Source organism: Nitrobacter sp. CN101, assembly GCF_055390255.1.
Genome location: NZ_AP038833.1, coordinates 57,438 through 115,108 on the forward strand (window position 1 = coordinate 57,438; position 57,671 = coordinate 115,108).

At 59.1% G+C, this 57,671-nt stretch carries 45 protein-coding genes, 2 tRNA genes and 3 pseudogenes (1 of these 50 only partly in view); 26 read left to right on the top strand and 24 right to left on the bottom strand.

Annotated features, from left to right (window positions below):
• Positions 1-475: 475 nt before the first annotated feature.
• From ACZ5IL_RS00270 to ACZ5IL_RS00280, 3 genes are all read left to right on the top strand, one after another.
• Positions 476-2,305, top strand: a complete 1,830-nt coding sequence (locus ACZ5IL_RS00270) for a right-handed parallel beta-helix repeat-containing protein (protein WP_464594483.1) — start codon at positions 476-478, stop codon at positions 2,303-2,305.
• 425 nt (positions 2,306-2,730) lie between these two features.
• Positions 2,731-2,904: a hypothetical protein gene (locus ACZ5IL_RS00275; protein WP_464594484.1), complete on the top strand. Its 174-nt coding sequence runs from the start codon at positions 2,731-2,733 to the stop codon at positions 2,902-2,904.
• Positions 2,905-2,980: 76 nt separating this feature from the next.
• Entirely contained in the window at positions 2,981-3,349 is a 369-nt protein-coding gene (locus ACZ5IL_RS00280; RefSeq protein WP_464594485.1) for a hypothetical protein, read from the top strand.
• A gap of 383 nt (positions 3,350-3,732) precedes the next feature.
• Here the strand turns inward: ACZ5IL_RS00280 and ACZ5IL_RS00285 are convergent, their stop codons facing one another.
• Positions 3,733-4,341: a hypothetical protein gene (locus ACZ5IL_RS00285; RefSeq protein WP_464594486.1), complete on the bottom strand. Its 609-nt coding sequence runs from the start codon at positions 4,339-4,341 to the stop codon at positions 3,733-3,735.
• A gap of 290 nt (positions 4,342-4,631) precedes the next feature.
• Positions 4,632-4,707: transfer RNA gene (locus tag ACZ5IL_RS00290), tRNA-Phe, on the bottom strand.
• A 159-nt stretch (positions 4,708-4,866) separates the two neighbouring features.
• Between ACZ5IL_RS00290 and ACZ5IL_RS00295 the strand changes: the two genes are divergently transcribed.
• Together ACZ5IL_RS00295 and ACZ5IL_RS00300 are read left to right on the top strand one after the other, a co-directional pair.
• A complete protein-coding gene (locus ACZ5IL_RS00295; protein WP_464596990.1) occupies positions 4,867-5,142 on the top strand; it encodes a hypothetical protein in 276 nt (91 codons plus the stop codon).
• A 1,059-nt stretch (positions 5,143-6,201) separates the two neighbouring features.
• Positions 6,202-7,233, top strand: a complete 1,032-nt coding sequence (locus ACZ5IL_RS00300; RefSeq protein WP_464594487.1) for a cytochrome-c peroxidase — start codon at positions 6,202-6,204, stop codon at positions 7,231-7,233.
• A gap of 309 nt (positions 7,234-7,542) precedes the next feature.
• Here ACZ5IL_RS00300 and ACZ5IL_RS00305 read toward each other — a convergent pair.
• Positions 7,543-7,663, bottom strand: a pseudogene (locus ACZ5IL_RS00305) (IS5/IS1182 family transposase); the annotation flags it as partial.
• Positions 7,664-7,989: 326 nt separating this feature from the next.
• Here ACZ5IL_RS00305 and ACZ5IL_RS00310 point away from each other — a divergent pair.
• A complete protein-coding gene (locus ACZ5IL_RS00310; RefSeq protein ID WP_464594488.1) occupies positions 7,990-9,051 on the top strand; it encodes a hypothetical protein in 1,062 nt (353 codons plus the stop codon).
• A gap of 22 nt (positions 9,052-9,073) precedes the next feature.
• Here ACZ5IL_RS00310 and ACZ5IL_RS00315 read toward each other — a convergent pair whose 3' ends face one another.
• Entirely contained in the window at positions 9,074-9,433 is a 360-nt protein-coding gene (locus ACZ5IL_RS00315) for a cupredoxin domain-containing protein (protein WP_464594489.1), read from the bottom strand.
• A gap of 347 nt (positions 9,434-9,780) precedes the next feature.
• Between ACZ5IL_RS00315 and ACZ5IL_RS00320 the strand changes: the two genes are divergently transcribed.
• Positions 9,781-12,576, top strand: a complete 2,796-nt coding sequence (locus tag ACZ5IL_RS00320) for an EAL domain-containing protein (protein ID WP_464594490.1) — start codon at positions 9,781-9,783, stop codon at positions 12,574-12,576.
• Positions 12,577-12,710: 134 nt separating this feature from the next.
• Here the strand turns inward: ACZ5IL_RS00320 and ACZ5IL_RS00325 are convergent, their stop codons facing one another.
• From ACZ5IL_RS00325 to murA, 4 genes are all read right to left on the bottom strand, one after another.
• The gene (locus tag ACZ5IL_RS00325; protein ID WP_464596964.1) at positions 12,711-13,181 is read right to left on the bottom strand and encodes an arsenate-mycothiol transferase ArsC; all 471 of its coding nucleotides are present in this window, start codon (positions 13,179-13,181) and stop codon (positions 12,711-12,713) included.
• An 87-nt stretch (positions 13,182-13,268) separates the two neighbouring features.
• A complete protein-coding gene (locus ACZ5IL_RS00330; protein WP_464594491.1) occupies positions 13,269-13,769 on the bottom strand; it encodes a UPF0262 family protein in 501 nt (166 codons plus the stop codon).
• A gap of 66 nt (positions 13,770-13,835) precedes the next feature.
• Positions 13,836-15,128 carry a histidinol dehydrogenase gene (gene hisD / locus ACZ5IL_RS00335; RefSeq protein WP_464594492.1) on the bottom strand — a complete coding sequence of 431 codons (1,293 nt, stop codon included), beginning with the start codon at positions 15,126-15,128 and terminating at the stop codon, positions 13,836-13,838.
• A 324-nt stretch (positions 15,129-15,452) separates the two neighbouring features.
• Positions 15,453-16,745, bottom strand: coding sequence for a UDP-N-acetylglucosamine 1-carboxyvinyltransferase (gene murA / locus ACZ5IL_RS00340; RefSeq protein ID WP_464594493.1), 1,293 nt, complete (start codon positions 16,743-16,745; stop codon positions 15,453-15,455).
• A gap of 282 nt (positions 16,746-17,027) precedes the next feature.
• Here murA and ACZ5IL_RS00345 point away from each other — a divergent pair, with 282 nt between their 5' ends.
• The 8 genes from ACZ5IL_RS00345 (at position 17,028) to ACZ5IL_RS00380 (ending at position 26,873) form a co-directional block, all read left to right on the top strand.
• Positions 17,028-17,333 (top strand): hypothetical protein, encoded by a 306-nt coding sequence (locus ACZ5IL_RS00345; protein WP_464594494.1) that lies wholly within the window; start codon positions 17,028-17,030, stop codon positions 17,331-17,333.
• A gap of 119 nt (positions 17,334-17,452) precedes the next feature.
• Positions 17,453-17,527, top strand: a tRNA-Thr gene (locus tag ACZ5IL_RS00350).
• Positions 17,528-18,070: 543 nt separating this feature from the next.
• On the top strand, positions 18,071-18,442 hold the full coding sequence (locus ACZ5IL_RS00355; protein WP_464594495.1) for a hypothetical protein: 372 nt from the start codon (positions 18,071-18,073) through the stop codon (positions 18,440-18,442).
• Positions 18,443-18,491: 49 nt separating this feature from the next.
• A complete protein-coding gene (locus tag ACZ5IL_RS00360) occupies positions 18,492-18,941 on the top strand; it encodes a hypothetical protein (protein ID WP_464594496.1) in 450 nt (149 codons plus the stop codon).
• A 241-nt stretch (positions 18,942-19,182) separates the two neighbouring features.
• A complete protein-coding gene (locus ACZ5IL_RS00365) occupies positions 19,183-21,285 on the top strand; it encodes a type I restriction-modification system subunit M (RefSeq protein ID WP_464594497.1) in 2,103 nt (700 codons plus the stop codon).
• Positions 21,282-22,442 (top strand): restriction endonuclease subunit S, encoded by a 1,161-nt coding sequence (locus ACZ5IL_RS00370; protein WP_464594498.1) that lies wholly within the window; start codon positions 21,282-21,284, stop codon positions 22,440-22,442. Before ACZ5IL_RS00365 ends, ACZ5IL_RS00370 begins: the two co-directional genes overlap by 4 nt.
• 19 nt (positions 22,443-22,461) lie before the next feature.
• Positions 22,462-25,884 (top strand): type I restriction endonuclease subunit R, encoded by a 3,423-nt coding sequence (locus tag ACZ5IL_RS00375; protein WP_464594499.1) that lies wholly within the window; start codon positions 22,462-22,464, stop codon positions 25,882-25,884.
• 770 nt (positions 25,885-26,654) lie between these two features.
• Complete coding sequence (locus tag ACZ5IL_RS00380; protein WP_464594500.1) at positions 26,655-26,873, top strand: PRC-barrel domain-containing protein; 219 nt, start codon at positions 26,655-26,657, stop codon at positions 26,871-26,873.
• 340 nt (positions 26,874-27,213) lie between these two features.
• On the opposite strand, the gene ACZ5IL_RS00385 is transcribed toward ACZ5IL_RS00380, so the two are convergent.
• The 7 genes from ACZ5IL_RS00385 to ACZ5IL_RS00415 form a co-directional block, all read right to left on the bottom strand.
• Positions 27,214-28,497, bottom strand: coding sequence for a DUF2130 domain-containing protein (locus ACZ5IL_RS00385; protein ID WP_464596965.1), 1,284 nt, complete (start codon positions 28,495-28,497; stop codon positions 27,214-27,216).
• A gap of 152 nt (positions 28,498-28,649) precedes the next feature.
• A complete protein-coding gene (locus ACZ5IL_RS00390; RefSeq protein ID WP_464594501.1) occupies positions 28,650-30,266 on the bottom strand; it encodes an AAA family ATPase in 1,617 nt (538 codons plus the stop codon).
• The gene (locus ACZ5IL_RS00395) at positions 30,263-30,649 is read right to left on the bottom strand and encodes a DUF6634 family protein (RefSeq protein ID WP_464594502.1); all 387 of its coding nucleotides are present in this window, start codon (positions 30,647-30,649) and stop codon (positions 30,263-30,265) included. The genes ACZ5IL_RS00390 and ACZ5IL_RS00395 overlap by 4 nt, the downstream gene beginning before the upstream one ends.
• 71 nt (positions 30,650-30,720) lie before the next feature.
• Positions 30,721-31,485 carry a metallophosphoesterase gene (locus ACZ5IL_RS00400; protein ID WP_464594503.1) on the bottom strand — a complete coding sequence of 255 codons (765 nt, stop codon included), beginning with the start codon at positions 31,483-31,485 and terminating at the stop codon, positions 30,721-30,723.
• Positions 31,482-32,069 carry a hypothetical protein gene (locus ACZ5IL_RS00405; protein WP_464594504.1) on the bottom strand — a complete coding sequence of 196 codons (588 nt, stop codon included), beginning with the start codon at positions 32,067-32,069 and terminating at the stop codon, positions 31,482-31,484. The genes ACZ5IL_RS00400 and ACZ5IL_RS00405 overlap by 4 nt, the downstream gene beginning before the upstream one ends.
• Before the next feature lie 167 nt (positions 32,070-32,236).
• Positions 32,237-32,806 (bottom strand): hypothetical protein, encoded by a 570-nt coding sequence (locus ACZ5IL_RS00410; RefSeq protein WP_464594505.1) that lies wholly within the window; start codon positions 32,804-32,806, stop codon positions 32,237-32,239.
• Positions 32,796-33,137, bottom strand: coding sequence for a hypothetical protein (locus ACZ5IL_RS00415; protein WP_464594506.1), 342 nt, complete (start codon positions 33,135-33,137; stop codon positions 32,796-32,798). The genes ACZ5IL_RS00410 and ACZ5IL_RS00415 overlap by 11 nt, the downstream gene beginning before the upstream one ends.
• Positions 33,138-33,302: 165 nt before the next feature.
• Here ACZ5IL_RS00415 and ACZ5IL_RS00420 point away from each other — a divergent pair, with 165 nt between their 5' ends.
• Complete coding sequence (locus tag ACZ5IL_RS00420) at positions 33,303-33,524, top strand: helix-turn-helix transcriptional regulator (protein WP_464594507.1); 222 nt, start codon at positions 33,303-33,305, stop codon at positions 33,522-33,524.
• 546 nt (positions 33,525-34,070) lie between these two features.
• Here the strand turns inward: ACZ5IL_RS00420 and dinB are convergent.
• From dinB to ACZ5IL_RS00435, 3 genes are read right to left on the bottom strand one after another with little or no spacing between them, the layout of a single operon-like run.
• Positions 34,071-35,168: a DNA polymerase IV gene (gene dinB, locus ACZ5IL_RS00425; protein ID WP_464594508.1), complete on the bottom strand. Its 1,098-nt coding sequence runs from the start codon at positions 35,166-35,168 to the stop codon at positions 34,071-34,073.
• Positions 35,161-35,898 (bottom strand): SOS response-associated peptidase, encoded by a 738-nt coding sequence (locus ACZ5IL_RS00430; RefSeq protein WP_464594509.1) that lies wholly within the window; start codon positions 35,896-35,898, stop codon positions 35,161-35,163. The genes dinB and ACZ5IL_RS00430 overlap by 8 nt, the downstream gene beginning before the upstream one ends.
• An 11-nt stretch (positions 35,899-35,909) precedes the next feature.
• Positions 35,910-37,979: an ATP-dependent helicase gene (locus tag ACZ5IL_RS00435; RefSeq protein WP_464594510.1), complete on the bottom strand. Its 2,070-nt coding sequence runs from the start codon at positions 37,977-37,979 to the stop codon at positions 35,910-35,912.
• A 178-nt stretch (positions 37,980-38,157) separates the two neighbouring features.
• Between ACZ5IL_RS00435 and ACZ5IL_RS00440 the strand changes: the two genes are divergently transcribed.
• The 3 genes from ACZ5IL_RS00440 to ACZ5IL_RS00450 are packed head-to-tail and all read left to right on the top strand — an operon-like array spanning position 38,158 to position 43,614.
• Positions 38,158-38,913 (top strand): ImuA family protein, encoded by a 756-nt coding sequence (locus ACZ5IL_RS00440; protein ID WP_464594511.1) that lies wholly within the window; start codon positions 38,158-38,160, stop codon positions 38,911-38,913.
• Entirely contained in the window at positions 38,834-40,354 is a 1,521-nt protein-coding gene (locus tag ACZ5IL_RS00445) for a Y-family DNA polymerase (protein ID WP_464594512.1), read from the top strand. The genes ACZ5IL_RS00440 and ACZ5IL_RS00445 overlap by 80 nt, the downstream gene beginning before the upstream one ends.
• Positions 40,351-43,614 (top strand): error-prone DNA polymerase, encoded by a 3,264-nt coding sequence (locus ACZ5IL_RS00450; RefSeq protein WP_464594513.1) that lies wholly within the window; start codon positions 40,351-40,353, stop codon positions 43,612-43,614. The genes ACZ5IL_RS00445 and ACZ5IL_RS00450 overlap by 4 nt, the downstream gene beginning before the upstream one ends.
• A 107-nt stretch (positions 43,615-43,721) precedes the next feature.
• On the opposite strand, the gene ACZ5IL_RS00455 is transcribed toward ACZ5IL_RS00450, so the two are convergent.
• The gene (locus ACZ5IL_RS00455) at positions 43,722-43,982 is read right to left on the bottom strand and encodes a hypothetical protein (RefSeq protein ID WP_464594514.1); all 261 of its coding nucleotides are present in this window, start codon (positions 43,980-43,982) and stop codon (positions 43,722-43,724) included.
• 264 nt (positions 43,983-44,246) lie between these two features.
• Between ACZ5IL_RS00455 and ACZ5IL_RS00460 the strand changes: the two genes are divergently transcribed.
• A complete protein-coding gene (locus tag ACZ5IL_RS00460) occupies positions 44,247-45,272 on the top strand; it encodes a polysaccharide deacetylase family protein (protein ID WP_464594515.1) in 1,026 nt (341 codons plus the stop codon).
• A gap of 495 nt (positions 45,273-45,767) precedes the next feature.
• Here the strand turns inward: ACZ5IL_RS00460 and ACZ5IL_RS00465 are convergent, their stop codons facing one another.
• Positions 45,768-46,217, bottom strand: coding sequence for an AAA family ATPase (locus tag ACZ5IL_RS00465; RefSeq protein ID WP_464594516.1), 450 nt, complete (start codon positions 46,215-46,217; stop codon positions 45,768-45,770).
• A gap of 303 nt (positions 46,218-46,520) precedes the next feature.
• Between ACZ5IL_RS00465 and ACZ5IL_RS00470 the strand changes: the two are divergent.
• Positions 46,521-46,742, top strand: a pseudogene (locus ACZ5IL_RS00470) (GreA/GreB family elongation factor); the annotation flags it as partial.
• 117 nt (positions 46,743-46,859) lie between these two features.
• Positions 46,860-47,021, top strand: a pseudogene (locus ACZ5IL_RS00475) (transposase); the annotation flags it as partial.
• 102 nt (positions 47,022-47,123) lie between these two features.
• Here ACZ5IL_RS00475 and ACZ5IL_RS00480 read toward each other — a convergent pair.
• The gene (locus tag ACZ5IL_RS00480; protein WP_464594517.1) at positions 47,124-48,356 is read right to left on the bottom strand and encodes a Fic family protein; all 1,233 of its coding nucleotides are present in this window, start codon (positions 48,354-48,356) and stop codon (positions 47,124-47,126) included.
• A gap of 396 nt (positions 48,357-48,752) precedes the next feature.
• Here ACZ5IL_RS00480 and ACZ5IL_RS00485 point away from each other — a divergent pair, with 396 nt between their 5' ends.
• Genes ACZ5IL_RS00485 through ACZ5IL_RS00495 form a run of 3 tightly spaced genes read left to right on the top strand, consistent with a single transcriptional unit; the run spans position 48,753 to position 54,853 of the window.
• Complete coding sequence (locus ACZ5IL_RS00485; protein WP_464594518.1) at positions 48,753-49,325, top strand: ThiF family adenylyltransferase; 573 nt, start codon at positions 48,753-48,755, stop codon at positions 49,323-49,325.
• 15 nt (positions 49,326-49,340) lie between these two features.
• Positions 49,341-50,174 carry a ComEC/Rec2 family competence protein gene (locus tag ACZ5IL_RS00490; RefSeq protein WP_464594519.1) on the top strand — a complete coding sequence of 278 codons (834 nt, stop codon included), beginning with the start codon at positions 49,341-49,343 and terminating at the stop codon, positions 50,172-50,174.
• 8 nt (positions 50,175-50,182) lie between these two features.
• Positions 50,183-54,853: a hypothetical protein gene (locus ACZ5IL_RS00495; protein WP_464594520.1), complete on the top strand. Its 4,671-nt coding sequence runs from the start codon at positions 50,183-50,185 to the stop codon at positions 54,851-54,853.
• Between the two features lie 50 nt (positions 54,854-54,903).
• On the opposite strand, the gene ACZ5IL_RS00500 is transcribed toward ACZ5IL_RS00495, so the two are convergent.
• From ACZ5IL_RS00500 to ACZ5IL_RS00510, 3 genes are all read right to left on the bottom strand, one after another.
• Positions 54,904-55,095, bottom strand: a complete 192-nt coding sequence (locus ACZ5IL_RS00500; protein ID WP_464594521.1) for a hypothetical protein — start codon at positions 55,093-55,095, stop codon at positions 54,904-54,906.
• A 155-nt stretch (positions 55,096-55,250) separates the two neighbouring features.
• Positions 55,251-57,170: a hypothetical protein gene (locus ACZ5IL_RS00505; protein WP_464594522.1), complete on the bottom strand. Its 1,920-nt coding sequence runs from the start codon at positions 57,168-57,170 to the stop codon at positions 55,251-55,253.
• 31 nt (positions 57,171-57,201) lie between these two features.
• Positions 57,202-57,333, bottom strand: a complete 132-nt coding sequence (locus ACZ5IL_RS00510) for a hypothetical protein (protein WP_464594523.1) — start codon at positions 57,331-57,333, stop codon at positions 57,202-57,204.
• A gap of 292 nt (positions 57,334-57,625) precedes the next feature.
• Between ACZ5IL_RS00510 and ACZ5IL_RS00515 the strand changes: the two genes are divergently transcribed.
• Positions 57,626-57,671, top strand: partial view of a S8 family serine peptidase gene (locus ACZ5IL_RS00515; RefSeq protein WP_464594524.1) — the 5' portion only. It continues 3,512 nt past the right edge of the window; 46 of the gene's 3,558 nt are visible here — the first part of the coding sequence; its start codon is at positions 57,626-57,628; its stop codon lies beyond the right edge, outside the window.

Sequence of the window (57,671 nt, forward strand, 5' to 3'; positions counted from 1 at the left end):
GCGCTGTGTAGCACCCGCGTGCGGCACTGACAATAACCCGATATGTGCGCCCCAACGATCCGCCGCCTCCGGGCGGCAGGAACGATAGGGCGTTGGCAAAGCTGGTGAAGGAGTCACCCGAGCAGATTCACCAGCGCAACCGAATAAGATGGCAGCGGATGATGAGGCCCGACGGTTTATACTTGGGAGGGTTTTTCTCCGATCGCGTCCTCCCCAGAGTTAGCCGATCGAATCCCCCGGCGCGTCTCACACGTCGTTGCGGGAAGCTCTTTATCGAAACGCCGTAGTCTAGGCTGGGTCTCGATCTCCGCATCGGCACAGATGACGTCCTCACCAAATATCCACGCAGTTAACGAATGCAGCGGGTGTTATCGCGCATTCGATTAATTAATGCAGCCAGGCGTTATCTCGCATCTGATTTGGTGCCGTCGCCCGGGGAGATCGGGCCATGGGGAAACTATCAGGAGAAGTGTGGATGGCAACTATTCCTCTGAGTTGGAATGATTTGTTGTTTAGCGACAACGCTAATTCGGGTTCGGTTTCGCTTGAAAATGGCCAGACACTTTCAAATGTAAGTATTAGCTCTACTGCCGATGCCACTTCTGTCTCGGGGGGGGGCTCATTCACTCTCGATGACGTTCGAATCAGCTCAAGAGAGGGCGTTCGTATTGGGGGTGACGGAGACTTCGTCATCAATAATTCGTACATTGAAACGACAGGAATGGCCGGCGATCACGCTGACGGCATTCAGGCTTATGCCCCTGGTAGTACCGGTAACGTAACCATCACAAACACGGCAATTGTATCCCATAACGATAACGCGACTGCCGGGATGTTTATTGCAGATGGTTACAGTGGCACGTTCACGTTCAACAATGTGGTGTTCCAAGGGGGGCCATATGGTTTACGCATTGCTGCGGATGACAAGGATATCTCGGTCGCGCTCAAGGATGTCTATTTTGTCGGACCGTTCGAGTACGATCCGCTCCTTTTTCAGGATGTGAATGCGCATGTAAACATCACCCAATGGGACAATGTGCGTTACGCAACGATCGTGAACGGTGAACTCGTTCCGGGTGCTCTTATTTCGTCGCCCTCTCCGGTGGTGGGTGGTGCGACGGCACCTACGCCCACACCTGCGCCTACGCCGGATACGGCACCAGCTGCGCCCCTGATCGCTTCCTACTCGACCGACAGCGGGAAAGTTGGCGACGGGATCACCAACGACAACACTTTGACGCTGATGGGGTCAGCTCCTGCCGATGCTACCGTGAATGTGTACGATGGCGCGAGCAAGGTAGGCACTGCACAGGTGAACAGCAGCGGTCAGTGGAGCGTGACCACGTCGGTACTGGGTGACGGCTTGCATAAGCTGACGGCAACGGACACGAACTCTTTCGGTAGTAAGACCAGTGTGGCCTCGGAAGCTATCTCCGTTACGATCGACACTCTTGCGCCTACCGCACCGAAGATGGGAATCTACTCGACGAGCGGCGCTGCGGTCAGCGGCACGACGGCGAATAACGACTTCATCCTGAAAGGGACCGCTGAGGCATTTAGTACAGTCAAGGTTTTCGACGCTGGTAAGCAGATTGGTGCCGCTACAACAAACAGCAGCGGTGTCTGGAGCTTTGAGGCGACCGATCTGGCCAATGGCGGCCACAACTTTACCTCTAAGGCAATGGATGTCGCCGGAAATACCAGCTCTGCCTCTGCAGCCAGCGGAATAACAGTGTCGGCACCAACGACAGCTTCAATCGACTTCTCGGATCTTTATGAGGGGTCGAACAATACGGCCACCATCAAGGGTACGGCCAATGCCTACACCCAAATCAAGCTCTATGACGGAACCCAATCGCTCGGGTCAGTAAAGGCGGGTGCGGACGGATTTTGGACCTTCAAAACATCCGCTTTATCGGACACCGTCCATACCTTCTCGGCCCAGCAGATTGATAGCACCGGCCGAGTGCTCGCCACGAGTCCGGACAAAGCCATCCTGGGCTCGACCCGAAGCGACACTTTAAAGAGCACGACTGGCGACGACTTCTTCGTTGGCAATGGCGGTTCCGACACATTTGTGTTCGCGGATAATTTCGGGAATGACATCATCAAAGACTTCGGTGCATCCGGATCGAGACATGATACGATCGAGTTCAGCAAAAGCGTGTTCGACAGTTTTGCGAATGTCCTTTCCCACGCGAGCCAAGTTGGTCAGGACGTTGTCATTTCCACTGGAGGCGACTCGCTAACGCTGAAGAATGTCAAGCTGAGCGGTCTCGATCATAGTGATTTTCACTTCGCGTAAGTGCGCCTGGTAGTGGAAATCGAATCGCCTAAATTTGGCCTGATGCGTCACGCATTATCCGGCGCGGACAGGTAAGCAATCCCCCTTGTCCCATCCCAAACCCGTCGACGAGTTTCTTCGTCGGCGGGTTTTTGCTTTGGCTGCTAACGCCAAAAAACACACAACGCCGCACGGCGGAGTATGTTCGCCGACGGCGCTGTTTTTACGCACTGGGCCCTGAAATCCCCCAGCGATGATGAGACGATCGAACCCGATAAATGGTTCAAACCAACTTTCGTCTAACGTCAAAACGACGGCATACGCTCACACGAAAAACCATAGATTCACACTCGCGCCAAGTTTCGCTTAAGCCACATTGAACCTTTCGGGCCAGTGGCAGACATACGCACAAGGAGTGACCAGCGTCATATTTTTGGAGTTTCGTCATGTCGATCGATCAGGCCAGAATGGCCTTCCTCACTCAGTCACTCGTTCGACTCACTACCAAACAGCAAAGCCACTCACTTGAAATGGCTGCTATCCAAGAGATGAAGCGCAAGCTCGCCATAAAGGGTTCGGCAGCGGTTGCAGAGACAGTGGAGGGTCTCCGTTTAGCTTGATCGACCTCAGGTCAAGCTTCATCGCGAATCCGCGATTTCGATCATGATGTAGCAATATTCGATTCACAAGACGGGAATGCAGTATGTCGTGCGGGCCAAAGGCAGAGACCTCTTGATCTGCGAAAGCCGCCGCGAGGCTGAGCACATCGTTTTCGACGTAGCTAACGTCGCCGAAACAAGTGAATCGCGGGCTGGGTCTTTTGTCAGCCTGGTTGCTGTACAGGAGCCGCCCTGCACCAATGCCGATGTGCTCGCCAAAGCAATTTTGGATATCAAGCTGATATTGGACCTTGAGAAGGTGCTTTCGGACGATCTCGATTTCGGAAAGCCTCGAAATCCTCGACCGGTTCAAGATCAGATATCGACCGTTTTGGATAAGGCGGACGCTGTCGGTGCCACCAAGCGAATCCAGGCGGGCTTTCGCGGTCTCAAGGTGGTGAAATAGCAACTCGCGACGTCGCTGTACTCTACCACCGCCAACCTTTCATGCACCACCCCGCCGATTTCGACGGGGTGCACAGGTTCGCTTATGACCGGGGCCAGTGAGCCTTGCCCCCAGCAAAAGCGGGGGGCAAACGCACGCCTTCGAGCGAGTCCTCGTGCCAACCAAGGCTGTTCAGCACCGCTTCGAGTGAATCAAGGCTTGGTGCGTTCTTCCTTCTCCACTGTTTATGCCGCGCGCCATCGGCAGTGATCCCCTTGGCCTCTAGCGCCGAGCGGGTCAGCGGCCGGCGTCCGGGACTTTCCTGTAGGATGTCGACCAAGGCGCCGTTGTAATCCCCCGCGACGTCCGCGATGTCGGACAGCAGAATCTTGGTCGCCTTGCTATCAACGGCACCGCCGATGAACTTCTCGTCGGCAACCAGAAGGTCCGCCTCCGGGATGAAGTCCGGCCGCTTGTGATACAGCGTTTGCGACGGGTAGCCAGCGGCGCGAGGGTCGTGTTTCGCAATCGGCCAGCGCAAGCAGCCGCGTCACTTCGTCATCGGTATAGGGAAGCCTGCGATTGCCGGCCTGCGTCTTGCGTGCGGTGGTCAGACCTTCAGCCGGATTGCGCTTCATTTGCCGGTTACGAACGCCGTAGTTGAATAGCGTCTTGACCGCCGCGAGATGCCCATCGCGCACGCTTGTGAGCCCACGAGCCAATAAGGCGTCTTTCCACGCCACCACATCGTCCGGAGTGACACGGCGCGGATCGTCATGTCCCAGGTGCCGCTGAAATTGCAGCACGTAGCCCCACCACGTTGAAACGGTGCTCGGGGCGGGCTTCGCTTCCCGCTCCCAGCGTATCCAGAGCGACTCAAAGGTGAGGGGTGTCTGTTCGTCGGGCGAGGATGCGGACACATCATCGCCCTGATCCGGCTGCCCACCACGAACCGCGCTGCACCACCGTTCAAACTGCGAGACGATGGCGGCATGACGCTCCTTTGCGAGCATCGCAAGGGGCGTCCGCAATGAGAATGAGATTTCAGGTCGGAGACGGTGACGACTATCGGCTCGCCTTCACCCCTGCCCGTAGGCAGGTGGAAGGTGACGCGCTGCCCCTTCGCCAAGGCAAACACGTCGGCGGGCACGCGCTTCCGGAACTGGTGATGCGACGATCTTCGCCGCTTCGTCGGTCTGGCAGTTCTAAGCGCCAATGTGCCTCACCCGTGTGCTACACTCGGGTGATTGAAGGCCGTTTTTGTGCTCGATTATCCCAGTAGTTCAGCTACTTAGCGAACCTATGGTGCCCAGGGGCGGGATCGAACCACCGACACTGCGATTTTCAGTCGCATGCTCTACCAACTGAGCTACCTGGGCGTCGTCCGGCTTCAGCCGGGCGCGCCGGTTTATAGTCAGGCCGGATGGCCGTGTCCACCCGTCCGCCGAATTGGCGTCGTCAGGCGTTCAAGGCTTTGACCGGAGATCGACCCCGAAATGGCCTGCCTCTATGAGGTGGTCCGGTTTCAGTCTTGATGCATGATCGGCTTTTCGGCCATTGTTTGCGCGGCTGGCGGAGGCGATCCGGGTGGCTTGGACGACCATAGGATTGCCGGTGCCGGCGGTTTGTATCCCCGCCGACTGATTTTGGTTCTTTGTGTTGTTGGTGGCGGTGCAGTCATTCTAGAGTTGGCCCAGACCTTGACGCCGGACCGACACGGAACTCTGATCGACGCGTTGGAAAAAATGGCTGACGGCGCCATCGGCATCATGTTGACCAAAATTGCCCAACGCAAATGGCAAGCTGAGCGGTGACTTCTCGGCGAACTATGTTCGAAGGCTAACTGGAGCGTCACACGGCTTGGCCGCGCTTCCAACCACAACCTTACGGATCTTAACGTCGGCAGGTTTCGCTTCGCAGCGATCCGGCCAGTCTAGAAACAAGCGGGTCAAATACCCTGGCCTTTTCTTTGTCGTATTCGAACCGGAAGTACGCGGCAGCACCGTCACAGGTTAGAATGGCGCGTTCGTAAAAGATGCGGTCGCCTTTTGCACCCGACCAGACCGCCCATTCCGCCTTCTGCTTCTGATAAGTGATGCTCCAACCATCGATTCGGTCCTGATCGGCCCGCCCCTTGGTCTCCGCTGCAAACTTGCCGTCGTTTAAATAACTACCCCAAACGCTCAGCAGGCGACGAACAGCATATACAGGGAGTTATCGCAGACTTTTCGCCGTATGACCTATCAAAGCATTCCGTGGTCGAGAGTTTCAAGGTCGAACACCACGAGTTCTCATATTCTCCGAATGACATTCGGCCTGGCTATCGTCGGACTCGTGTGAAAGGAAGTCAGATTCAGAACGGCGTATATGCGAAGGTTAGCTCGATCGCGGGGACGATTACTCGACTAGAAATTTGCCATATGGATAGCCGTTGAATTCTGTAGTGAGTTGATGCCTTGCCATACGAAACGTACGAGCAAGCGTTTACAAGAGCGGTGGTGCCGCGCAATCCCGATCTATGGCGGCAACGGCAGTCTCACCTCGGACGGCACATTCATCTTTGGCTACGACGCCAAGAGCCGGATGCCTTCAAGTAGACGACATTAGCAAAGTCGTCGGCAACGCCGGTAGGTCGAGCTCGACTGATAGCAAATTTTGGTGTGCGAGCCCAAGTCCCGCTCCATACATACATCAGTCCCCTCGGCAGCACCACGACAGTCGCGCCCAGATAGTGTCGCCAAAGGTCAATCGGCTCGTAGCCGATGAGATGACTCGTCAAGTGTGACTTGCGTGCGCCCCAGGTTCCCCGAAATCTGCCATCAATCTTTAAGCATTAGGAAAGTACATCAGGCTATCGTCAAACCTGGTGCTACATGACACGACGGACTGGGCTTCTTATCGCAGCGTTGCTTGCCTGCGTTCCGCTTAATTTTTCAGCGGCCGAAGAAACGGATAGTTCTGGCCTCATCTCTGATAAGGTCAAGTCCGACTATCAACGCCCGGCAAAGATCCCATTTCCGGACAGTAATCCCTACACTCCCGCCAAGGCTGATCTTGGCAAGATGCTGTTCTTCGATCCCATCCTTTCAGGATCGCGCAAGATCTCCTGTGCGTCATGTCATGACCCGTCGAAATCATGGGCAGACGGCTTGCAGCAGGCGGTCGGCGAAGACCCGGCGGGACTTAAGATTCGTACGCCCACATTAATTGACATCGCGTTCGTTGATATTCTTGGCTGGGATGGAAAATTTCCGGATCTCGAGTCGGTGGCCTTCAAGCCATTGGTGAGTCCGCAGATCATGAACATCACAGAACGTGAACTGGTACGACGTCTGCGCCACGCGCCGAAATATGTTGCCGCCTTTAACGCCGCCTTCGGGAAAGGCGCTATCACACGAACCAGAATTGAGAAGGCGTTGGGAATCTACCAACGCACCATCGTCGCCGGTGAAGCACCGTTCGATCGCTGGATTGCGGGCGACGAGACGGCCATTTCTGCCGAAGCCAAGCGCGGGTTCGCGCTGTTCAACGGCAAGGCCCACTGCTCGCACTGCCACAGCGGCCCATCGTTCACCGATGGATCCTTTCAGGACATTGGTACTGCGACTGGCGCCGATATTGGAAGGGGACGAATTTTTCCGAAATCAGAGATGCTGCGCTACGCCTTCAAGACTCCGACGTTACGCAACGTCGCGAAGCGTGCACCCTACATGCACGATGGCTCGATTCCGACTTTGGAAGGTGTGATCGAGTTGTACAATAGAGGCGGCATCGATCGACCTAGCCGTTCGCCTTCCATTGAACCACTCTCGCTGACGGAAACCGATAAGAAGGCGCTAATTGAATTTCTGCAAACACTGACCGCCGACTCGCCTAGTGCGCGGCTATCAGGACCCCCTCAATAAATCCATCGCGAAATCTGCCTCGTTCGATCACGCGGCCAACTGCGATAGCAAAGCGCCTAATAGACCGAAGCCGGCAAAAAGCGATATGCCCGCGCAGGTCTCCAGTGTTTCCAAATGGACGGTGTGTCTATCCGCAGCCCACGCCAGTACAACCCCGGCCAAAATAGCCGCGACACTCAATAGGACAAACATCCCGATCTCCGCCTCTCGCTTACATAAACGATAGGTCAAAAAAATTGATATCTCGTGGTTCCAATACCTAAAATTTGAAAGAGAAGCGCCGCTGAGTGGGGACTCATTGATTGAAATAAAAGCGACTGTAGCTGCAGTACAGATTGCTGAAAAGAAGGTGTGCGCGGAACGCGTCGTAGCGGGTGGCAACCCGGCGCCAATCTCTGAGACGGCCGTTCTCGATCGTGCGGCGCTGACGACTATCTTTGGTCGGCGATCAAACTTGTGGCCCGCGCCCTTGTGGTACTCTCCGACCTTCGCTCAGTTTGAGTCGCAGACAGCGTGGAGTTTTGAGTTCAGGCCGTCTTGGGTGCGCCGATAAGACGGGAACATCTTTTTTCTGTCGGGGCTCTTCACACGAATCGGTCATCAGAGTTCCCTCACCGCGTGGCCCGTCCTGAGCTTAGATAGCGCGACATTTTGTCAAATTTTAACCATGCTAAATGGCATGCCTTCCAAACTATTCAATTTGCAGTATAGTAAATAAATTCCCAACACGTTCTGGTTAATTGCCTGGATCGCGCGATGAACGGCTACCTTCAGCGGAGCATCCCCATCCTGAGAAGCTCTTCTCTTGTCCTCGCCCGGTGTCTCCTCGCCTTGCTGTTCGCCGTGACGAGCACTGCCAATGCCAGCGCCCATGTGAAATGGTTCTGCGCTTACGATGTCGCGGGCCAGCCACTGGAACTCTCCAACGTGCTGTGCCAGGACTTCGAAATCCTAATTTTCGTAGCTGCGGTCGGACTTCTTGCCGGTTGCTTTCTCGAGAAGACGCCTCTCGGCGAAGCAATGTTACGGTCAATGGATCGCGTCACCATTGGAATACGCCTCCATACTGAGGAAATGGTGCGTGCGTTCTGCTTCTTTTTCTTCATCGGTGTTTGGACGCTGGGTGGCATCCTGTTAACGCCGGAATTGACCAGCAAATCGGCCCTCCTCCCTCCCCTGCAGTTCACAATCGCGATTTGCCTATTGTGGAGGCGGACTTTGCCGATCTCCGCGCTCGGCATCGTCATTTTGTTCGGCATGGCGATACACGACTACGGAATGTTCCATTTGGCGGACTACCCAATCTTTCTGGGCATCGCAGCGTATCTTGCTTTGAGGGGGCTTCAGAAGAAATTCTTCGGGATCGAGCCGATTGATATCATGCGTTATGCGACGGCGGTGACTCTGATGTGGGCGTCCGTCGAAAAATGGGCCTATCCTCAGTGGAGTTACCCGATCTTCATCACGCACCCGAGCATTACTTTCGGGTTTGATCCCGAGTTCTATATGCGTGCTGCTGGCGCCGTTGAGTTCGTACTCGCATTTGCGTTGCTCTGGACGCCACTGGTCCGGCGCTGCGCAGCGGCAATTCTAGCGGGTATGTTCATCGCTGCTTGCTTGGAATTTGGAAAGATAGACACCATCGGGCATTCGGGCATCATTGCGGTGCTGTTTGCAGTGCTTGCCGATGACCGCCGAGTAGAGAACGACCGGCGTGTTCCACTCGCCGCTCCGGCCGGGTTCTGCGCTGCACTTGCCGCAACGCTGTTTGTCTACTACGTCGGCCACGCAACGCTGTTCAATACGACGGTTTTGTAACCCGGGCGGCCAGCAAACAAACTCAGTTCACCTTCACCATCAGCTTCATTTTTGGATGGATCCCGCACCGCACCGTAAAGCTGCCCGCGACCGGAAAGACGACGGTGAACGAACTACCCGGCTTCTGATCGTTCGAATCGAACGAGAACGTTGGGGAGGTGAGATAGGCGTGGTGAAGAAGATCGCCATCGTCGTTGACAAAGCGCAAAGCCTCGCCGCGGCTAATGGCAATATGGCCTGGCTGAAATTCACGATTTTTCTGTGAAATTTGATAAGGGCCGGCAGCTAATACTCCGCCGGCGAGCAAACCACCTAACACTGCTAACAAAACATGCGTATCACTCCGTCTTAGAAGGATCGAAATCCATCTGAGCACATGCATTCCGTTACTCCGTCAGACCTTCATGCGCGAACTGAAAATCCAACCAATTCGATGCACTAACTGGTTACCACACTCCAGAAGTACCTTCACTCAACACCGGCCGTAAAGATTATATCGCTATTCCGATGAGTGATGTCACCTCCGAATGCCCTTATCGCCAGGGCTATCCCTGAGAATAGGGCTTATTCTTCGGTCGCTGACGGAAGTGGAGCCATCGTGTGGGTGCGAGTATGTCGTCAGGAGTCGGGACAAATCGCGCGCTGTTCCACGCTGCTTACGAAAGCATACGCTCCTGCATACCGGCGGGTAACACAATCCGAACACAGATCCTGGTTTGCTATCTGTTAATGAGTGCCATCACGGCGGCTCTCGGATTCTACGCCATGCAAAGCATTAAGCACGCTGGCGGTCTTGTTGCCAAAACATTCGACGAATCTCTCATGTCGATCAACTACGCACGGGCAGCGGCCGCAGACTTCTCTAAAATGCGCGCAGTCGCCTCCCGGCGACTGGGGACTCTCGACCTTCAGGCGCGCACCGAGCTTGATAAAAAAATTACCAGACTTGAAAGTGCCTTTTACGACGATCTGAATATCGCCGCCGAACGGTCTCAGTCTCCCGGCGCGACTGACGCGGTCACAAAGGTGCGCAAAGCCGTCAGTGACTGGGCCACGCTGTATAGCAACGGCGGCAAAGTACCTGATGTGAATAGCCGCGCCATCTATGTCGACCGCCTGGATGGCTACGCGAAGACCGTTGACCAGCAGATTGATCTTTTGATCAACCACACTGCTGGCGACGGCTTTTTGTTCCGCCAACGAGCTCTGTCCGCGATTGATCGTGACTTGCATTTCAATCTCGGCGCTATCGCCATCGCGCTTCTTCTCTCCGGATTCGTCACTTGGTTGTTAAGCCGCCGTATTATTGGGCAGGTTGCCGTTGCCTCCAAAGCCGCACGAAGCATCGCGGCGGGCGAGCTCGATGTTAACATCCCCAGGGGAGGAGCCGACGAACTCGGTACGTTAATCGCCGCGATGAGCGTGATGCGAAATAATATTAAAGATATGGTTGGGCGTGAAGTCGCTCAGCGGAGGTCCGCACAAGCGCGTTTGACCGATGCGCTTGAAAATTCCCGCGAAGGCGTCGTGCTTCTTCATCCTGATGGAAAGATCGCGCTGGCCAACTCCCGCTCAAGCGAATTTCTTGCCAGTGCACCGGAGCTTCTCCGGTTCGACTCGCTGGACACATTCAAGATTGCGTTTCCCTCAACTGGCCCAGCTCTCCTCGCGAACAACGACCTCACAGGCGAAGCTTGTTTACCGGACGGTCGGTGGCTGCGCATCAGCCGTAGCAGGACTCAGGAAGGCGGCGAGATTGTAGTTTTCAGCGACATCACAGCCTTAAAGAGGCAGGAAGAGCAACTCTACGAGACTAACCGAAGACTCGATGCCGCTCTCGACAACATGTCGCAGGGTTTATGTCTGTATGACAATGATGGTTGCCTGCAAGTCGTCAACCGTCGTTTCTGCGAGATTTTCCGCATTCCTTCTGGCCATGTCCGCGCTGGCATGCAGTTCGAATCTGTTCTGAAGCTGAGCATCATGGCAGGAAATCATGCGGGCCAGACCCTCGATGAACTCGTGGAGTCGTCCATATCGCGCTCGGAGATCGGAAGCTATTTTCAGAGTTTAAGCGATGGTCGCATTATTCGTATCGACCGCCGTTCGACCTCCGATGGCGGATGGCTGGAGACTTGCGAAGACGTCACCGAGCAGCAGCGGGCGGAGACTCAGATCGCTTTTATGGCCCGTCACGATGCCCTCACCCACCTCCCGAATCGTCTGCTGCTGGCGGAGCGTATCGAACAAGCGATTGCCCAAGCTGGACGCGGAGCTGGATTCAGCGTTCTATGTTTGGACCTCGACAACTTCAAACAGGTCAACGACACACTCGGACATCCGATCGGCGACGAGCTACTTTGTGCAGTCGCCGACAGGCTGCTCGCCTGTGTCCGCGAGATCGATACCGTCGCTCGTTTGGGCGGCGATGAGTTTGCCATCATCCAAGCAGGCACGCGAGACTCTAACGATGTGGAGCGACTTGCACGACGTATCGTTGAATGCATCGGACAGTCTTATGAATTCAACGGACAACGGATTGTTATCGGCTGTAGTATCGGTATCTCGCTGGCTCCTCACGATGGCTCGAATGGCGAAAAGCTCCTGAAGAATGCGGACTTGGCGTTGTATCGTGCCAAGGCTGAAGGTAGCGGCGTCTGGCGGTTCTTTGAAACTGAGATGGACGAAAGTCTACAGAAGCGCCGCGCTCTAGAACTCGATCTTCGGGACGCGATGACGAATGGCCAGTTTGAGTTGGTCTATCAGCCAATCTACAATCTCAAACTTGAAAAGATTTGCCGGTTCGAAGCTCTGCTGCGGTGGCGTCACCCGCAACTCGGCCTGGTGTCTCCCGAAAAGTTCATCCCTGTGGCCGAGGAGATTGGTCTCATTATTCGGCTCGGCGAATGGGTGATCGATCAGGCTTGCCAACAAGCTGCATCCTGGCCAGACGACATCAAGGTCTCAGTGAATGTCTCTTCCGTCCAATTCCGTAGCCCGCGCCTCGTCGAGGCTTTCTCATCGGCGCTGATGCACTCGCGGCTACCAGCCGGACGACTGGAAATCGAGATCACCGAGTCGGTGCTTCTTACGAATAGCACGGAAACCATGGCGACCCTGCACAAGCTCCGCGCGCTGGGCTTGCGGATCGCAATTGACGATTTCGGAACCGGATATTCCTCTTTGAGCTACCTGCAGAGTTTTCCTTTCGATAAGCTCAAGATCGATCAATCGTTCGTACATGACTTGACCTCGACAGAAGGCTCGAAGCTGATCGTTCGCGCCATCGTGAGCCTTGGAAAAAGCCTCGGCATGCAAATCACAGCCGAAGGCGTGGAGAACATCGCCCAGTTTGATCAGGCTGCCGCTGAAGGCTGCGATGAAGTGCAAGGCTTTTTTCTCAGCAAACCGGTATCGGCACCCCAAGTCTCGTCCGTGATTCGCAAATTTGAGAAGCGGCGTGGGACTTCGCGTTCATCCCGGAAGCTCGGCAAGCTCACAACTGCGAGTGGCTTTTCACGCTGATCGTCCGCCGCGCAGCTTGCAACGAAACGATGCTCCCGAAGATATGGGGCCGGTAGGCCGTCTCGGTACTGCCGGGACGTTAAGCTGACACGAACCGCGGTGGTCTTTCGCTCAACCGGTTCCGTTCTCGCAAATCATGCCCTGAGTCCTGCACCGCCCCGAGCAAAGCGTTTGCGGATACGTGACAGCAATCCGTCGCAGACGTCGCGATAGGCCTGCATGCGTTGCCCACGGCTACCCTCGATAATCGTAGCATCCGGCGTCGGCCAGTATTCGACATCGGCTGCAATCGTCCGCGTCAATTCCAGCGCCTTGTGATGGGCTTCCGGTGACAGCGTGATGATGAGATCGAAATTGAGACCTTCCCAGTCCTCGACTTCTTCGAACGTCATCGGCCGGTGCTTCGAAATATCCTGGCCCAGTTCGGCCATCACCGCGACGGCGAACGGATCGAGTTCACCGGTCCGGACACCGGCGGATCGTACATAGAGCTTTCGCGGAAACATGTGCTGCAAAAGACTCGCCGCCATCGGCGAGCGCACGCTGTTGTGCGCGCAGGCAAACAGCACCGATTGCGGGTTTTCCACGCGCGCCGGCGCGGCCATGCGCTCAGGCCACTTTCGTTTCGCGCGCGCCCTCCGCGCAACCATCACGCAGGTATCGCGACAGCGACAGATGTTCCGCCATTCGGATCATGCGCCACCCTTCCAGTGCAAGACGGAGATCAGCGTGAACAGCCGCCGCGCGGTCTCGAAATCGACGCGGACCTTGCCGCTCAGCCGCTCCTGCAGCGTACGTGAACCTTCGTCGTGAACACCGCGCCGGCCCATGTCGATGGCTTCGATCTTGTCCGACGTCGCGGTGCGGATCGCCTGATAGTAGCTGTCGCAGATCATAAAGTAGTCTTTCACGATCCGACGAAACGGGGTCAGGGACAGCAGGTGCGTCACCACCGGCGCGCCGCCTTCGCGCCTGATATCGAACATCAGGCGGTTGCCGGTGATCGCGATGTGCAGCGTGAACGGGCCACCTTCCGCGCCTTCCGGCGCGAACAGGTTCTTCTCGACGAGATCGTAGATCGCGATCGCCCGCTCGTGTTCGATATCCGGCCCGGAACGCCCAATCGAATCCTCATCGAGCGTGACCGCCACGATACAATTGCGAGAATCATCCTGGGGTGAGTCCTGGCTCATCGACTGCTGGTCCAATTCCAACATTCGCATCCCGTTTTCGGCGCGGTGAGAGGCGAATGTCATCCACTAGTTGAGACGCACTCCGACCGAGCGGGCGTGGGCGTCGAGGCCCTCGGCTTTGCCCAGGGTCATCGCCGCCGGCCCCAGCGCCCTCAGCTGGTCCGGTCCGCATTTCAGGATTGACGTTCGCTTCATGAAATCAAGCACGCCGAGGCCCGATGAGAACCGCGCCGAGCGTGCCGTCGGCAGCACATGGTTGGAGCCGCCGACATAATCGCCAATCGCCTCCGGCGTGTGGGGGCCGAGAAAGATCGCGCCAGCATTTCGGATCCGCGCGGCGAGACTTTCGGGATCGGCTGTCATGATCTCCAGATGCTCCGCGGCAATGGCATCCGCCAGCGTCACCGCTTCATCATCGAGGCTCTTTACCAGAATGATGGCACCGTAATCGGTCCATGAGGCGCGCGCGATATCCACCCTCGGCAGTGTTGCAAGTTGCGTCTCCACGGCGCGCTCGACGTCGGCGGCGAGTCTTTCGCTGTCGGTGATCAGGATCGACTGCGCGTTGGCATCGTGTTCCGCCTGCGCCAGCAAGTCAGCGGCGATCCAGTTCGCATTGCCGGTGTCGTCTGCGATGACAAGCACTTCCGAGGGACCAGCGATCATGTCGATGCCGACCTTGCCGAATACCTGGCGCTTGGCGGCGGCGACATAGGCGTTGCCCGGCCCCACGATTTTAGCTACCGGCGCGATAGTCGCGGTGCCGTAGGCGAGAGCAGCGACCGCCTGCGCGCCGCCGACGCGATAGATTTCGGAGACACCGCCAAGCCGCGCCGCCGCCAGCACCAGCGGATTGATCTTGCCCTCCGGCGAGGGCACGACCATGACAACGCGGGCGACACCGGCGACCCTGGCCGGCACCGCGTTCATCAGCACCGACGACGGATACGCCGCGGAGCCGCCCGGGACGTAAAGTCCGACAGCCTCGATCGCGGTCCAGCGCGAGCCGAGCTCGACGCCGAGCGCGTCGGTGAAATGGTCGTCCTTCGGCAGTTGGCGGCGATGAAAAATCTCGATCCGATCGCGCGCCAGTTTCAGCGCGTCCAGCGTCGCCGTGTCGCAAGCCTCCACGGCGGCGTCGATCTCGGCGGCCGTGAAGCGGAGTCCTGCGGCATCAATGGAAAGCCGGTCGAACCTGCGGGTCGCCTCGATCAGAGCCGCATCGCCCCGTGCCGCCACGTCGTCGATGATCGCACGGGTGGCCGCCTCGATATCGGCCGAGACCTCGCGCTTGGTCGCGAGAAACGCCCTGAAGCGCGAGGCAAAATCGGCGCTGCAGCTATCGATACGAATCGGCATGGGAACGTTTCCGGCAAGATCTATAGCGTTTTCAAGCGAAGTGGGCACCGGCTCGCATGAAGAAAACGCGTCGAATCAAAATCATAGAGCCCCGCTTCCGATACCATCAGAAGCGGAAAGGCTCTCATGGAGCGAACCCGCTCTCGGGTACAGCGCTCAATGGCGCGGCCTCAAATCGCCGTCAACCCTTCGAGACACCTGACGCCTGATTCAGCGTTAAAAACTGACTTGTCTTCATCCTTGATCGAGGATGATCGTGCCTGAAACCGGTTGGCACGAACCCGCTCCGGCGGCGCGAAGTTGGCGGGAACGTTAAAAATCGGGTCACCGTTCGCTGATCCGCTCGATCAAGGCGCCGCACGCGGACAGTTTTTTCTCAAGTTGCTCGAAACCGCGGTCGAGATGGTAGACGCGGTTGACCACGGTCTCCCCTTCAGCGGCAAGTCCCGCTATCACCAGCGACACTGAAGCTCGTAAATCCGTCGCCATGACCGGCGCCCCGCGCAACGTTCCAATACCATCGATGGTGGCGGTTTCGCCGTCCAGATGAATGCGTGCGCCGAATCGTGCCAGCTCCTGCACGTGCATGAAGCGGTTTTCGAAGATTGTCTCGGTGATATGGGACGCCCCCTTGGCACGCGTCATCAACGCCATGAGTTGTGCCTGAAGGTCGGTCGGAAATCCCGGAAACGGCGCGGTGGAGACCGTGACCGGATTGATGCCGACGCCGTTGCGTGCGACCCGAATACCCTCATTGTTCGGCGTGATGACAACGCCCGCATCGGTCAGCACATCGAGCGCCGACTGCAACAGCTCCGGCCGCGCGCCGCGCAGCAGCACCTCGCCGCCGGTCATCGCCACCGCCATCGCATAAGTGCCGGTCTCGATCCGGTCGGGCAGCACGGTGTGCCGTGCGCCGGCCAGCCTGCCGACGCCCTCGATGACGATCCGCGGCGTGCCCGCTCCGGAAATGCGCGCGCCCATTTTATTGAGACAATCCGCGACGTCGGCGATTTCCGGCTCGCAGGCTGCGTTGGTGATGATGGTGGTGCCGTTCGCCAGCGTTGCCGCCATCAACGCAACATGGGTACCGCTTACGGTCACCTTGGGAAATTCCACTTCGGCGCCCGTCAGGCCGCCGGGCGCGCTGGCGATCACATAGCCACCGTCGATCGCAATCCTGGCGCCCAGCTTTTCCAGCGCTATGATCAGGAGATCGACCGGACGGGTGCCGATGGCGCAACCGCCGGGCAGCGACACCCTCGCCTCACGCATCCGCGCCAAGAGTGGCGCGATCACCCAGAAGCTTGCCCGCATCCTCGAGACCAGCTCGTAGGGAGCAGTGGTGTCGATGACGTTGGCCGCCGAAATGTGCAGGGTCTGTCCCTGATATTCGTGATCGCCCGAGCGTTTGCCCGCCGACATGATGTCGACGCCGTGGTTTCCGAGGATACGCTGCAACTGCGCAACGTCCGCGAGCCGCGGCACGTTGTCGAGGATCAGCGTCTCCTCGGTCAGCAGCGCGGCGATCATCAAAGGCAGCGCCGCGTTCTTTGCGCCAGAAATCGGAATGGTGCCGTTGAGCTTGTTGCCACCGACGATGCGAATGCGATCCATACCCATTTCCGTTTCTATGGATGAAGTAAGAGAAATCGCCCCGCGCTCGAAAGCTTCGCAAATCAGGGCGTTGAGAGGAGCTTACAACCTGTCGGCCGGATGATTTCCAGGTGATTTATAGCGTTTTCGAGCAAAGTAGATACCGGTTCGCGTGAAGAAAACGCGTCAAACAACAAATCTAGAGCTTCGTTTCTGATCAGTCAGAAGCAAAAAAATAGACTAGCTAGAACGTCGCGCGGCAAGCGCCATCTCTTCGCGCCTGTCGCGCACCGAAGAGAGCGAGTGGCTTCGGCATCATTCGTCCCGACACTCCGGTTCAGTATCTTCCGCGGAAGCGGCTTGATCGGCTCGTCCGCGGGATTGCGATTTACGCCGTTTGAGGTTTTCGCGCAGCGCCGCCCTCAGCCGCATCCGACGTTTTCCGTTCTCCCTGTCGCGGTCGGTGTCGCGGTTGTCGATCATGTGTTCCGCTCGGGAGTCCGGATGCGCCCGATCCTCGATCTGGGAGAAGCAGGCGAATTCAACATACATGCCAGCGGGGCTGCCGCAACCAAGCCTTCCACGGGCGCGGTTCGTCCGCCTCGATAGCGATCGCCCTGGCCCGCCCGATTCGCAGCAACGCAGCCGCCTCGGCTTGCGCGCCCTACAGCCTTGTGGCAAGGATCGGCCCGCCTTGTCGGCCATAGGCTGATTCCGCGTTGGGGCTTGCTGCCGTAGCTCAGTGGTAGAGCACTCCATTGGTAATGGAGAGGTCGACAGTTCAATCCTGTCTGGCAGCACCACTCACTTCCTTGCAAAAACCCTTTGTTTTTCGGTACTTAAAGCGCCTTTCGATGGCACGCGCTATTCTCGAAGATTTCGAACAAACCGACCATTTCAGCCGGAACAAACGGTGAAGACGTGTGTCGGCTGACACAAAACTGGCACAACGGTTCGCAATTTGTCCTCAGCTTGCGCAGTGCCCGCCGCTGAACTCCTGTCCTGCCGTCCCGCTGTCCCTATCCTTAGCTGCGGGACACTGGGACAGGTGGGACTCTTTCATTATCGAACAGGATCACCCGACGCACTTCGGATGAGGGTGACGATGGTCAAGCCGTACGAGCCGGTCGGCCGACCGCCCCAAGAAGTGACGGTCGGACACGGCCACCGCGACGCTGGCCTCGATTTCAGATTGTTGCTCGTGATCACGCATGCGTGATCGGACCTTTGAAGGAAATCCCTTGATGCTGCTACAGTACTTCAATAGATACTGCTGCAGTAGTGTTACGGTATTGGCTGAAACGCGCTACCTGAAGCTTAATCTTTTGATTAATTGGAGCTTTTCTATGAATTCTGCTTCCGCCGCCCAGCAGACGACAACCGCGATCACCATAATCGAGGCGCTCCGGACCGACTTCAAACGCTTCTCGGCGGCCTTCCTTGCCGACCTTGACCGCGCGGCCGACGCGCTTGCCCCCAAAGGCGCCAATGCCACGACGGACGAGGGCTACGGCGATCCCGCCGATCCCCGTAACAAGGACGGCTCTAAGCTCAGCTCGCGCGGCATCGAGGTTGCCTATCGCATGTTCGAGGCCGGCAAGAACCGGTACCAGGTCTCCAAGGAAATGCAGATCACGTTTGGCGGTGCCACATACCGCCAAACGGCATGGGTCAAAGAGGGCGGGGTAAACCGCAGGCGCATCGCGCTTGAGGCGTAATCGATCGCATGCGGCTGGCCGACAAGATCCCCTCTCTCTAGGAGCTACCATGAAATACGACCTGACGAAAAAGACCCTCTCAGAGCTTGAGACAATGATGGACAACGCCCGCAAATCCACGAAGCCGGAGGCAGGCGAACTCTATCGGGCGGCGGCCAAGGAAATTTTCCGCCGCCGCGGCAGCGACCACACCGACCCGGTCGTCGCGGCCTGTTGGGGCGCTCTCGCCCTACTTGACCGTTGCCGCTACGAGAAGACCGGCAAGCGCCTGAAGGCGCAGTACAGCCTGCGATCGATTCAGCGCAATGGCGAGATTGCCTTCATGACCGACTGCGCGCGTGGCAAGACCCAAGGTACCGGCTTCGTTCTTCTCGTGGAGGCCGGTCTCGGTGAATGCACAGTCGACTACGCCGTCGTCACCCATTCTGACCGCTTCCCCCAAGAAGCCGTACTCTCGGCGCAGCAACGTCTCACCGCGCACGGCGTGGTTCTCCCCTAGCTCCTCGAACGCCAAGCAACGAAAGGAGGGTGGCGCTTTTGAAGTGCCGCCCCGACAGTTACCTCCCGAGCAGTGGCGGGTTCTGGACAAAGCGCACAGTTCCCGGAACTTGGCTGAGTATGAAGGCTGGGCCGACGTCGACGAGCAATTATTGACCGAGCTTCTCAAAATCACCGAGATCGTTCGCACCAAGCTCGCAGCACTTGGACCCATCCCAAAACAAGAGAAGCAGTAACTAACAATGAACAAGGGTCACTTTGAACTCATAGGCGAATTTGAAGCCGGGCTCTGGAAAATCGCCGACAATCTGCGAGCGAACTCCAATCTGGCGTCAAACGAGTATTTCATGCCCATCATGGGCCTAATCTTCCTACGCCATGCGACAAACCGCTTCTATCAGGCGAAGGCCTCCATCGACGCCGACAAGGCCTCTGGCAAGATGCCGGACCGGCCGCTAGTCGACGCCGACTTCACTCGCCGTCGTGCCCTGAACCTGCCCGAAAGCGCACTGTTCGACGCGATCTTGAAGACGCCGAAGGACGGGAATCTCGGCGCTGCTTTGAATGCCGCCATGGAGGCGATCGAAGCCGCTTTCCCGCCGCTCGCCGGCCAACTACCAAAGGATTACGCGCGCTTTGAGGGCGGTGTGCTGGAAGACATGATGCGCATGTTCGACTCGGAAGGCTTGCGTAAGGCGTCCGGCGATGTGTTTGGCCGCATCTACGAATACTTTCTTGCCGAGTTCTCCAAGCAGGGCGCGCATGACAACGGAGAGTTTTTCACCCCGCCCTCGATCGTGCAGACCATCGTCAACGTCATCGAGCCGGATCACGGGACCATCCTCGATCCAGCCTGCGGCTCGGGTGGCATGTTCGTGCAATCGAGCCACTTCATCGAGGACGAAGGCTTGGACACGATGAAGCGCGTCACCTTCTATGGCCACGAAAAAAACGAAACGACTGCGCGGCTCGCCCAGATCAACCTCGCGGTCCACGGCCTAGAGGGCGCAATCCGGGCCGGCAATGAAGCCATCACCTACTACAAGGATCCGCACGAACTCACGGGGAAATGCGATTTCGTGATGGCCAATCCACCGTTCAACGTCGACGAAGTGGACGCAGACAAGATCAAGAGCGACAAGCGCCTGCCGTTCGGCTTGCCCGGCGTCAACAAGGCGAAGAAAGTATCCAACGCGAATTATGTCTGGCTTTCCTATTTCTACAGTTACCTAAACGAAGCCGGCCGCGCGGGCGTCGTGATGTCCTCGCAGGCATCGAGTGCTGGAGGCGGCGAGGCAATCGTACGGCAGAAGATGGTCGAGACCGGCGCGGTTGACGCAATGATCGATATCCGCGGTAACTTCTTCTATACGCGCACGGTACCCTGCCAGCTCTGGTTTTTTGATCGCGCGAAGGAGAAGGAAGAAGCCAGGGCCGACCATGTACTGATGCTCGATGCGCGCAATATCTTCCGCAAGGTGTCGCGCTCAGTCTGCGACTTCAGTCCGGAGCACCAGAAGAACATTGCCGCCATCATCTGGCTCTATCGCGGTCAGCAGGGCCGCTTCCTCAAGCTGGTTGAATCCTATTTGACGCAGGCGATTAAGGGCGGCCAAGCGGCAACTGAGCCGCTCGTCAACTTCGAGGAGGCAATCGGCAAGCTCGTCACTCTGATTGCCTCATTCGCCAAGCTCAAGCGTGAGAACGATCCGCTGGCGGAGCAGTGGGCCGAACTAACCGGCACCTGCAGAACTTTGACGGAGGATATCGGGACCTTCGGCAAAGAGTCGGCAGCGCAAGCGGCCGCTTGGCCGGTCGCTGACCGCGACAAAACTGGTCTCAATGCGGCGCGCCTTGCCCTACATCCGCTGGCGGACCGATGCCGCGATCTGACCAAGCAGATCGACCTCGCGGCGAAGCTCGCGGGCCGCGTGATCGACATCGCCGTGAAGGAACTCGATGCGCGAGATTCAGAGGCATGGGACAATGCCGACGTGACCAAAGCACGAAAGGCGCTGGAGGCGGCGCGCTCCAGTGTGGTCGAGGCGCTGCGGCTGGCACGTTACTTCGTGCGACAGGCCGATTGGCTTCAGGAGCGCTTTCCCGAAGCGGAGCTGCGCGACGTGGAAGGTCTGGTAAAGCTGGTCGATCGGGCGACGATCGAAGCGCATGACTGGAGTTTGACGCCTGGCCGCTATGTCGGGGTGGCACCGGAGGAGGAAGATGAAGATTTTGATTTTGAGGAGGCGATACGCGCAATCCACATTGACCTCAAGGGTCTGAACGAGGACGCGGTGGAACTAGCAACGCGAATTGCCAAGAACTTTGAGGAGTTGGGGGCGTGACAGCCTATTACCTCGGCTCAAAACGGTGGACGCCTGCCGTTCTTCGAGATCTTGTTTTCCTTCAACGTGGCTTTGATATCACCAAGGCTGAACAGAAGGATGGTGATGTTCCAGTAATCTCCTCGTCTGGTCCCAGCAGTTGGCATAATCAAGCGATGGTCGAGGGTCCCGGTGTTATAATTGGTAGAAAGGGATCACTAGGAACTGTTCACTATTTTGAGGGCGATTACTGGCCTCATGACACGACGCTATGGAGCAAGTCGCTCAACGGTAATAATCCTCGTTTCGTCTTCTACGCGCTGAAGTGCCTGGGCCTTGAGCGATTCAATGTCGGCGGAGCGAACCCAACCCTAAACAGAAACCATATTCACGGGCTTCCGATATATCTTGCCGACAGACCAACACAGAACAGCATCGTTTCAATTCTGTCAGCTTACGACGATTTGATCGAAAATAACCGACGGCGGATTGCGCTGCTGGAGGAAACAGCGCGCATGCTCTACCGCGAATGGTTCGTTCGTTTCCGCTTCCCCGGCCACGAGCACGTCAGGATCATCGACGGTATTCCTGAAGGGTGGGAGCGGCGGACGTTCGATAGTGTCTGCGAGGCGGCGGGTGGTGGCACGCCATCAACTGCTAAGCCTGAGTTCTGGGATGATGGCGATATCCCCTGGTACACGCCGACCGACATCACGCGGAACTCGTGTCTGGCCCTGCTTGATAGCAACACGAAGATAACCGAGGCCGGATTGCGCGGATCGTCTGCGAAGATGCTTCCTTCCGGCACTGTCCTGATGACGAGCCGAGCGTCAGTCGGATTCTTCGGCATCATCGATGCGCCATCTTGCACAAATCAAGGCTTCATCAGTATTCTGCCGAAAGAGCCACACTCAAGGATGTATCTTTTGCACAATTTGATGGACCGCGTCGAAGAAATTCGATCCCACGCTGGCGGTGCCACTTACAAGGAAATCAGCAAAGGCAAGTTCAAGGCCCTTCCCGTCGTGGTGCCCGACATGGCCCTATCGCGAGAGTTTGACGAGCATGCTTCGGACCTTCATGAGCAGGTGCGAGCGCTTCACAGCATGAACCAAAAACTTGCTCAAGCCCGCGACCTCCTCCTTCCGCGGCTTATGAACGGCGAGATCGTCGTATGACTCCCGAGGGTTGCTGACCATGGCGCACACTCCCATCAACAGCGAGGACCGGCTGGTGCAGGCGACATTCGCCGGGCACCTAAAGGACAAGCTCGGCTGGGATAGTGTCTATGCCTTCAACGACGAAACTTTTGGGCCGGACGGCACGCTGGGACGGAAGGACACCACTGAAGCGGTGATGACCCGCGACCTCCGAGCCGCATTGGAGCGTCTCAATCCCGATCTGCCACCGCCGGCCATCGATGACGCCATGCGGGCGTTGACCGTTCACGATTTCAGCCGCTCGATGGTGCAGCACAACCGCGACTTCCATCGCCTAATCCGCGACGGCGTGCCGGTTTCCTACCGTCAAGCCGCGGGCCACCTCCGCAACGCTCGCGCTCGGGTGATCGACTTCAACAACAAGCCCGGCTCGAACCGGTTCCTCGCCGTGCGCGAACTCAAGCTCACCGGGCTGCGGACGCCGAACTACAACCGCCGCGCCGATCTCGTCTGCTTCGTCAACGGCCTGCCGCTGGTCTTCATCGAGCTGAAGGCCGTCTACAAGAACATCCGCACAGGATTCGACGGCAATCTCTCCGACTACATGGACGACAACGTTATCGCGCATGCTTTCCATCACAACACGTTCCTAATCGTCTCGAATGGTGATCGCGCCCGCTACGGATCGATCACCAGTGAATGGGAGCACTTCTACGAGTGGAAGCGCCTCGACGAGGCCGACAAGGGCAAGGTCGATGCCGAAGTGCTGCTTGATGGCATGCTGACGCATGACCGGCTGCTCGACATCATCGAGAACTATGTCCTGTTCGATGAGAGCAAGCCGGGCGCGACGCGCAAGGTGGTGGCACGCAATCACCAGGTTCTCGGCGTCAACCTTGCGGTGTCATCAGTCGAGCGGCAGGAGGCATTGAAGCGCGAGTTCCCGCTTGAGAAGCGGCTGCGGCATCGCGTCATCGAACTGCCACTGGAGAAGCGACCGACCAAGGATATGCGGCGCCTGCCGGTGCCGGTCGGGATGGAGGAAGCCCCTCAGTCGCCCTTCATTCCCGAAGGGCCGGTGAGCATCATCGAGCGCGCGCATCCCGATCTCGGACGTCTCGGCGTGTTCTGGCACACGCAGGGCAGCGGAAAGTCCTATTCAATGGCCTTCTTCGCCGAGAAGGTGCGGCGGAAAGTGGAAGGCAATTTTACCTTCCTGCTGATGACCGATAGGCACGACCTCGATGACCAGATCTACAAGACCTTCGCCGGTAGCGGCATCACCGGCAAGGAGACACCGCGAGCCGCAACGGGAGACGATCTCGAACGCCTCTTGAAGGAAAACCATCCGTACATTTTCAGCCTGATTCACAAATTCAACAGGGACGTTGATCCCAAACACCCCTACAGCGAGCGCGACGACATCATCGTGATTTCTGACGAGGCGCACCGCACGCAATCAGGGCGTCTGGCGCGCAACATGCGGCTCGCGTTGCCGAATGCCGCCTTCATCGGCTTTACAGGAACGCCGCTATTCAAGCAGGATGAGATCACCAAGCGCATCTTCGGTGATTATGTCTCTCGCTATGATTTCAAGCGCTCGGAGGAGGACGGCGCAACCGTCAAACTCGTTTACGAGAACCGGGGCGAGAAGCTCGGCGTCGCGCGGCTCGATCTCAACAGCCGCATCGCCGAGAAGATCGAGGAGGCCGAACTCGATGCCGACCAGGCGGCATTGCTCGATAAGCTGCTCGGCAAGGACTACGAGATCATCACTGCCGACGAGCGCCTCGATAAGATCGCGGCGGATTTTGTCGAACACTGCGCGACCCGATGGGAGTCAGGAAAATCGTTGCTGGTCTGCATCGACAAGATCACCTGCGCCCGCATGCATCAGCGCATCATCCCGCTCTGGGAGGCGAAGGCGGCACAGGCGCGGCTTGCCGGCGACGCAAAGCAGGCGGCAGCGGCAGCAGCTACCGACGAAGCGGCGCGCGCCGTGTTACTCGAGGAAGCGGCGAAACTGAAGCGCCAGGCGGACTGGATCAACGAGACCATCATCGAGATCATTATCAGCGAGGCGCAGAACGAGGTCGCCGACTTCAAGAAATGGGACTTCGATATCATTCCGCATCGTGCCTTGATGAAAAAGGGTTTCGAGACCAACGATGGCAGGCGTGTCGATGTCGAAACGGCCTTCAAGACACCGGAACATCCGTTCCGTGTAGCGATCGTGTGCGCCATGTGGCTGACGGGCTTCGACGTGGAGTCCCTGTCGACTCTCTACATCGACAAGCCGATGAAAGCCCACACCCTGATGCAGGCGATTGCACGGGCGAACCGCGTCTATCCAGGCAAGGATTTCGGCCTGATCGTAGATTACAACGGGATGCTGGCAAGCCTGCGCGCCGCATTGGCGCAGTACGCGCTCGGCGAGGACGGCGCTGGCGGTGAGGACATCCTCGCACCGATCGAAGAACGGGTGCAGGCGCTCATCGAGGCCATCGAGGCGACCGAGGCGCATCTTCGGAGCCTCGGCTTCGAACCCGTCTCACTCATCGGGGCCAGCGGGTTCGCGCGAATCCGAGGGTTTGCCGATGCAGTGAATGCCGTCTATTCAAACGACGACGCCAAGCGGCGGTTCGAAATACTGGCGCGGCAAGTGTTCATCCGCTTTAAGGCGCTGCTCATGGAGCCGACGGCATTCGCCTACGCCGAGCGGCACGACAACATCGAGGCGATTTACAAGAAGCTGACCGAACGCCGCGACACCGCGGATGTGACCGATCTGCTCAAGGAACTGCACCGGATCATAAACGAGGCGATCCGGACACAGGCGCCAGGAGAGGACCAGGCCGAAGGGCTGACGTTCGACCTCAGCCAGATCAATCTGGAAAAGCTGCGTGAGGAATTTGCAAAGAAGGTCAGTCGCAAGGCGACAGCGATTCAGGACATCCGGGACATCGTCGAACAGAAGCTCGCCGAGATGCTGGCTCGCAACCCGACGCGGATGGATTACCAGCGCAAATACGAGGATATCGTCGCCGATTACAACCGTGAGAAGGATCGCACGACAATCGAGGAGACCTTCCGCCGGCTCGTCGAACTGGTGAACAGTCTCGACGAGGAACAAATGCGTGCAACGAGGGAGGGGCTGCGCGAGGATGAGTTGGCCTTGTTCGACCTGCTTCAGAAGGAGGGTCTCGAGAAGACGTCCCGCGAGCGAGTGAAGCAGGCCAGCCGCGAGTTGCTTGCCTCGATCAAAACCCGGCTGGCGGAACTCGACCGCTTCTGGGAAAAGGAGCAGACTAAGGCGGATGTCGAGGTCTTCATCCTCGATCAGATCTACGCCAGCCTGCCAACGCCGCCTTTCACGGCCGAGGAGAAGAAGCTGGTAGCCAACAACGTCTATTCGTACGTTTGGCAGCAGGCAGCCCGCGGCACTTTTGGCGCCCTCTGACCGTCCTTGGTTTTGGTCCGGGTCGTCCCAGCGAAAATGCCCTTTTGTAAATTCGAGCAAAGCACGGCCTGCTCGAACCGGGCGCCTGTCGCAGAAAAAAATGAGGTGCCTCCGGAGGGAGGGGATTTGGTACCCGTCGGTTGCTAAATGGTAGCTAGGCAGCTTCCCGGCCGAACAGGCATGTCAAGAAAGGCCTTAAAATACAACGACTCGAACCCCCGACTAGCGAACTCAACAGAAAGAGAACCGCTCCGCCGCGCTACAGGAATTGCCTATATTTTCAATGGAATGCGTCGGCGCTGTGCCGGTGAAACTCACAGCCAAACCCGTGGACAATTTACGCTCTATCGTTCGGCCACTTGTCCCATATCGACGCCTGCGGATAGCATGGCGACGGCGCCGGCGGTGCCGCGAAGTTGGGAGGGACTCATGCGTAACTGTTATTTGCTCAGGCTGAGTCCACTGCGACGTGTTTCGGCGTGTTTGTACGCGCAGCAAGGTGACGGGATTGCCGGTTTACTTTCTAGGCGAAGATGAAAGTGACCCCTCCCGCGCCAAGCAGATCAATAGCTTAGCGCGCCGATCGGCGTCCGGACCCCGCGCCGATTAACAGGCTGGCGTCTCGCGCCCAGAGAGGGATCGGATAGTGGCCGCGGGCGAGAGTCATCCCTACATCTTCTTGTGTCCGATGATCATCAACGGTCACGGTCGCGTGAGGGTCCGACTATGTCGCCCATGCGCGCCAGATCGCACCATCGTCGGAGGAAATGATGCCCAATGCCACGCGTAACGCGTCGACAATCCTTCGTGCGTTCGGCGAGGCCCAAGCCGAACTGGTCGGCAAGACCGTGGTGCTCACCGATGGCAAGGCCGGGACGGTTGAGCACGTCTGGCTCGACGACATTCACGGCTTGCGCATTTCGGTCCGGGGGCACGAAGGCAAATGGCCGGTTTCAACCATCAAGTTTGTCGAAAAAGATGCGCCTTAACCTGGCACCGCGGCACAGCCGAGATGTGATCGTCCGACGGAGCGGCGGCGCGGCGAGCCAAAGGCATTGGATCACCGTGACGGCAAAGGTGCGCTGCGGGATTCAAACAATATGCAGACAGTCTGACGTTAGGTGGGCGGCGTAACTTTTTGCTCGGAAGAGGATGATAGGTCGCCGTTGCGCAGCTTTCACTGACGGGCGAAAGGCGCGAACTCTTTAGTTTGTGAAGGCCTCGGAGAGTGACCCCTCCCGCGCCAAGCAGACCAATAGTTTAGCGTGCCGATCGGCGTCCAGACCCCGCGCCGATTAACACGGTATCCGCACAAAGCGGTCCGTCATTCTAGCTTGAGCCGTTTTTACTGGCTGCTCCATCTTCAATCATGAGGATGTCGAGGCTTTCGATCTCCTGCATGGCACGGCCGGCGATGCCCTGGAGGTCGCCGTAGAGGCCGGCGGTGGAGTCGAGAACGCCCTTGAGCTGTTCCTCGCGCTTGGCCCACATCCTCATCATGGTCTTGCGCTCGCGGTCGAGGTCGGCCTGCATATCGGTGAACTTCTCGACGATGGCGTCGATGCGGTGACGGAAGCGGGGTCCGGTCAAATATTGATAGACCAGCTCCATCTTGGTCTGCTGGCCGATCGCGGCCTGGCGGCTGCCGGTGAGATTGATCAGCGATTCTCGCAGTGCAATGGCCAGCGGAATGGCGAAGCGTGGCTCGGAGACCCAGACGTTATCAACGAGGTCGAACGTCTCGACGCCTTTGGGCAGGGTAGCCGAGATGATCAGCGCGATCTCGGCTTTGGCGGCGCGCTGGTCGTCGCGCAGCTTGGCGAGCCAGCCGTCGCTCCAATTTTTGGTTCGCTTGGATTCCCAGAGGATGGCGCCGCAGCTCTGTCCTGCGGGACCGAGCACGCGATGAAGGACGTCACCGCCGAATTCGCCCTTCGGTACCGGCTCTATCAGGTCGCGTGGGAAGCGTCCGCGCAGAAGCGATTCCAGTTCTAGTTCGAGCGCCTCGCCCTGCAGCTGCTGTGAGCCCTGACTTGCCTTGCGCTGCAATTCCTCGATCTGGCGCTGCATTCCCGCGATCTGGGCTTCCTTCTCGGACACTTTCGATTTAAGCGATTCTTCCGCCTCGAGCTTTGCCTTGTCGCGGATGGCCGTGAGGTTCTCCTGCACCTTCTTCTCGACCGTCAGCTGGACTTCTCGCTTGGCGTCGTCGAGTTCGCGGGACTTGCGCATGATCTCGGCCTGGGCCGCCTGGGCCTCAGCCAGCTTGGCGTTGTTGGCGGTCAGGTTCTGTTGTAACTCGGCGAGTTGCCGGTCGCGTTGTTCGAGATCATTGGCCAGCGCGGTGCGGGCTTTCTTCGCCTCGGTTTCGGCGATGGACGCACGCTCGACCTTCAGTCGAGCTGCGACCTGTTCATCAATCGCCTCGCGTGCCCTGGCGAGATCGTCCTGCGTCTTTTTGAGTGCCGCTTCGCGCCTGCCGAAGTCAGCTTCCTTCGCCGCAAGCTGCTGCTCGAACTGCCGTCTCGTCTCAGCGACAAGTGGCGCTGCGAGGGATTCGGTCAGTTTGATTTCGGTATGGCAGTTCGGACAGACGATCTGGGGTTCGGTCACGGTGTTGGTCCTGTGCATGTCGGTGCCGAGTGTACCGGGATTCGCGAGATTGCCTAAGACGGGGGTGTCGACTGGAACGACAGCCGGACGTCGCGGTAGCCGGGACGACAACCATGTTTGATGAGATTGATCATTCATGATTATTGTTTCGCTCAATTCCTGGCGGCGCGAAGATCGCGTTCGCGTAGGATGGCCTCGACCACCCGGCGCAGTCGGCGGACCGAGCCGCCGCGCCAATGAGTGGCAATGGCCATTCGCTCGGTGCCATCGAGCGCGGTGACCCAGCGGTGGTCGAGACCACGTTCACCGGCAAGGTCGGTAATCACGGCCGGCAGCAGCGCGTCGAGATCGTTCGCGGTCGGTTTTGGGAAGGTGATGACTCTGAACCTGTCGCGGATTGGCGATGGCAACGGATCGAGGCTGTTGGCGGTCGCGATATAGTTGACCTGGCTGAGATCGAGCGTGACTTGCAACGCGGGATCCGGATAACGGCAATTGGTCTCCGGTTCGAGAAAGCCCAACAAGCAATCCCACAGCCGGCCGTAGTCGGAACGAGTGCCGGCCTTTTCGAGCTCATCTAGCAGGACCAGCGGATTGGCGTGTTTCGCCCGGCCGATCGCCAGGAACGGATGACACGGTTCTGCCGAGTACCAGCGCCGGTCGGTGCCAGCGAAGACGGCGCCATCGGAGCGTGAGGCATCGGTGCGCCACACGCTCACACCCAGCACTTCGCCAAGCCGGCGCGCAAAACGCGTCTTGCCGCCGCCGGGATCTCCGACCAGCAGCAGCGGCCGCAGCCGCACCGTCGCCCGGCCGACCAAGTCGGCAAGCACGAAGTCGATGACATCAAGAGCATACGGAAATTCGAACATCAGGAGCTCACGTACCTGATGCAGCGGCGGCGACTTCACCAGCGGGAGCGTGACGTTGATCACCGATTTGAGCGGACCGATAATGTCCTTTAGTTTGATATTCTTCATCTCCTCGTCGGTGAGGCGGGCGACGACAAGACGATCTTCCGGAACCGCCACACGAGGGGCCGCGGTCTGGCTCTCGACGTCGTTGGCTTTCTTCCTCTGCTCTGCCTGTTTTTCTTCCTTTTGCTTCGCCTTGTCCTCGACCAGCTTCCAGACCGAAGCCTTGGCGGCCTCGACCCGGTGCTCCGCCATTCGCGCACCGACAATATCCGCGGTGTAGGCCGCAGACCGGTCATAACGGCTCAACAGAAGGCCGCAGGTGGGAAGTGCCACCCAGCCAAAGCAGAACCGCTCGAGGTCCGAGCACAGCTCCTCGTCATCGCTGCTGCGCGCAAAACCGATGAATGCGATCAACAGGCTCTTGGCCACGCGCCTGTGTTCGCCAAAATGACCGATGTCGGTTGGCACCGGCAGCGATAGCAGCCGCACGCAGTCGGCCAGGGACCGCAGATCCGTCCGGTCTTCGCTAACCGCCAGACGGTCGAGCTCGCTGGCAAGCAGCAGACCGAGATCAGTCGCGAGGTCCTGGCCGGATTCGGCCTCGCGGCCGGCAAGCCAGCCGATGGTGAGTGCGAGATCCGGGCAAAGCTCGGTGATCTCCGCCGCGAGCCGCTGGTCGACATGCTTCGCGGCGGTTGACACCAGCATCGCGTAGCGCAGGACGCGCGGCAGGTCCTTGAACCGGTCATCGGTGTCGGAAGAGTCAGCCGCGGCACCAGTTGTGATCGCATCGTGCTCGATCGCCGGCAGATTCGGATCGCTGAGCTTGTTTGCGATGGGGTCGGTGCTCATGCGTCGTCCCCTAGCTCGTGGTCGTCGCGGGTGTCGTGCGGCTCAATCGTCAAGGACGAGATCAGGCTGGCTTCGCCAGGGTTCGCAGGCGGGCCGAGTCGATAGAAGCGCGACAGGGTGCGGATCCAGGTGCCGCCTGGATCGGCAAACCACAGCGGTGAGGTGATGATCATGCGATCCTCGACCTGACCAACGAGCCGCACTCCTTGCAGCCTTTGGACTGGTACCCAGTATTCGAGAAGGGGAGCGGTCTGCAGCAGAGAGGGAGAGACCGATCGCGTCTGTTGAAGGTGCGCGGCGTCATCGGCCAGCGCTCGCAGCCGGTCGATCAAGCCGGCCTTGATGTGAGAGGGATCAAGAAACGGATAGAGTTGCGTCAGCATGAGATCACCGGCGAACTGAAGACAACGACAATGGAATGTGTGCGACGGAGCGGTCAGGGCGCTCAGCGGAGTCACGGATCGACCTCGACGACCAATTGACCGTTGAACTGCGGGTTCTCGTTCCCGTAGCCATGCGGGTTCGCGATAACTCGGGTTCGTCCGATCCGGTAATCGCTGGAGTTATGGACGTGACCGTGCACCCAGAGAGCGGGCTGGTAAGCTTCGATCAGCATGGAGAGGTCAGAGACGAAGGCCCCGGTCAACGGGTCGCTCTGGTAACGGGGCAGTACTGAGTCCCAATGCGGCGCATGATGGGTCACCACCACGGTCGGGAACGACGTGGCCAGTATTTCGGTGAGAAACGCCCTCGACTCGTGGTGCAGCCGCGCCGCCTCCTGCGGCCGGAACCGCAGCCAGGGCTGCTTCTGCCAGCCGATCAGTCGATGGTCATTCATGCCGTGGGCGCAGGCGTTCATCACCTGCGGAACATTCGCTGTGCCAAAGATCGCGTAGTCGGTCCACAGCGTTGCGCCCGCAAAGCGCACGCCGCAAATTACGGTATTGTCATCCTCCAGTAGGTGGATGTTGAAGGAGGCTGCCCGTTCCCGGGCCAGCGCCAGCTCATCCGGTATGAAGCGGCGGTAGTACTCGTGGTTGCCCATCACCATCACGATGGGAATGGCCGGCGGCACGATCTGCCGCAGGTGCTCGAACGCGCGCACCGCACCCTCGCAGGTGTCGCCGGCGACGATGACCGCGTCGATACCGTCGGCAATGGTGATCGGCTTGATCGGCGCCACGTCGATGTGAAGATCGGAGAAGATCTGAAGCTTCATGCGCGGCCTCCCATAAAGAAGGCATCGCCTCGATCGAGCAAATGGCCACCTTCCGGCACATGAGATGTCTGAGCCGTCTCCTTCGACCTCATCTGCATGGCACGGCGCAGGTTGAGCGCGAGCCATGACACCGCCAGGTCTCGGACAAAAGGGTGATCAAGGGGAACGCGATGCAGGATCTGCGACAGCACCAGAGCGGATGCCGCATCACCGCCAAGCGCATGCAGCGCAACAGCACTCATCGCGAGATCGACCTCAAGCGTCACCGTTGTGATCGGCAGGCAATGAAACGCAATTGCGATGCTGGCCGCGGCGTCGCCGCGCATGCCGCTGAGCCACTCTCGCCCCTTGATCAGGCTGACCTTCTTCAGGGTTGCCCGCAACAGCAGATGCTGAGCGTCATTGAGCCGATCCGCCGGGATCGTGCGCCACCATTGTAGTGGCGTGACGTCGTCCGGATCGAACGGCCATGAGAAATCCTGACCCGAGCGAGCGGCGGGCCGGGCTGCATACTCACGCGGCAATGTGATCGGGGACAGTACGGTTGGAGCGACAGTAACCAAGGTGACGTCGGAGGAACGCACGACAAAGCTCTCCTGTTCGCGCAGGCAGACTTGCGCGTTAATCCCCTCAAGGGACGGATTGATTGTGAGAGAGGAGCAACTCCGGTCAGGGAGCTCTCGCCTTGCCACGCGGGGCCGTGCACTGCCTCATCGGGCCACGCCCCGCCACGCCTGCGGCGCGCCGGATTCTATTCCAGTTTGACCGAGAACTTGCCGAATTTGGGCCGCCAGTCGCCGAGCCCCTCGCGCATGCCGGCGATCTCGAAGATCTCGACGACCTCGTTCGGGTTGAGGAGGCTCGGCAGGAACTCGACGTCGGCAACCACATACCATGCCGGAAAGCGTGGCCGCGTGCGCATCACCTTGGCGTCATTCACATTGACCGCGAACCGCAGCCGGAAGGCCTTGTCATCCCACAGTGACGGCAAATCGCGCGGTCCATCGTACTGGAGCAGCGGCGATCCCACGCAGGCAAAACCCGCCTTCGCCTGTTTGCCCTTACGCCGCGTCCTCGCCGCCGCAACGAAGGCTGACTCGATCGCTTCACTCGGAACGCATGGCCTGCTGTCCGTTAGCCAGAGCCCGCCATGCCATTCGACTTTTGCAATCTGCTCATGATCGGCCAGCGTCTTGTCACGCTTCTTCGTCAACCGATCGAGGTCGATCTTGACTGGATCGAGCGGATCGGCGAGGCGCGAACTATGCATCAGCAGAGGCCGTTCGCCGGTGAGGCGCACGCGGAGTCGTTCAACGGACATGACGAATCTCCATCTCTTTGAACGTGGGGTCGAACAGCGGGGCTACATTTTCCAGCGCCAGCCGCACGTCAAAAATCTTCGGAAGCACAACCGCGTAACGAAGCCGACGCTGATGATCGGTCACCACGCCATGACAGCGACGACACAGCGTCGTCAGATCGCCCACCTGCTCGTTGAAGAGATTCGCATAAGTGCGATGGTGGACCTCGAGCGGGCTATCCGAGCCGTCATGATTGCAAAGCCGACAGCGGAAGCCCGACGCCTCCAGCTCCGCCAGCCGCGCCGGATTCTCGCGCCAACGCCGACTCATGATGTAATTGTGGTAGATCATCTGAAACTGCCATATCGGTTTCTTTATGTAACCAATATGGACGTAGGCTGATTGCGAGCAAGAGCTTCGGTGATAAAAAGCGTCTGATCTCTGGATGTTGGTTAATAAATGGTAAAGCAATCAGACGTCTGGCCGTCACCTCGACTTATTCGAGCTGCGCGCGGTTTGGTCGGGATTGATCAAGCGACTTTAGCAAGCGAGGCGGATGTCGCGCGCAAGTCTGTCGTTCTTATCGAAGCTGATGAAAGCGATCGGATGGATCCACGCCGCTTGAAAGTTCTGCAATCGCTGCAGCGCGTGTTCGAGGACGAATACGGCGTCGAGTTTTTTGCAGCGGGTGAAGACTCAGGCGAAGGCGTCAGATTCAGGAAGTCATCAAAAGACTGAGCCAGCTGGCTATCGATCGACAGGTTCGGCTCAGTTTGATGCAGCGGGTCCTGTTCCGGCGGGTCGGACGGCCGCCTGAGGATTTGAGCGAGCCTGAGTGGCAGCGGGGTGGCGCAGGAACTCAAGCGAAAGGGCATAACGCTGACGCTGCTTTAGCAGGAGTACCGGACGGCCCAGGGACTGTCGGATATTTTGTGCTTGAGGCCTGTTTCCGTCATTGGCTGACCAACCGCTCACCGAAGACGACGGCGAACTGCGTCTTGGACCATCGGAAATCATTGGGATCCCGCGGTCGTCCTGCTGGCTGTCAAATCGCATCCAAGTGCGAGCCCTTTTGACGTCTTGTGTCAGCGTCCTTCCGTTTAACCCTTGTGGGCTTAGGAGGTAGGTCTGCCCGGATGAACCAGCAGGAACTCCAGTTCGCGGCCGGGCTGCCGAGGTATCAGAATTCCAGCGCTCGAAGCCGCGATAGCTCTCCATTAGCTGAACATATCAACAGAGCCGCGAGATGCGGTTCCTTACGGCGTGGGCGGCCGGCGCACGGGCTCACAGTGGCAGGGACATCTGCGAGATTTCGATCTCTTCCTTCTGTAAAGCCGAAAGCGACACACCCAACAAACGGACGGCCTTCGGCAGAGGTATCAATTTCTGAAGCAGTCCGGTCGCGACCCGCTCGAGGTCAGGTCGGCTGCTGACGGGATCCGAAAACGACTGGCTGCGCGAGATGATCTCGAAGTCCGCGAACTTGACCTTCAGTGTGACGGTCCGTCCGCGGTTGCCGGTGCTTTCGCAATGCCGCCAGACCGTATCGACCAGCGGATGTAGTTCAGCAGCCATCGGTTCGAACTCGGTCAGGTCGGAAGCGAACGTATTTTCGGCACCAACCGATTTCCGGATGCGGTTGGCGCGCACCGGCCGCTCGTCGATCCCCCGCGATATCGAGTAATAGTATGCGCCAGCCTTTCCGAAGTTGGCTTCGAGAAACGTCAGCTCCTGATTACGAAGATCCTGCCCGGTGAAGATGCCGAGGCCTTGCATCTTGGCGTTGGTTGCCGGCCCGATGCCGTGGAATTTTCCCACGGGCAGCGCTTCGACAAAACCAGGTCCCATCTCCGGCGTGATCACGTATTGGCCGTTTGGCTTTCGATGGTCGGACGCCAGCTTCGCGAGAAACTTGTTGTAGGAGATGCCGGCGGATGCGTTAAGACCGGTCTCAGCCTTAATCCTGGCCCTGATGGCGAACGCGATGTCCCGGGCCAGCGGGATTTTCTGCAGGTTTTCGGTGACGTCGAGGTAGGCCTCGTCCAGGGAAAGCGGTTCGATGATTGGCGTATGCTCGGCGAAGATCGCCCGGATCTGTTGCGAGATCGCTTTATAGACGTCGAAGCGCGGCTTGACGAAGACCAGGTCGGGGCACTGCCGTCGCGCGGTGATAGAAGGCATTGCCGACCGCACGCCGAACTTCCGCGCCTCGTAGCTCGCAGCCGCCACGACTCCTCGTTCCCGGGATCCGCCGACTGCGACCGGCTTGCCGCGCAGGTCCGGATTGTCGCGCTGTTCGACCGACGCGTAGAACGCGTCCATGTCGATGTGGATGATCTTTCGAACGCCCGTTGTGCTGTCGACTCCAGACGCATCAGGCATTTGCGGGTCCAGGATCGTCTTTGCCACCCGTCGCGACGATCCGGAGCGCGCCGTCCGGCAGGGGACGCTGCAGCGCCTTGGCCTCTTCCCACGGCGCGCGCAGCCAGACTCCGTGCTCCTCAAGGGTCGTCAGGATCACCGGCATCGCCTTGGGATGGACCTTGCGCACCTCAGCGTTCGGTTCGCAGGTCAGGACCGCAAAGAAGTCTGCGGTGATCTCGCCCTCCCTGGCCTTCCGGACGCTGGTCCATTTCGTCCAAAGGCCGGCGAAAGATAACAACGGTCGCATCCCGTCTGTCGCGAACCAGACCGGCACCTTCTTGCCGTCGATCGTGTCGTATTCCGAGAACGACGTGAACGGCACCAGGCAGCGGTTGTCTACACCGAGCCACCGCTTCCAATGGGCGCTTGAGATGTTTCTGATGTTCGTGGTCCCGCTGTCTGGCTCCATACGTAGCAGTTCCTTGAAGTCGACAGTCTTGTCCTTGGCCTGCAGTTTCTCTGCGCGCTTTTTGGTGGCATCCATCAGCGCCTTTTGCGACGATGGCATGCCCCAGCGCGCCATCGCAATCTCGCGTCCAGAGGCGCCGTTGCGAACGATCGGCGCGGAATAGTCAGGGTAGATGCCGGGCATCGCCGGCAGATTGCCGGACGTGTCGTTCGAAGCGTTGACCTGAAACAGTCGCCGGATGGCTTCGATATTGGTGGTCATTGAGTAGAGATTGCACACCCGAAAAACTCCTACCGCCACATCCCGCGCATGCGGGCGCCGACGTCGATGCGCGGACCCTGGCCTGTGGCCCGCGCTGCGGCTGCGGCCCCGGCAATCGCAAGCGGCCACGTGGTCTTCTCGAACAATCCGAGCAGCCGGTCCGGTATAAACCGCGTCCTCGAGGCATAAACATGCCGGTCGCCCTGCGCATGCTGCCCGTGCGTGAAGAAGCGTTGCGGCACGACGAGATGCAGGTCGTCCTTCGCGCGCGTCATGGAGACATACAGAAGCCGGCGCTCTTCCTCAATCTCTGCCGAAGTTCCGGCGCCGAGGTCCGACGGCATGCAACCGTCGACGACATTAAGCACGAATACCGATTTCCATTCCTGTCCCTTTGCTGAGTGAATCGTTGACAGGATCAGGTAGTCCTCATCAAGGAGCGGCACGCCGGCCTGGTCGCTGGTGGCATCCGGAGGATCAAGCGTTAGTTCGGTGAGAAATTTTTCACGGGACGAGTAGCCGCTGGCAATTTGCTCGAGCTGGATCAAATCGGCACGCCGGGTCTCCGCATCTTCGTGGATGCGGTCAAGATGCGGTTCGTACCAGAGCCGCGCACGCTCAAGGTCGGAGGGCCATTCCGAATAGCGCAGTTCGCCAACGGCCTGTATAAAAGCCTTCCAGTCGTCGCCGGCGCGGGGCGGAGCGAGCATACTAGAGAGCGCGGCGATCGGATCCGCCGCTTCCGCCATGTGGTCGAGCACGCGTTGCGCCGATGCCGGTCCGACACCGGGTAGCAGATGCAGCAGGCGGAACCCGGCGACGCGATCCCGCGGATTCTCGATGAACCGCAGCAACGCCAGCATGTCCTTGATGTGGGCAGCGTCGAGGAACTTCAGTCCCCCAAACTTGACGAAAGGGATGTTTCGCCGGGTCAGCTCGACTTCGAGCGGACCGCTGTGGCTCGAGGTCCGAAACAGCACCGCTTGCTCCTTAAGCAGAGTGCCGGACTCGCGGTTTTCCAAAATGCGCTCGACGATGAAGCGCGCCTGGTCGGCTTCGTCACGTACCGTGACAAGTTGAGGTCTCGAGCCCGATGCCCGTTCGGTCCAGAGGTTTTTGGTAAAGCGCTCTTTCGCCAGATCGATGACGCCGTTTGCAGCGGCGAGGATGGTCTGCGTCGAACGGTAATTGCGATCGAGTGTGATGACGCTGGCAGGCGGCGAGAATTGCGTCGGAAAATCCAGGATGTTGCGCACCGTGGCCGCGCGGAACGAGTAGATCGATTGCGCGTCGTCACCGACTACCGTGAGGCCATGGCCGCCAGGCTTCAGCGCCAGCAGGATCGACGACTGCAGTCGGTTGGTGTCCTGGTACTCATCAACGAGAACATGGTCGAAGCGGCCGCCGATATCGTCGGCCAGCGCTGGATCGCTCATGGTCTGGACCCAGTATAGCAGGAGGTCGTCGTAATCGAGCACGTTCTGCTTTTGCTTGGCCTCGACGTAGGCCGCGAACAATTCCTTCAGCTCGGCCGCCCATCCGGAGCACCACGGATAGGATGCACCAAGCACCTGCTCGATCGCAGTCTCGGCATTGACGCAACGCGAATAGATCGAGAGACACGTGCCCTTGGTCGGAAACCGGCTCTCCGTTTTCGAGAATCCTTTCTCATGCCTGATGAGATTCATCAGGTCGGCGGAATCCTCGCGGTCGTGAATCGTGAACTGGGGATCGAGTCCGATCTGGTCTGAATAATCACGCAGCAGCCGTGCCCCGATACCGTGGAAGGTACCAGACCAGGTCAACGCGTCGGTCAAAACGCCGGCATTGTCGCCCATCACTTTGCGGGCGATCCGTTCGACTCGCCGGGTCATTTCGGAGGCGGCGCGGCGCGAGAAGGTCATCAGCAAGATGCGCCGCGGGTCGGCGCCGTTGACGATCAGGTGCGCGACCCGATGCGCCAGCGTGTTGGTCTTGCCGGATCCAGCACCGGCTATCACCAGCAAGGGCGCGAAGGGACCCGGTCCCGCGGTGCCATGCTCCACGGCCCTGCGCTGTTCCGGATTGAGGCTGTCGAGATAGGCGGCCGCCGGCTGCACGAGTTCGATCGTCCTTTTTTAATGAAAAAACAGACTCCGCGATTCTTTTCGTCGTCACAACGACTTCCGCTTTTTTTGCGCGAACTCGTCGCTTCGGAACCCGAACGGCCGGTTGACTCTTATCGAGCAATACGAACAAATCAAGAACAATACCGTCCCGGGATCGTTTGAAGAGGGCATGAGTGCTTTGGTCCAGCCACCCGCCGTTCTGCGGCTTCGCGAGCAGATTCAACGTCTTGAGGGTGTGCCGTTGCGCGTCAGGACATTGCTTCCGTTCGGCGTGGAGGCAATCGACAGCCGGCTACCGGGTGGCGGCCTTGCGCTCGGGGCGCTGCACGAAGTGGCGGGAGGTGGCAATGCTGCCATCGACGGCGCCGCAGCCGCCTTGTTCGCCGCCGGAATCGCCGCGCGCACCAAGGGCAAGATCCTGTGGTGCATCACCCAGCAGGATCTGTTCGCGCCGGCCCTGGCTCAGGTGGGTCTTCATGCGGACCGTGTCATCTACGTCGACGCCTGTGACGAGAAAACCGTGCTCGCATGTTTTGAGGAAGGCGTCCGTCATGGCGGGCTGGGTGCCGTGGTCGCGGAGGTCGCGCGGCTTTCGATGACGTCGTCGCGGCGGTTGTCGCTCGCAGCCGAAGCATCGGGTTCGATCGCGATCGCGGTGAGACGGTGGCGACGGCAGACCGAAGCGGCGGATTTCGGACAGCCGACGGCGTCGGCGACGAGATGGCGGGTGTCGACGCTGCCATCGAGTCCATTGCCGGTGCCGGGCGTTGGCCGCGCCCGATGGCTGCTTGAGTTGATCCGATGCCGCGCCGGCGAAAGCGCGGACTTTGTAATGGATGCGTGTGATGTCCAGGGTCGTCTCGCTTTACCTGCCGACGTGGCCGACCGATCGGCTACGACGCAACATGGGCGCCGCAGCGCCTGATCCAGCGATGCCGCTTGTGCTGGTAGGCCAGGCCGGACGACGGCGCGAGGTTGTTGCGGCGAATGCCGCCGCGATACGGATCGGCCTGCGCGTCGGAATGCCCGCGACAAAGGCGCAGGCTCTGGTGAAGGAGCTTGTCATCCATCACGCGGATCCCGCTGCAGATGGCGAGGCGCTCGAGCGTCTCGCTGTCTGGGCGCTGCGCTACTCACCGGTCGTCGCCATCGACGGTCCGGACGGCCTCGTCATCGATGCGACAGGCGCCAGCCACCTCCACGGTGGCGAGGACGCCATACTGGCCGACATGATCTCGCGCCTGGAAGCTGTAGGCATAACAGCGCGCGCGGCGATGGCGGACACACGAGGTGCTGCACACGCACTGGCTCGGTTTGCGGCCCAGTCGAGTTTGGTTATTCCCGAACGTGAAAGCGCCGAGAGAATCAAGCCGCTGCCGATCGCGGCGCTACGGCTGACTGCCGACATGGTCGACGATCTTGGCCGGCTTGGTTTCGAACGGGTATCCGATCTGCTGGCGACGCCGCGTGCACCACTCACGTTAAGGTTCGGTCCCGAGCTCGGCCGCAGGATGGACCAAGCCACGGGCCGGACCGGCGATCCCATCGAACCCGTGCGGCCTCCGGACATCATCGAGACGCAGCAGCTTTTCGCCGAACCGATCGGCGCACCAGAGACCATCGCGCGCTATGTCGCCAAACTGACCATAAAGCTCTGCCAGGAAATGGAGTTGCGGGGTCTCGGAGCCCGGCGCCTCGACCTTCTATTCGGGCTGGTCGACAACCGGGTGCAGGCGATCAGGGTCGGGACTGCCCAGCCGGTGCGTGATGCGAAGCGGCTGACGCGATTGCTCTGTGACAAGATCGAGAAGGTCGACCCCGGCTTCGGCATCGAGATCATGCGGCTCGCGGCAACCGCAGCCGATCCGTTCAATACCAAGCAGACGATCTCGTCGCTGGTCGACGAGCCGGAAGCGGATATATCCGGGCTGATCGACATCCTCTCAAACCGGGTCGGTGAGACCCGGCTTTATCGGTTCGAACCTGTGGCGAGTGATGTTCCGGAACGATCATTCCGGCGAGTCGCCGCAGCCGCCCCAGCTTCCAAAGAGGGTTGGCCCGCGCATTGGCCCCGTCCTGCCCGGTTATTAGCCCCGCCCGAGCTCATCGAGACTGTCGCGCTGCTTCCTGACCATCCGCCGGTCAATTTCACCTGGCGGGGCTCGCGGCGGCGCGTCAGGAGAGCCGACGGTCCCGAGCGAGTATTCGGCGAGTGGTGGAAGCGCGACGCCGAGCTGATCGCGGTCCGGGACTACTTCCAGGTCGAGGACGATGCCGGTGAACGTTTCTGGATTTTTCGCGCTGGCGACGGCGAGGACGCGGCGACCAGGTCCCACAAGTGGTTTCTGCACGGGATTTTCGGATGACGTCCCGTTATGCCGAGCTCCAGGTCACGTCGCACTTCTCGTTCCTGCGGGGAGCGTCGTCCTGTGAGGAACTGTTTGCGCATGCCGCGTCGCTCGGTATCGAAGCGCTGGCGATAGTGGACCACAACAGCCTCGCCGGCATCGTGCGCGCCCATGAGGCCGCCAAGGTGACCGGCGTGCGCCTGATCGTCGGCTGCCGCCTCGATCTCGCCGACGGCATGTCCGTCCTGGTCTACCCGACTGACCGGCCGGCGTACTCACGGCTTTGCCGGTTGCTTTCAATCGGCAAGACGCGCGGCGGTAAAGCGAAATGCATCTTGAACTGGGAAGATGTCGTCGACTGGTCCGAAGGTTTGATCGCCGCGCTTGTTCCGAACGTAGCCGACGATGCCTGCGCGCTGCGGATCCGCCGCCTGCGCGACACGTTCGGCGATCGCGCCCACATGGCGCTGACGCTGCGCCGCCGCCCGAACGATCAGATGCGGATCCACGAACTGAACAACATGGCACAGCGTTTTCAGGTAGCGACGGTCGTCACCAACGACGTGCTTTTCCATGAGCCGGCGCGACGGATCCTGCAGGACGTCGTCACTTGCATCCGGCACAACGTCACGATCGACGAAGCCGGCTTTCGCCGTGAGCGCCACGCAGATCGCTATCTCAAGCCGCCGGACGAGATGACGCGACTGTTTGCGCGTTACCCGGAAGCCCTCGGCCGCACGGTCGCGATCGCCGGCCGGTGCACCTTCAGCATGGACGAACTCGCCTATCAGTATCCGGAAGAACGGACCATGCCGGGCCTGACACCGCAGCAGGCGCTGGAGAAGCTGACATGGGAGGGCGCGGCGGAGCGCTACCCGGAGGGCCTGCCCGACGAGGTCAGGCCCAAGCTCGAGCACGAACTGAGATTGATCGAGCGGCTGCAATATGCCCCTTACTTCCTGACGGTGAATTCCATCGTCCGTTTCGCCCGCAGCAGGGACATCCTGTGTCAGGGCAGGGGGTCTGCCGCGAACTCTGCCGTCTGCTACGTGCTCGGCATCACTTCGATCGATCCGGAACGCAACGACCTCCTGTTCGAGCGCTTCGTTTCCGAGGAGCGCCGCGAGCCGCCCGACATCGATGTCGACTTCGAGCACGAACGCCGCGAGATCGTGATGCAGTGGGTGTTCGAGACCTACGGCCGCAACCATGCGGCGCTCTGCTCGACCGTCATCCGGTATCGCGCAAAAGCTGCGCTGCGCGACGTCGGCAAGGCGCTCGGACTGACCGAGGATCTGATCAAGCTGCTATCGTCGCAGATCTGGGGTTGGTCGGAGGAAGGGGTAGAGCCGAAGCACGCTGAAGAACTCAATCTTAATCTCGACGACCGACGTCTCAAGCTGGCAATCGTTCTCGCCCGTGACCTGATCGGGACGCCACGGCATCTCTCGCAGCATCCGGGCGGCTTCGTTTTGACCCATGACCGCCTGGACGAACTGGTGCCTATCGAACCGGCCGCGATGCCCAACCGCCAAGTGATCGAATGGGACAAGGATGACATCGATGCGCTGAAGTTCATGAAGGTCGACTGCCTGGCACTTGGCATGCTCACCTGTATGAAGCGCGCCTTCACCTTCCTGGCCGAAGCCAAGGGTATCGAACTCGATCTTGCGACCATCCCTTCCGAGGATCCTCGGACTTACGCCATGATCCGGAAGGCCGACACGCTTGGCACCTTCCAGATCGAGAGCCGCGCCCAGATGGCGATGCTGCCACGGATGAAGCCCCGGACGTTCTACGATCTCGTCATCGAGGTCGCGATCGTGCGGCCCGGGCCGATCCAGGGCGACATGGTCCATCCCTATCTGCGCCGACGCGAGGGCAAGGAACCGGTCGTATTTCCGAAGCCCGAGCTTGAGAAAGTGCTCGGCAAGACGCTGGGTGTGCCTCTCTTCCAGGAGCAGGCGATGCGGGTCGCCATCGAATGCGCCGGCTTCACGCCGGGCGAAGCCGACCAGCTTCGCCGCGCCATGGCGACCTTTAAGTTCACCGGTGGCGTGTCCAAATTCAAGGACAAGCTCATCAACGGAATGGTGGATCGCGGCTACGACAGGGAATTTGCCGAAAAGACTTTCAGCCAGCTCGAAGGTTTCGGGAGCTACGGATTTCCCGAGAGCCATGCTGCGTCTTTCGCGCTGATCGCCTACGCATCGTCATGGATGAAGTGTTGGCATCCGGACGTGTTCTGCGCCGCGCTCTTGAACGCCCAGCCGATGGGATTCTACGCGCCTGCGCAAATTGTTCGTGATGCGCGCGAGCATGGCGTCGAAGTCCGGCCGGTCTGCATCAACGCCTCGCGGTGGGATTGCACGTTGGAGCCGATCGACGACGACGGATTTGCGGTCCGACTGGGGTTTCGGCAGGTGCGCGGACTATCCAACAAGAACGGTGCCGAGATCGTCGCCGCCCGTGCGAACCGGCCATTCGAATCCGTCGACGATCTTTGGCGCCGTGCGGATATCCCGGTTGCATCGCTGGTGCAGTTGGCGAAAGCCGATGCGATGAATGAATCGCTGGGGTTGGCACGGCGGGAGGCGCTGTGGGCGCTCAAAGCGCTGCGGGACGAACCGCTAGAATTGTTCGCCGCCGCCACGCAGCGGGAGGCCCGGACCATCGAGGAAGTTCGCGAGCCGGCCGTATCGTTGCGGCTGATGACGTCCGGAGGCGAGGTCGTCGAGGATTACCGGCACGTGGGCCTCACGCTGCGGCAACACCCGGCGAGCTTCCTGCGGGCGGACCTCTCAAGCCGTCGCATCGTTACCTGCGCCGCCGCGATGAACGCCCGCGACGGCAAGTGGCTGACGACCGCCGGCCTGGTGCTGGTGCGTCAGAAGCCAGGGTCCGCCAAGGGCGTCATGTTCATCACGATTGAGGACGAGACCGGCGTTGCCAATTTGGTGATCTGGCCGTCGCTCTATGAACGCCAGCGCCGCATCATCCTTGCCGCGGGGATGATTGCCGTTCAGGGACGCATTCAGCGCGAGGGCGAGGTCGTGCACCTCGTCGCCAACAATCTCATGGATTTGTCCGCGGACCTCGCCGGCGTTGGAGACCGCGATGACGCATTCCCGCTATCGCACGGGCGCGGCGACGAATTCCATCACGGCAGTTCCGGTATTGACCCGCGCAGCGTGCCGAAGGGGCCGAGCCCCCGGGACATCTACGTGCCGGATCTGCGCATCGACAGCATCAAGGTGAAGTCGCGGGATTTCCGGTAGCGGTGAGACGCCCTCGGCCTTGAATGGCCGAGAGTCTATGCGGCTCGTTGACATGAAGGGCGGCATGCGAATTGCGCAAAGTATCTCTCAAGACGGCTATTGCGCATTCAAAGCCTGCTCGAGGTCCGCAACCAGATCCGTCGGATTTGGTTGCGGACATCGCACAGGCGTTGAACAAGACTTAACTCACAAAGCGACGACTGAAACGCGGCATCTTCCGATCGGTCGTCGACCTGCAGGCTGCAATCAATCGCTTCATCATCGAACAGATCGCCGCGATGACCGGCTTCTCGACCGCTGCGATCAGGTCGGTGAGTGAATGGAAAGCGGGCGGTCGTGCGCCTGGCTGTGGCGGCGCTGGTGCCCACGCCGACGCGTTCTCCAGCGCGCCGGCCCGGTTGGAGAGCTCCTTGGCACATCGGCTGAAGCGATCATTAGCCCGATCATCGTCACGTAAGCTTGATTAAGCCTGAGCAAGAAAATTGAGAATAATCCTAAATGACTGTAAGACTTAATTATCAATATTAGCTCGGCATTGAAACGCGTTGCTGCCAGCAATCCGTTGCCGTCGTTTTTTCCGACGAGGATTTCGCTGGCATCACCCGAAACAATTGATTTTTGGGGGAAGGACGATGCGCATAGCGACAGGGCTAATCCTAGCGGGTGCAATCGCGGTCTGTGCCGTTGGCGCAGTATGGTTGAAGATGCCAACTCTGGGCGCCAGCCTAGCACCGAGTGCCGTGCCAGATCGCACTGCCACCGCGGCCCCCGTTCCCGCGATCGCTCCTGTTCTCGCTACAGATCCCAACCCTGCAAAGGTAACCGCTCTATCGGTCCCGCCCCTCGCGGCGGCGCAACCGGCAAGAGCCACTTGCAATAATCCGAACGCGCTCGGCGTCGCACGCACCGTCGAGATCGACACGACCGGTGGCCCCGGATTTGGCTTCGAGCATTTCAAACAGCTCGATTTCCTGCGCGACAAGGAAGTGGTGCTGACATTCGACGACGGCCCATGGCCGCTCAATACGCCCGCCGTCCTCAAGGCACTGGCGGATGAATGCACGACCGGCATTTTCTTCTCGATCGGCAAGCACGCGACCTACCACCCGGAAATCCTGAAGCAGGTTTACGCGGCCGGGCACACCGTCGGATCTCACACATGGTCACACGCCACCCTCACCAATAGGAAACTCACGGAGGATCAGCGCAAGGAGGAGATCGAAAAAGGTTTCAGTGCGGTGAAGTGGGCCTTGGGCGGTGTTTCGCCGGCCCCGTTCTTCCGCTTCCCGGCGCTGCAGCATCCACCGGAAATGGTGACCTATCTCGGTAAGCGCAACATCGCGATGTTCTCCTGCGATCTCGACTCCTTCGACTTCAAGGCGCGCAATGCGCAAGCCGTCATTGATGTGACCATGAAGAAGCTCGACAAGCTCGGCAAGGGCATCATCCTGATGCATGATTTCCACAAGCACACGGCGGAAGCCCTGCCCGAACTCCTGAAGCGGTTGAAAGCCGCCGGATACAAGGTCGTGGCGATGCGCTCCAAGGCGCCGGTGCAGACCCTGCCGCAATACGACGAAGAGCTTTTGAAAGACGCGAAGTTGCCGACCGTAAGCTCCCGGCCGGTTTCCAGCGTCGTCCAGACGATTTCAGAATAAGATCCTGTAACAGACGGCGGCGGCTAAGGCGGCATACTGCTGGGAAGAGGTAAAAAGTTCACTCTCTGAGCGCGGCTTGTTTTTTTATCTTGCTAACTTCACGCCTTGAGGGACTGTTACGGGCGAGTTCTTTCAAGGGGCTCTCGAAAGTAACGTGACTGCGAGACCTTTGGTATCCATCGGTGATGAGACGCCACTTGCGCTCCGCCTTCTCAAATGAAAGGGCGAACATGCGGCGTGGTGTCAAACAGGAACCTTCATTTAAAGACCGGCTGACAGCTTGGTCACGGGTTTGCGCGTTGAAGCCGCTTCGCTTCCGCCCGGATCTCGAGATCGAAAAGTTTCATCGAATATGACGTTGACGGAGCAAAGCAGCGCTTGGCGCTAATGGAGAAATAGCCGGACCCCGCTTTCGCGCGCCTTCGATGGTAACGTTTGGCAATTCTTGATTTCTCATGTTCGTCGGGTCGGCTTGGTCCGAACCGATCGCCAACTTTAGTCTGGCGTCCGAGACCCGCGTATGTCGACGACCTCAACGTTTGGTGCGCCGTCTCCTGCCAATGCAGTTGTGACCTGGGCGGCGAAGACGCGGTCGTACAGGTCGACCAACCCCTTCTCAAGCCGCCAACCGCCATCGCGCTGCTTTTCCTCGAGCGGGCGATCGATGATGACGTAGCGCACCTTGATATCGGGCGGCGCGGTCGCCGCCTGCCGCTTTCGATGCTCCGGCTCTACGTGCATCGCGTCGACGATCACATCGCGTCCTTTCGACAGGATTCGCGCCGAGTTGGCCCGGACGTGGCGAAAAATACCTAATTGGTCGCCGGGCGCATCGCCTGAGCCGTGGATCATATCCCGCCCGGCATCGGAAGAGACGGTCTCGACCCCCTGAGACGCCGACCAGGTGCTCTTTCCTGCCCCCGATGGCCCGACAGTCATGATCATGGTCTGCCCGCAGCGCGGCCAATCCCATCCGGGAATCTCAGACTGCAGTAGTTCGATATTATCATCATAGAGTTCGGAGAAAATCTGAAGATTGGAAGGTGAGATGATATCGCGGTGAGCGACCGCGTTGCGACACCATGAGGCAATCCTGATCAATTCCGACTCGGCATCAGATAGATGATCTTTTGTGAATTCCTTGAAGTCGTAGAATTCCAGCTTGGCCGGATCGGTGATCGTGATCGAACGGTCATTGTATCTTTTGACGAATGGTCTGCTGGGCGAAATGATGCGGTCGAGGACACCGATCCCACGTCAACCGACACTGTTGCCTTTGGAAACAGGGTGACCTTCAGGCGGGACGATGGGCGCGTACAGAAATATCGCATCGTGGGAGAAGACGAAGCAGACCCTAAGTTAGGCTCCATTTCCTTCGTATCGCCGGTGGCAAGGCTTTTAATGGGCAAAGCTGTTGGGGATGTAGCGAGCACCTCCAAGCAAGAGTTTGAGATCATTTCGATCTCATAATCCCTCATCGAACGCTACCGAATGGCCGTTGTGCGCCGATTGTGTTGATTTAATCTGCGGTTGATCGGTCTTGGCCGGCATGATTCCATTCTCGTGTTGCTTTGCCGGGGCAGGACGATGATGGGGTCGCAGGTCGCACCAGCGCAGCTGTTCTATGATTTCTGCCTCGATGACCACGTCCCCGACGACCATCTGCTTCGACGCATCGATGGATTTCTCGATCTCGAGCAGGTGCGCACGGAGCTGAAGCCGTTCTACAGCACCATCGGCCGCCCCTCGGGCGTGGCTCGGAAAGAGCACTGAAGCTCCGGAACAAACGACGCAGAGCGGCACCACTAGCTTTGCCCTTTTGGCCCAGGCTTCAAATCACTCGATCTGCGGTCAGCGCCCAAACTGAAGTGCCGGCGGTTCGGGTACTTCAATTTTTCCTTCTCCGAAAAGATTCGGAAAAAGGCGCTCGCGATACTCGAGGGGAAATGCGACGCGTATTGGCCCCTTCGGCGTGCTGGATTTTAGGAAGCCCTGCTCGGTTACCTTCGAAACCACGTTACGCGCTGTCCGCTCCGGCATCTTCAGGACGAAATCTGCATCCCCTCGCTCCATCTCACCAAACTTGAAGATCGACATGACGAGGTCGATCGCTCGACCATCAATCTTCAGGTCTACCAAAAGATCCTTGTAGCGCTCCTGGATCTTGTCGAGTTGGAAGATGGCTTTGCTAAACCTAATCTGATCGAGCATCACGCTCAGGAACCACTCCGAGAAGCTGATGAGTGCAGCTTCAGAGAGATTGCCGCGCCCATCGCGGTCACCTGCCCTCGGGGAGTCGGCGCTGTCCATCATTCGCTTGTACTCACCACGGTCTTTCAGGCCCCGTGCCAATCCTCTTGATATCGACCACAGCCCGGAACCACCGATGCCCGCCCGCAGTCCCATGGCATGCGACATGAGGCGGCTGACACGCCCATTTCCGTCGACGAACGGATGGATGTAGTTGAGGCGGTGGTGGGCGGTTGCGATCGAGATAATCCGCGAGCTCGCTTGCTTCTCTGCCGCCGTGAACCGCTTCTCGAAATAGTCCATGAACGTTTGGACGACTTCAGACGAGGGAGGCACGTGACGGCCAACGGAGATGTCCTCTTCCTTCGACGACCTGAATTTGCCGGGGACGATTGCGATCTCGGTGCCGTCCGCCCGTTTCGTCACGCGGAACTCTGCAGGCATCTCGTCATAGAATGACTTGTGGGTGGCCGAGATGAACTTAGTAGAAACTGGTACCGGCAATTTGCCGGTCATGTAGGCGACGTCGATTCCTCGCTGCACTTCGACATGAGCCTTGGCTTCGAGCGCGAGAGGTCGCTTTTCGAGATCGACGTCGGCACCGGCGAGCGCTCGCTCGATGTCCAGCGGCCGCGTGTTGTGGCCCTCTATGAGGTTTGAGTAGTAGCTATTCATCATTCGGACGAGGTCCGCGAGCTCTGCCAAACTGTCCTTGTTCAGGCCCTGCCCTACATCGGCCGATTCCTTCTGAATCTCGACGGCAAGGTCCGCCAAGAGTCGGGGGACCCCGCCCTCGAATAGGCAGGGCTCAATTCGTGCCGGCGTCTCAATCATTTTCCTGCCGATCTTTAAATTCGATATGCCAAGTAATATCATAGCCTTCGGCAAGCCGAACGCTCTTTCTTGCCGATGTTCATTGCCGATCTCTGCCGACCATTCCCTTCAGCATCTGGCACCTTGATCGCAGGTTTTTGCCGATCTGAAATCATTAAAATACCAAATATATCAAATACTTGAATGAAAATACAGTAATATTCTGCCGATTCGACTTGCCGATGTGTGCGGCCTCAGGCCCTTGATTGGGACCCATCATGCTTCGGCCTGCCGGCCGAATAAGTTGCCGCACGGATACCCGCAGAACGCGCCACGCGTATATGCCACGAATGTACCGTCGGAGAGTCCTGGCCGTTGGCCCGACGGCTCCCTGACGCTTTTCGGTGCCGTCGCCGAATGGGATTCGAAAACCCACAACGCGATGCACGCCCTCCGCCTGGCACGCGGTTGGCGGACGACATCGGTCGGGCGTCGGTCGTCGTGCTCGCGACCGACAATGAGCCGACGCGTTATGCGATCAACGAGATCTGCGTGGCCAATAAGGTTCCGTTCGTCGTGGGTCGCGTGTTTACCCGCGAAATAGGCGGAGAAGTCTTCGCCTATCGGCCGGAAGTTGGAGGCTGCCTGGCTTGCCTTGAGACGTTCCTGCAGCGAACGACCTTCCGCGAGGGTATACGGGAGATCGACCTCGTGAGCGAAGAGGAGCGCGAAAAAGTCTGCGGCATGGAAATCGCCGCGATCAAGGATTCACCTGGTCTTGCCGTCGACATCGCTTTCATCGCCGCATTCCATGCACGGTTCGTACTGGATGCAGCCGCGGAAACTGCCCGAGAGACCAAAATATATGGTACCGATCGACAATCCCGTTGTTGCCGACGTCTCCGCGGCATATCCCGAACGCTACTTTCCCTCCGCACGACATGCAGTGACGGAGTTCGAGCGGGATTTGAATCGCGCACTCTATCGTAGGAAGGGCGGCTAGACGTGGAGATCATCACCGCGAACGTTGGACAGGGTGCCCTTGCCATCGTGCGGCACCGCAAGGAGGCGATCATCATCGATTCGCGGGTGCCACCATCCGGGGACGATACGGTCGCGTACGTCAAGGATCTCTTGTCCAAGGCGCTGAAGGACCATTTTGTGAAGGGTCTCGTATTCACCGGCTTCGACAAGGACCATACAGAGTTCGTAGGTGCGTCAATCATCCTGAAAAAATACCGTCCCGACTGGGTTATGTACCCATCGTGCTACAAGGACAGCGTGGAAACTACGCGGGTATTCGCCCTCCTCCACGCGGAGGAGAAGCTACGCCAAGGCAGCAACAACCCTCTTCGCCGCGTGTCAGTGCGCGTCGATAAGCTCGCTGACAGAAACTTAAAGGGGCTCTCCGACAATTTTGATTTCGAGCTATTTTCTCCGCACATCGAGGATATGGATAGCTCCAACAACAGCAGCATCGTGATGAAGGTGACCGGGCGCGGACCTGGCGGGTTATCTTATCTCGTGACAGGCGACACGGAGAATAGCCGCTGGGATACTATCGACCGGCTGTTCGGCGCCTCGCTGCGCTCACAGGTTCTCGCGGCTCCCCATCACGGATCGCGCAACGCGACGCACCCCTCCTCGCTCCTCAAGATCGCCCCGCACACCGTGCTAATTAGCGCCGGGGTTGATAGCCAATACGGCCACCCAAACAGCGACGCTGTCCGCGTCTACAGCAGGGTCGCAAAGCAGGTCTTCTCCACCAACATGGAGGGCGGGGTGACGCTGTGGACCAGACCGGGACCCACCGAGTTGGCAACAACGCTGTTGAGGTGAACCGATCAATGACATTCACGGGCACGGACGCCGCTACACAGGAAAAACTGAAGGACGAACTACAAGCCAAAGACCGTGCATCCGCGCTCGAGCGGTTCGCTGCTGCCGCACTCGGTCGCTTGATGGACGTGCCGATCGCCGTCGCTCGGTCAGGTTTCCAGCGCGGCGGCGACGCCGGCCCTGCGGGTCGGCAGGGCCGCCACTTTCGGATTGAATGCAAGAAATACTCGGACGACACAACTCTTAGCGACCGCGAGCTGCTTGGCGAGATCGATCATGCCTTGGCCAACGATGAGGCATTGGAAGCCTGGATCCTCGTCGCGACAAAACTCGTCCCCGAACAGCTTGCACAGGATCTAAACCGTAAGGGCGAAAGTATTGGCGTTCCGATTCTCACGGTCGACTGGCGTAAGAACGAGATCGCGCCGCTTGCGGCGCTCTGCGCGTATGCTCCCGATCTCGTTGAAGCAGAGATCTCCGGCGCTGCGGGAGAGCTCTCGCGATCGCTGAATCCGGCGGCCGCCGGTGCGATCGAATCTCTGCGCCGCAATCTTTCGTCATGGAGCCCGGGGTACGAGAGTCTGCGCCGACTTTCGCACATCAAACTCGAACAGATATGGAATTCATCTCGCACGTCGATAGCCGCACTCGGTCAGGATGCCGCCGGTGGAGCTCAGTCGAAGAAGGTCCGGAGGTCGTCCGTCTTTGCTTCGCTGGATGCATGGTGGACTGGACCCGGACGCAACGATCCGCCCGCGGCAATCCTAGGTTTCGAAGGGGTTGGCAAGACATGGGCCGTGCTCGATTGGCTCACGGAAAACCGGTCGGATCAACCAATCGTCCTGTTCGTTTCTTCCCAAGCTGCTGCGAGCATTACGGACGCTTCGGAGACCACGTTGCGGCACTTTTTGGCAACTCGGCTTCACGAACTCACAGGCGTGCGCGATGCTGAACACTTTGCACGCCGATTGGATTTTCTGCTCAGACGTCCACCCTCGGAAGGCCCGGTGATGACCGTCGTCTTCGACGGGTTGAATCAGGAGCCGTCGCTTCCTTGGCCCCGGATCATGCAGGTGTTGCAGGGCGACACCTTCGCAGGACGCGTCAAGATTATGGTGATCACACGGCGGCATCATTTCGAGGAAAGGCTTGCTTCACTCCGGGGGCTGGCTGTAAGCGCCGTGCCGGTCGCCGTGGAGACCTATGACGACGCCGAACTGGACAGCATGCTCGAGTTCGAGGGTCTTAACCGCAGTAACCTGCATCCCGACCTCGTTGAATTAGCACGCACTCCCCGTCTGTTCGCGCTTGTTATCCGGCTCCGCGATCGGCTGAGCGACGCCGGAAGCGTCACGCTGCACCGACTGCTGTGGGAGTATGGACGTGACGCGTTGGGAATCCGGGCCGGCACATCGTTCAGCGAGCAAGAATGGCGGGAGTGGCTTAAGACCATCGCCGAGCGGCATCTGGCGGGAATTAAGAACTACTCACTCAGGACACTTGCTGAAACGGCGCAACGAGCGGATCTCTCAGAACGCGAGGTCTATGCGCGTCTTAGCGATATCATCGACGGACAATTCGTGAAACCAGCACCGGGTGGCGCAATGCAGCTCGTTCCGGCTGTCGTTATCCACGCGCTCGGCGCCGCATTGCTTTCTCAACTCGACGGGATTGATCCACCCGACGCGGCGGTAATCGAACAGGAAATGTCCCGCTGGCTCGATCCGATCACAGGCCTCGATCAGCGAGCAGAGATCCTTCGGGCGGCAGTATCCATTCTGATCGAGCGCGGGGGAGCGCAAGGCGAGGTCGGCGCTGCCCTCGTAACGGCATGGTTACAGACTCAGAATGTGCCCGACAGCCACCGTCGCGAGCTCGCCCTTCTTGCTCCCGAGATTCCGGACGCATTGTTGTCCGCCGTGGAACGCTCGAACACCAATACCTACGGGTCGGCGCGACTATGGGCAGTGAACGCGTTGCGCGCGATCGAGCGCAGGCCCGGTGCACCGCTTGATGCAATCGTCCGGCGAACCGCGTCCTGGCTCGCGATGGTCTCACGCGACGTTGACACGCGGCATGACGCGGATCCCGCCCATGAGAAGCACAGGGTTGAGCGGGTCATGAAAAAGCTGGGAAGGGACGAGTCTGGACCGATAGTCGTATTACGCGCGCGATTGCTCGTGCAGGATAATGACCGCGGCGAATTGCAGTCGGCGGTACCCTCAATCCTGGACGGGTTTCCCTTGGCCGGCACGATGCCCTGTTTCGAAGCGGCGGCCGTGGCTTCCGCGGCCTGCGGCATGTCGGCTGCCTGGAAAGGCCTGAAATGGCTCTGTCATCTGAACGAAGTGGATCCGCTTGAAACGGCGGAGGCGTTGCGGTTGCTATCCGCTGATCTCGCAGCACGAAAACCCGAACCTGGAATACATCCCGACCTCGCCGCACGAGCGGGAGCACTGCTACTTTGGTTGAGCGGAATCGAAGAGGATGAACAATCGGCGTCGTCTACCGATCCGGGGATAGATCGATGGCTAACATATGAGACCGACTATCTCCAGAATCCTAGCCGGAGCATCTTCGCGCTTGAGCGGCGTCACGCGGCCGCTGCATTGGCCGACAAAGATGTCGCCCTGGCTGCACGCGTTCAGCGCACGCGCGAGTTCTGGCTTGATCCTGACTTTCAACCTCCCGATGGATTTGCCGAAGAGTTGCGGACGTTCGTAGCTTCCTTTGACCTCAGCGCACTTAATGCACAGAACGGGCATACTCGGGATGGCATCGTGTTTGAAAGCCTCGAGCCAGCTCTCGCTCGATGTGCACCCGACATGCTTGTCGACCTAATGCGCCGCAAGACGGTCGGATACTCGAAGAGGCCAGTTGATGCGCGCTATTGGAGCGCACTTTGTGCAAACGAGAATTGGTTGCTGGTGGAAGCTGCCGAAGCGGAGGCGGTACGCTCGCTAAGGACCAGCGGAGCGGAATCGGACGCGTCCAACGAAGCCCTCGCTGCCAGCTATCTGCTCATGACTGAGTTAAAAGATTTGCCTCCTCTGGAACAGTACGAGGCGATGATCGCGGCAGGGCTGAAATTCATCTCGACGGATTTTAGGGAAGTACTGAAATCGCTGACTTCCGAAGAAGCGGATACCTTGATCGCTCGACATGGCAGCAGTACAGGGAAAGTAAAACACGACCTCCTTGTATTGCTTTCCGTGCATCACTGCGCGTTCAGCGACAATGCGTGGACATGGCTTCTAGCACAGGCGAGCGACGTCCATCATCAAGAGAGGGGTGTCCTTTTTCGTATGCTGGCTCGGTGCGACGCTGCCCAATTTGGGCGCGAACTGTCGCGCATCGAGTGGACCTGGGAGGCCAAGGCCGATCTTTGGGTAAATCATTACGGCAGCGGCTCCTTAATCGAGGCAACATCAGCAGTGCCATTCGAACGGTTGGCGCCGCGGTTAGCGCCATGGCGTGTTTTGGAGGCCGCGAGAAAACGCGGTGCCGACGCCGCTGATATCCGTCTGGCTGCCGAGATTTTCGGTCACGTGATCGCCGCGACGAAGCTGCCGGAACCGGATCCCGGTTGCGAACTTTCAGTGCAGCGGCCGACTGACCGATCGTCCCCGCTCTATTATTCAACGGAACCCCGGCAGGACCCTCAAGGTCGCGATGATCCGATATCGCGTTTGAAGCGTGCCATGGACGGCGATGCACTGCTGGAGGAACATCGGCGAGCCGCCGACATCGCCGCGGCGCGCATCGACGAAGCACGGGCAGCGGGAGCAAGTCTCTATCTCACGGACATGCAGCCGGAAGATTTTGAGCCGGTGCTTCGCCTCGCGCCGGAAGTCGTGGACCGCTGGCTGGAAGGAAGCGAAGAACGCTCGACCGATTTTCGTCGCCGCGTCCGCTTGGCCGAAGCGAGTTTTATGTCACTCTGCGAAGCGCTCTTTGAACACGATTCCAAGCAAGGTGCCCGCCTCTGGCGTGCTCTTCGCGCCGTCATTGCAACCCGGTATGTGGGAAGCGCAGGCGTCGACGAAATGCTTCACATCGTATTTCGTGTAAAGGACAGCCGGGAGGTCACTGCCCTGCGAGAGGAGCTGCTGGATCCAAGGGTTTCGCAAACGGATGCTGCGCTATTCGATATCGCCATCGCGGCCTCCTTCAACGGCAAAGCTGGCTGGCTATCTTCCATCATTGTCTCTGATCAAGCGTCGCCCTTCGCGTGGCGTCGCAAACGTGGCCTGCTTATGGGTGGATTCGTCGTCGGAAATACGCTGCCGATTGACGGGGCTTGGCCGGACGGCCAGATGACGACCGATCATGCGGACTTGAGACGCGGCGCCGCCCAACGCCGCTGGTTAGAAGCATGCGCCCGGCACTGGTGGCAGACTTATCTTACTGCACTCGACCCGGTCGCGGCTTTCGCGGCTTGGAAGCTGTTCCTGAATGCAGCCGACCGACGGGCTTGGATCTGGATCCGTAATGATGTCGAACAGCAGAACAACAGAGATGCGTTTTTCGAACGTAAGCTCGCGCACAGCCAATTAAATCGATCGGATCTGACAAAGGCGATGAAGGACAGGTCTAAAAAACTCGAATCAAAGTTTCTCCGCCAAAACATCGTCGAGGGCGTCGGTCCGTGGGCAAGGCGGAAGGCGCTTAATATATAATCTGGCAGGTCCACGAGCCGCAACTTATCGCGGCCTGAACAAGGCTGCGGTCAACGTTCGGCGGCAACCGCGGGCTGGTTGGCGGTCTCGTCGAAGTCTGCCAGATCTACTTGGGCTCGGATGGCGGCCTCGAAACTATGATAACCAGGCAACGTCTTGCCTGCCGCTACCTCGGGGGAAGCAGTCACTTTCCTGCCGCGCTCGGCAAGCTGTTCGACGGCCCTGCGTGCAACCAAAATCATAGTATTAACCTTCGTTAACGTAAGATATTGTTACTTCTACCTTATTTCGCAAGGCTTAAGGTCCGGTTTAGTGGTCGAGCCGGTGTTTAACGTTCGATCGCGGCGAAAATATCGTATCATCCCATTACAACGCCGCAATGACCCTTGGTTCCTGCCTACCGTGACCGATTTGCGGCCTGCAGCGCAAGTTCGTCGTCACCCAGAATATTGGGGAATTGTGAGTTGGCGTTTTCGAGCAACACCGGAGCATGATTGGCATACCTCCATGCGACGGCACTGTGGTCCTCCCGACCGTCCAAGGTCCTGTCTACGACTGGAACACCGGAAAGGGTCAAGCGAACTGCATGAAACTCCATGGGACAGGCTATCTCGATAGGGTCAGTACGGTCGTCGTCCCGCCATAAGGCCACGATCCGGTCTTCTCCGCCCTTGGAGAGGTATTTTCCGATGCGGTGCTGCCTTGTCATTAGCCCCCGCGAGGTCAGTGTAAGCACCGCCGACCCGGGGTCTTCGGCAAGAATCGTGGCGTACCTTGCCGGCCATCTCGCCTTTAGTTGGGGAGCATCCATGAGCAGCGCGAAGACAATGCTTGGCCCGATGGCACGAAGCAATTCTTGGCAGGGATCAACCCGCGCTAGATCCTCGCAGATCATCGCCGAAATGACTGATGATTGCCTGACGACGGCGAAGTCGACCCGCCGGCTGAGCAGGTCGATGTCCTCGGCCCAAGAGATCGACGGGCTCAAACGGCCTTCGAGGCCGTAGGCCAAGACTTCGTCGCGGTCCAGCGTCCATCGATGATGCTTCTCACGCGTGGATGAGAAATCAACAGTTTCAACCCGGTTCTCGCCGCCGCCGTTGGATCGCTGGAAGACGGCGACGCGCACGAAGTTGCCGGATCTGCCAGCATCGGCGGAAACGCCAGCAACGAAAAGCTCGAGCTCCGGAAGCGCCGCCGACAGCTCGCTGCGCAAGTGTTCCCACATCGGCTCGTTGAGGGCGAGCTCCGGAAAGATGATGCCATGTATGGCGTCCGCTTCCGATTTCGCGGCGGTCGCAAGCGCCTTCACGAATTCCAGCAAGTTGTCCTTGTCGACCGACGACAACCAAGTTTGATTGACCCCGAAAAATCCCCATCGTTTTGCACCCTCGCCGGCATAGCCATCCTGAGGTTCAAAGGCGGCGGCGGGAATTGTGAATGGGAAAGGCACGAGCAATAGGTTCATGTGCCGTTCGTCCGGCGGCGCCTCAGCGAAAAGGTACGGCGTCCAGCCCGCACGCGCTATCCCGCGTGGAGGAAGAAGCGCCAAGTGATGCGATAGCGATCGCAAGGTGCAGCCGACAGCTGTCGTTCGCGCCTTGGGCAGGACGCAGACCACGTCGGGCGAAGCTCCCGAGATCGTGCTCACAGATCTCAACGGAAGGGCCGATCCCCCTTGCCGGTCGCCCTGCGATTTACCCACTGTACGCCCGGCGGCCGCAAGCAAGGTCTCATCGACCGGCGCGAAGAACCAAGGCTGTTGGCTCGAATATCCGACGAAACCCATGTCCCGAGCGGCCTCGTCGGCGGCCACGAGCAGGAAGAGCGCATGCCACCACCATCCTGGCGGATCATTGGCCGCGGATACGTGTTGAAAGACCGGAGCTTCGGCAGAGGTCTCCCAGAGAGCGGTCCATTCGTCGTGCAGGCGCGCAAGGGCCGCTCCGCTGCCGGATATCCAATCCGCGAATTTCGACGGATCGCCCTCACCGTAATGCATCGAGGGGCTGAAAGCCCGCCAAGCCGACGCAGTTTGACGCGCGTCCGCGATGAAGTCAGGGTTGACCTCGATCTGACGCTGGGCCCTTGACCTCCGGCCGCTAACGTGAGCGATCACGTGATGATAGGCGCCGCTGAACTGCAGCACGTATCCGGCTGCGGCAAATACGTCCGCCGGCATTATGGGAGGCGTCGAATAGGACTTGGGCGGCATGCCGCTTCTGTCGGGAAACGCGATATACGGTAACTGAGTGGCCTCGGGGATTTCAGAATGCGTCGGGAAGATGCGCCGTACGCACTCGCTCAATTTTTCCATCGTGATATTTCCCCCATCGTACCAGGCACCATTAGATACCGAAGATGCTGCGGATACTCGCAACTGCGGTATCGACGGCGATGTTGCCGACGGTGTCTCCTGCTACGGCCGCGAGTTTCTTTCGTACCAATTCCTTATGCAATATGCGACCCGATGAACGCATCTCGGCCTGCATTTCCTTGAGCAGATGCGCCCCCCAAAGTGATCTCGTCGCCGAAGCCGTGGGGCGAGCGGGAAAGATTGGCGAGCTTTCACGCAGTGACTGGGACCCCTTTCTCGACGCCGTAAGTGAGATAGGGGATGGTGCCCGCGTTGTAGCGATGGAATATTGCATGCAGGTTTAGTGTAGCGAGACTTATTCTAGGGACGTGTCCGGAGCGCGTTCAAGATGCAATTATCATCACGATGTCGCTTGCCGTGTAATACGCTGGCCTGAACGCAAAATGGAGTCGTAGATGGGGAGTTTAGCCGAGGGGAAGGTTCAGCTTCTGGTCAAGGCCA

What these genes read in the sequence shown, in the direction of transcription:
- ACZ5IL_RS00270 (WP_464594483.1), top strand. Translation starts at nt 476, where the DNA reads ATGGCAACTATTCCTCTGAGTTGGAATGATTTGTTGTTTAGCGACAAC.
- ACZ5IL_RS00275 (WP_464594484.1), top strand. Translation starts at nt 2,731, where the DNA reads ATGTCGATCGATCAGGCCAGAATGGCCTTCCTCACTCAGTCACTCGTT.
- ACZ5IL_RS00280 (WP_464594485.1), top strand. Translation starts at nt 2,981, where the DNA reads ATGCAGTATGTCGTGCGGGCCAAAGGCAGAGACCTCTTGATCTGCGAA.
- ACZ5IL_RS00285 (WP_464594486.1), bottom strand. Translation starts at nt 4,341, where the DNA reads ATGCTCGCAAAGGAGCGTCATGCCGCCATCGTCTCGCAGTTTGAACGG.
- ACZ5IL_RS00295 (WP_464596990.1), top strand. Translation starts at nt 4,867, where the DNA reads ATGATCGGCTTTTCGGCCATTGTTTGCGCGGCTGGCGGAGGCGATCCG.
- ACZ5IL_RS00300 (WP_464594487.1), top strand. Translation starts at nt 6,202, where the DNA reads ATGACACGACGGACTGGGCTTCTTATCGCAGCGTTGCTTGCCTGCGTT.
- ACZ5IL_RS00310 (WP_464594488.1), top strand. Translation starts at nt 7,990, where the DNA reads ATGAACGGCTACCTTCAGCGGAGCATCCCCATCCTGAGAAGCTCTTCT.
- ACZ5IL_RS00315 (WP_464594489.1), bottom strand. Translation starts at nt 9,433, where the DNA reads ATGCATGTGCTCAGATGGATTTCGATCCTTCTAAGACGGAGTGATACG.
- ACZ5IL_RS00320 (WP_464594490.1), top strand. Translation starts at nt 9,781, where the DNA reads ATGAGTGCCATCACGGCGGCTCTCGGATTCTACGCCATGCAAAGCATT.
- ACZ5IL_RS00325 (WP_464596964.1), bottom strand. Translation starts at nt 13,181, where the DNA reads ATGGCCGCGCCGGCGCGCGTGGAAAACCCGCAATCGGTGCTGTTTGCC.
- ACZ5IL_RS00330 (WP_464594491.1), bottom strand. Translation starts at nt 13,769, where the DNA reads ATGAGCCAGGACTCACCCCAGGATGATTCTCGCAATTGTATCGTGGCG.
- hisD (WP_464594492.1), bottom strand. Translation starts at nt 15,128, where the DNA reads ATGCCGATTCGTATCGATAGCTGCAGCGCCGATTTTGCCTCGCGCTTC.
- murA (WP_464594493.1), bottom strand. Translation starts at nt 16,745, where the DNA reads ATGGATCGCATTCGCATCGTCGGTGGCAACAAGCTCAACGGCACCATT.
- ACZ5IL_RS00355 (WP_464594495.1), top strand. Translation starts at nt 18,071, where the DNA reads ATGAATTCTGCTTCCGCCGCCCAGCAGACGACAACCGCGATCACCATA.
- ACZ5IL_RS00360 (WP_464594496.1), top strand. Translation starts at nt 18,492, where the DNA reads ATGAAATACGACCTGACGAAAAAGACCCTCTCAGAGCTTGAGACAATG.
- ACZ5IL_RS00365 (WP_464594497.1), top strand. Translation starts at nt 19,183, where the DNA reads ATGAACAAGGGTCACTTTGAACTCATAGGCGAATTTGAAGCCGGGCTC.
- ACZ5IL_RS00375 (WP_464594499.1), top strand. Translation starts at nt 22,462, where the DNA reads ATGGCGCACACTCCCATCAACAGCGAGGACCGGCTGGTGCAGGCGACA.
- ACZ5IL_RS00380 (WP_464594500.1), top strand. Translation starts at nt 26,655, where the DNA reads ATGCCCAATGCCACGCGTAACGCGTCGACAATCCTTCGTGCGTTCGGC.
- ACZ5IL_RS00390 (WP_464594501.1), bottom strand. Translation starts at nt 30,266, where the DNA reads ATGAGCACCGACCCCATCGCAAACAAGCTCAGCGATCCGAATCTGCCG.
- ACZ5IL_RS00395 (WP_464594502.1), bottom strand. Translation starts at nt 30,649, where the DNA reads ATGCTGACGCAACTCTATCCGTTTCTTGATCCCTCTCACATCAAGGCC.
- ACZ5IL_RS00400 (WP_464594503.1), bottom strand. Translation starts at nt 31,485, where the DNA reads ATGAAGCTTCAGATCTTCTCCGATCTTCACATCGACGTGGCGCCGATC.
- ACZ5IL_RS00410 (WP_464594505.1), bottom strand. Translation starts at nt 32,806, where the DNA reads ATGTCCGTTGAACGACTCCGCGTGCGCCTCACCGGCGAACGGCCTCTG.
- ACZ5IL_RS00415 (WP_464594506.1), bottom strand. Translation starts at nt 33,137, where the DNA reads ATGATCTACCACAATTACATCATGAGTCGGCGTTGGCGCGAGAATCCG.
- dinB (WP_464594508.1), bottom strand. Translation starts at nt 35,168, where the DNA reads ATGCCTGATGCGTCTGGAGTCGACAGCACAACGGGCGTTCGAAAGATC.
- ACZ5IL_RS00440 (WP_464594511.1), top strand. Translation starts at nt 38,158, where the DNA reads ATGAGTGCTTTGGTCCAGCCACCCGCCGTTCTGCGGCTTCGCGAGCAG.
- ACZ5IL_RS00445 (WP_464594512.1), top strand. Translation starts at nt 38,834, where the DNA reads ATGTCCAGGGTCGTCTCGCTTTACCTGCCGACGTGGCCGACCGATCGG.
- ACZ5IL_RS00450 (WP_464594513.1), top strand. Translation starts at nt 40,351, where the DNA reads ATGACGTCCCGTTATGCCGAGCTCCAGGTCACGTCGCACTTCTCGTTC.
- ACZ5IL_RS00460 (WP_464594515.1), top strand. Translation starts at nt 44,247, where the DNA reads ATGCGCATAGCGACAGGGCTAATCCTAGCGGGTGCAATCGCGGTCTGT.
- ACZ5IL_RS00465 (WP_464594516.1), bottom strand. Translation starts at nt 46,217, where the DNA reads ATGATCATGACTGTCGGGCCATCGGGGGCAGGAAAGAGCACCTGGTCG.
- ACZ5IL_RS00480 (WP_464594517.1), bottom strand. Translation starts at nt 48,356, where the DNA reads ATGATTGAGACGCCGGCACGAATTGAGCCCTGCCTATTCGAGGGCGGG.
- ACZ5IL_RS00485 (WP_464594518.1), top strand. Translation starts at nt 48,753, where the DNA reads ATGGGATTCGAAAACCCACAACGCGATGCACGCCCTCCGCCTGGCACG.
- ACZ5IL_RS00495 (WP_464594520.1), top strand. Translation starts at nt 50,183, where the DNA reads ATGACATTCACGGGCACGGACGCCGCTACACAGGAAAAACTGAAGGAC.
- ACZ5IL_RS00500 (WP_464594521.1), bottom strand. Translation starts at nt 55,095, where the DNA reads ATGATTTTGGTTGCACGCAGGGCCGTCGAACAGCTTGCCGAGCGCGGC.
- ACZ5IL_RS00505 (WP_464594522.1), bottom strand. Translation starts at nt 57,170, where the DNA reads ATGGAAAAATTGAGCGAGTGCGTACGGCGCATCTTCCCGACGCATTCT.
- ACZ5IL_RS00510 (WP_464594523.1), bottom strand. Translation starts at nt 57,333, where the DNA reads ATGCGTTCATCGGGTCGCATATTGCATAAGGAATTGGTACGAAAGAAA.